At 50.1% G+C, this 56,967-nt stretch carries 55 protein-coding genes, 1 tRNA gene and 1 riboswitch (1 of these 57 only partly in view); of the genes, 27 read left to right on the forward strand and 29 right to left on the reverse strand.

The genetic code is table 11. The features are described 5' to 3' along the window. The 5 genes from P2G88_RS17390 to P2G88_RS17410 form a co-directional block, all read left to right on the forward strand. On the forward strand, positions 1-94 hold a 94-nt coding region (locus P2G88_RS17390), incomplete at its 5' end, for an IS3 family transposase (RefSeq protein ID WP_275793917.1). A 269-nt stretch (positions 95-363) separates the two neighbouring features. Further along, complete coding sequence (locus P2G88_RS17395) at positions 364-993, forward strand: XrtA/PEP-CTERM system exopolysaccharide export protein (RefSeq protein WP_275798319.1); 630 nt, start codon at positions 364-366, stop codon at positions 991-993. Between the two features lie 22 nt (positions 994-1,015). Then, entirely contained in the window at positions 1,016-2,620 is a 1,605-nt protein-coding gene (locus P2G88_RS17400) for an XrtA system polysaccharide chain length determinant (RefSeq protein ID WP_275798322.1), read from the forward strand. Further along, complete coding sequence (locus P2G88_RS17405; RefSeq protein WP_275798324.1) at positions 2,617-3,528, forward strand: XrtA-associated tyrosine autokinase; 912 nt, start codon at positions 2,617-2,619, stop codon at positions 3,526-3,528. The genes P2G88_RS17400 and P2G88_RS17405 overlap by 4 nt, the downstream gene beginning before the upstream one ends. After that, positions 3,525-5,117, forward strand: a complete 1,593-nt coding sequence (locus tag P2G88_RS17410; RefSeq protein ID WP_275798326.1) for a TIGR03016 family PEP-CTERM system-associated outer membrane protein — start codon at positions 3,525-3,527, stop codon at positions 5,115-5,117. The genes P2G88_RS17405 and P2G88_RS17410 overlap by 4 nt, the downstream gene beginning before the upstream one ends. 317 nt (positions 5,118-5,434) lie before the next feature. Here the strand turns inward: P2G88_RS17410 and P2G88_RS17415 are convergent, their stop codons facing one another. Further along, the gene (locus P2G88_RS17415) at positions 5,435-6,466 is read right to left on the reverse strand and encodes an XrtA/PEP-CTERM system-associated ATPase (protein ID WP_275798328.1); all 1,032 of its coding nucleotides are present in this window, start codon (positions 6,464-6,466) and stop codon (positions 5,435-5,437) included. Between the two features lie 121 nt (positions 6,467-6,587). Further along, entirely contained in the window at positions 6,588-8,009 is a 1,422-nt protein-coding gene (hldE, locus tag P2G88_RS17420; protein ID WP_275798330.1) for a bifunctional D-glycero-beta-D-manno-heptose-7-phosphate kinase/D-glycero-beta-D-manno-heptose 1-phosphate adenylyltransferase HldE, read from the reverse strand. 129 nt (positions 8,010-8,138) lie between these two features. On the opposite strand from hldE, the gene lpxL reads away from it, so the two are divergent. Together lpxL and P2G88_RS17430 are read left to right on the forward strand one after the other, a co-directional pair. Further along, the gene (gene lpxL / locus P2G88_RS17425; RefSeq protein WP_275798332.1) at positions 8,139-9,059 is read left to right on the forward strand and encodes an LpxL/LpxP family Kdo(2)-lipid IV(A) lauroyl/palmitoleoyl acyltransferase; all 921 of its coding nucleotides are present in this window, start codon (positions 8,139-8,141) and stop codon (positions 9,057-9,059) included. 18 nt (positions 9,060-9,077) lie between these two features. Continuing rightward, entirely contained in the window at positions 9,078-9,725 is a 648-nt protein-coding gene (locus P2G88_RS17430; RefSeq protein WP_275798334.1) for a toxin co-regulated pilus biosynthesis Q family protein, read from the forward strand. Here the strand turns inward: P2G88_RS17430 and glnE are convergent. Further along, the gene (gene glnE / locus P2G88_RS17435) at positions 9,722-12,577 is read right to left on the reverse strand and encodes a bifunctional [glutamate--ammonia ligase]-adenylyl-L-tyrosine phosphorylase/[glutamate--ammonia-ligase] adenylyltransferase (protein ID WP_275798336.1); all 2,856 of its coding nucleotides are present in this window, start codon (positions 12,575-12,577) and stop codon (positions 9,722-9,724) included. The two genes, P2G88_RS17430 and glnE, sit on opposite strands and share 4 nt — an antisense overlap. A 195-nt stretch (positions 12,578-12,772) precedes the next feature. On the opposite strand from glnE, the gene P2G88_RS17440 reads away from it, so the two are divergent. Both P2G88_RS17440 and P2G88_RS17445 read left to right on the forward strand, forming a co-directional pair. Continuing rightward, positions 12,773-13,675, forward strand: a complete 903-nt coding sequence (locus P2G88_RS17440) for a DUF350 domain-containing protein (RefSeq protein WP_275798338.1) — start codon at positions 12,773-12,775, stop codon at positions 13,673-13,675. After that, positions 13,672-14,472 (forward strand): potassium channel family protein, encoded by an 801-nt coding sequence (locus P2G88_RS17445; RefSeq protein WP_275798340.1) that lies wholly within the window; start codon positions 13,672-13,674, stop codon positions 14,470-14,472. The genes P2G88_RS17440 and P2G88_RS17445 overlap by 4 nt, the downstream gene beginning before the upstream one ends. Here the strand turns inward: P2G88_RS17445 and P2G88_RS17450 are convergent. Then, the gene (locus P2G88_RS17450) at positions 14,469-14,753 is read right to left on the reverse strand and encodes a GIY-YIG nuclease family protein (protein ID WP_275798342.1); all 285 of its coding nucleotides are present in this window, start codon (positions 14,751-14,753) and stop codon (positions 14,469-14,471) included. The two genes, P2G88_RS17445 and P2G88_RS17450, sit on opposite strands and share 4 nt — an antisense overlap. An 80-nt stretch (positions 14,754-14,833) precedes the next feature. Here P2G88_RS17450 and P2G88_RS17455 point away from each other — a divergent pair, with 80 nt between their 5' ends. After that, positions 14,834-15,466 carry a hemolysin III family protein gene (locus P2G88_RS17455; protein ID WP_275798344.1) on the forward strand — a complete coding sequence of 211 codons (633 nt, stop codon included), beginning with the start codon at positions 14,834-14,836 and terminating at the stop codon, positions 15,464-15,466. Between the two features lie 8 nt (positions 15,467-15,474). On the opposite strand, the gene P2G88_RS17460 is transcribed toward P2G88_RS17455, so the two are convergent. Beyond that, entirely contained in the window at positions 15,475-15,732 is a 258-nt protein-coding gene (locus P2G88_RS17460; RefSeq protein ID WP_275798347.1) for a DUF3081 domain-containing protein, read from the reverse strand. A gap of 62 nt (positions 15,733-15,794) precedes the next feature. Here P2G88_RS17460 and P2G88_RS17465 point away from each other — a divergent pair, with 62 nt between their 5' ends. Genes P2G88_RS17465 through P2G88_RS17475 form a run of 3 tightly spaced genes read left to right on the forward strand, consistent with a single transcriptional unit; the run spans position 15,795 to position 20,076 of the window. Beyond that, positions 15,795-17,327: a cryptochrome/photolyase family protein gene (locus P2G88_RS17465; protein ID WP_275798349.1), complete on the forward strand. Its 1,533-nt coding sequence runs from the start codon at positions 15,795-15,797 to the stop codon at positions 17,325-17,327. Next, positions 17,324-18,805, forward strand: a complete 1,482-nt coding sequence (locus P2G88_RS17470; protein ID WP_275798351.1) for an FAD-binding domain-containing protein — start codon at positions 17,324-17,326, stop codon at positions 18,803-18,805. The genes P2G88_RS17465 and P2G88_RS17470 overlap by 4 nt, the downstream gene beginning before the upstream one ends. Next, complete coding sequence (locus P2G88_RS17475; protein ID WP_275798353.1) at positions 18,805-20,076, forward strand: DASH family cryptochrome; 1,272 nt, start codon at positions 18,805-18,807, stop codon at positions 20,074-20,076. The genes P2G88_RS17470 and P2G88_RS17475 overlap by 1 nt, the downstream gene beginning before the upstream one ends. Here P2G88_RS17475 and P2G88_RS17480 read toward each other — a convergent pair. Beyond that, positions 20,073-20,690, reverse strand: coding sequence for an outer membrane beta-barrel protein (locus P2G88_RS17480; protein ID WP_275798355.1), 618 nt, complete (start codon positions 20,688-20,690; stop codon positions 20,073-20,075). The two genes, P2G88_RS17475 and P2G88_RS17480, sit on opposite strands and share 4 nt — an antisense overlap. A gap of 161 nt (positions 20,691-20,851) precedes the next feature. Between P2G88_RS17480 and P2G88_RS17485 the strand changes: the two genes are divergently transcribed. Next, a complete protein-coding gene (locus tag P2G88_RS17485) occupies positions 20,852-21,022 on the forward strand; it encodes a hypothetical protein (RefSeq protein ID WP_275798357.1) in 171 nt (56 codons plus the stop codon). A gap of 8 nt (positions 21,023-21,030) precedes the next feature. On the opposite strand, the gene acnA is transcribed toward P2G88_RS17485, so the two are convergent. Continuing rightward, positions 21,031-23,739: an aconitate hydratase AcnA gene (gene acnA / locus P2G88_RS17490; RefSeq protein ID WP_275798359.1), complete on the reverse strand. Its 2,709-nt coding sequence runs from the start codon at positions 23,737-23,739 to the stop codon at positions 21,031-21,033. Positions 23,740-23,885: 146 nt separating this feature from the next. Here acnA and P2G88_RS17495 point away from each other — a divergent pair, with 146 nt between their 5' ends. Further along, on the forward strand, positions 23,886-25,259 hold the full coding sequence (locus P2G88_RS17495) for a class II fumarate hydratase (RefSeq protein ID WP_275798361.1): 1,374 nt from the start codon (positions 23,886-23,888) through the stop codon (positions 25,257-25,259). Here P2G88_RS17495 and P2G88_RS17500 read toward each other — a convergent pair. From P2G88_RS17500 to phoB, 3 genes are read right to left on the reverse strand one after another with little or no spacing between them, the layout of a single operon-like run. Beyond that, a complete protein-coding gene (locus P2G88_RS17500; RefSeq protein WP_275798443.1) occupies positions 25,250-26,182 on the reverse strand; it encodes a phosphate ABC transporter substrate-binding protein in 933 nt (310 codons plus the stop codon). The two genes, P2G88_RS17495 and P2G88_RS17500, sit on opposite strands and share 10 nt — an antisense overlap. 22 nt (positions 26,183-26,204) lie before the next feature. Next, positions 26,205-27,530: a phosphate regulon sensor histidine kinase PhoR gene (gene phoR / locus P2G88_RS17505; RefSeq protein WP_275798362.1), complete on the reverse strand. Its 1,326-nt coding sequence runs from the start codon at positions 27,528-27,530 to the stop codon at positions 26,205-26,207. Between the two features lie 21 nt (positions 27,531-27,551). After that, positions 27,552-28,241 (reverse strand): phosphate regulon transcriptional regulator PhoB, encoded by a 690-nt coding sequence (phoB, locus tag P2G88_RS17510; protein WP_275798445.1) that lies wholly within the window; start codon positions 28,239-28,241, stop codon positions 27,552-27,554. 229 nt (positions 28,242-28,470) lie between these two features. On the opposite strand from phoB, the gene P2G88_RS17515 reads away from it, so the two are divergent. Beyond that, positions 28,471-30,201, forward strand: coding sequence for an ATP-binding protein (locus tag P2G88_RS17515; RefSeq protein WP_275798363.1), 1,731 nt, complete (start codon positions 28,471-28,473; stop codon positions 30,199-30,201). Between the two features lie 133 nt (positions 30,202-30,334). Continuing rightward, positions 30,335-31,237 carry a recombination-associated protein RdgC gene (gene rdgC, locus P2G88_RS17520; protein WP_275798365.1) on the forward strand — a complete coding sequence of 301 codons (903 nt, stop codon included), beginning with the start codon at positions 30,335-30,337 and terminating at the stop codon, positions 31,235-31,237. A gap of 37 nt (positions 31,238-31,274) precedes the next feature. Here the strand turns inward: rdgC and P2G88_RS17525 are convergent, their stop codons facing one another. Then, on the reverse strand, positions 31,275-32,111 hold the full coding sequence (locus P2G88_RS17525) for an HDOD domain-containing protein (protein ID WP_275798367.1): 837 nt from the start codon (positions 32,109-32,111) through the stop codon (positions 31,275-31,277). A 246-nt stretch (positions 32,112-32,357) separates the two neighbouring features. Here P2G88_RS17525 and P2G88_RS17530 point away from each other — a divergent pair, with 246 nt between their 5' ends. Continuing rightward, entirely contained in the window at positions 32,358-34,046 is a 1,689-nt protein-coding gene (locus P2G88_RS17530) for a Zn-dependent hydrolase (protein ID WP_275798370.1), read from the forward strand. Between the two features lie 56 nt (positions 34,047-34,102). Here P2G88_RS17530 and P2G88_RS17535 read toward each other — a convergent pair whose 3' ends face one another. Continuing rightward, positions 34,103-34,468 carry a histidine triad nucleotide-binding protein gene (locus P2G88_RS17535; RefSeq protein WP_275798371.1) on the reverse strand — a complete coding sequence of 122 codons (366 nt, stop codon included), beginning with the start codon at positions 34,466-34,468 and terminating at the stop codon, positions 34,103-34,105. A 132-nt stretch (positions 34,469-34,600) separates the two neighbouring features. Here P2G88_RS17535 and P2G88_RS17540 point away from each other — a divergent pair, with 132 nt between their 5' ends. Both P2G88_RS17540 and P2G88_RS17545 read left to right on the forward strand, forming a co-directional pair. After that, positions 34,601-34,918 carry a hypothetical protein gene (locus tag P2G88_RS17540; protein WP_275798373.1) on the forward strand — a complete coding sequence of 106 codons (318 nt, stop codon included), beginning with the start codon at positions 34,601-34,603 and terminating at the stop codon, positions 34,916-34,918. A 19-nt stretch (positions 34,919-34,937) separates the two neighbouring features. Next, positions 34,938-35,651, forward strand: coding sequence for a YafY family protein (locus tag P2G88_RS17545; RefSeq protein ID WP_275798375.1), 714 nt, complete (start codon positions 34,938-34,940; stop codon positions 35,649-35,651). Here the strand turns inward: P2G88_RS17545 and P2G88_RS17550 are convergent. The 3 genes from P2G88_RS17550 to folB are packed head-to-tail and all read right to left on the reverse strand — an operon-like array spanning position 35,628 to position 37,284. Then, the gene (locus P2G88_RS17550) at positions 35,628-36,428 is read right to left on the reverse strand and encodes an undecaprenyl-diphosphate phosphatase (protein ID WP_275798377.1); all 801 of its coding nucleotides are present in this window, start codon (positions 36,426-36,428) and stop codon (positions 35,628-35,630) included. The two genes, P2G88_RS17545 and P2G88_RS17550, sit on opposite strands and share 24 nt — an antisense overlap. Next, on the reverse strand, positions 36,425-36,925 hold the full coding sequence (folK, locus tag P2G88_RS17555; RefSeq protein WP_275798379.1) for a 2-amino-4-hydroxy-6-hydroxymethyldihydropteridine diphosphokinase: 501 nt from the start codon (positions 36,923-36,925) through the stop codon (positions 36,425-36,427). The genes P2G88_RS17550 and folK overlap by 4 nt, the downstream gene beginning before the upstream one ends. After that, positions 36,925-37,284 (reverse strand): dihydroneopterin aldolase, encoded by a 360-nt coding sequence (folB, locus tag P2G88_RS17560; protein ID WP_275798381.1) that lies wholly within the window; start codon positions 37,282-37,284, stop codon positions 36,925-36,927. Before folB ends, folK begins: the two co-directional genes overlap by 1 nt. 135 nt (positions 37,285-37,419) lie before the next feature. On the opposite strand from folB, the gene plsY reads away from it, so the two are divergent. Next, on the forward strand, positions 37,420-38,022 hold the full coding sequence (gene plsY, locus P2G88_RS17565) for a glycerol-3-phosphate 1-O-acyltransferase PlsY (RefSeq protein WP_275798383.1): 603 nt from the start codon (positions 37,420-37,422) through the stop codon (positions 38,020-38,022). A gap of 73 nt (positions 38,023-38,095) precedes the next feature. Here the strand turns inward: plsY and tsaD are convergent, their stop codons facing one another. Further along, a complete protein-coding gene (tsaD, locus tag P2G88_RS17570; protein WP_275798385.1) occupies positions 38,096-39,112 on the reverse strand; it encodes a tRNA (adenosine(37)-N6)-threonylcarbamoyltransferase complex transferase subunit TsaD in 1,017 nt (338 codons plus the stop codon). A gap of 208 nt (positions 39,113-39,320) precedes the next feature. Here tsaD and rpsU point away from each other — a divergent pair, with 208 nt between their 5' ends. The 5 genes from rpsU (at position 39,321) to P2G88_RS17595 (ending at position 44,552) form a co-directional block, all read left to right on the forward strand. Then, complete coding sequence (gene rpsU / locus P2G88_RS17575; RefSeq protein WP_275798387.1) at positions 39,321-39,536, forward strand: 30S ribosomal protein S21; 216 nt, start codon at positions 39,321-39,323, stop codon at positions 39,534-39,536. A 38-nt stretch (positions 39,537-39,574) separates the two neighbouring features. Further along, positions 39,575-40,018 carry a GatB/YqeY domain-containing protein gene (locus tag P2G88_RS17580; RefSeq protein ID WP_275798389.1) on the forward strand — a complete coding sequence of 148 codons (444 nt, stop codon included), beginning with the start codon at positions 39,575-39,577 and terminating at the stop codon, positions 40,016-40,018. A gap of 115 nt (positions 40,019-40,133) precedes the next feature. Further along, positions 40,134-41,885, forward strand: coding sequence for a DNA primase (dnaG, locus tag P2G88_RS17585; protein WP_275798390.1), 1,752 nt, complete (start codon positions 40,134-40,136; stop codon positions 41,883-41,885). A gap of 141 nt (positions 41,886-42,026) precedes the next feature. Further along, positions 42,027-43,868 (forward strand): RNA polymerase sigma factor RpoD, encoded by a 1,842-nt coding sequence (gene rpoD / locus P2G88_RS17590; protein ID WP_275798392.1) that lies wholly within the window; start codon positions 42,027-42,029, stop codon positions 43,866-43,868. 252 nt (positions 43,869-44,120) lie between these two features. Then, positions 44,121-44,552 (forward strand): hypothetical protein, encoded by a 432-nt coding sequence (locus P2G88_RS17595; RefSeq protein WP_275798394.1) that lies wholly within the window; start codon positions 44,121-44,123, stop codon positions 44,550-44,552. A 42-nt stretch (positions 44,553-44,594) separates the two neighbouring features. Here P2G88_RS17595 and argS read toward each other — a convergent pair whose 3' ends face one another. The 13 genes from argS to P2G88_RS17660 all read right to left on the reverse strand — a co-directional run bounded on the left by argS (position 44,595) and on the right by P2G88_RS17660 (position 56,734). Further along, positions 44,595-46,343 (reverse strand): arginine--tRNA ligase, encoded by a 1,749-nt coding sequence (gene argS, locus P2G88_RS17600; RefSeq protein WP_275798398.1) that lies wholly within the window; start codon positions 46,341-46,343, stop codon positions 44,595-44,597. 24 nt (positions 46,344-46,367) lie between these two features. Beyond that, complete coding sequence (prfC, locus tag P2G88_RS17605; protein ID WP_275798400.1) at positions 46,368-47,954, reverse strand: peptide chain release factor 3; 1,587 nt, start codon at positions 47,952-47,954, stop codon at positions 46,368-46,370. 148 nt (positions 47,955-48,102) lie between these two features. Then, a complete protein-coding gene (locus P2G88_RS17610; RefSeq protein WP_275798403.1) occupies positions 48,103-49,137 on the reverse strand; it encodes a prolyl oligopeptidase family serine peptidase in 1,035 nt (344 codons plus the stop codon). 46 nt (positions 49,138-49,183) lie between these two features. Then, a complete protein-coding gene (gene rimI / locus P2G88_RS17615) occupies positions 49,184-49,624 on the reverse strand; it encodes a ribosomal protein S18-alanine N-acetyltransferase (RefSeq protein ID WP_275798406.1) in 441 nt (146 codons plus the stop codon). Next, a complete protein-coding gene (locus tag P2G88_RS17620; protein WP_275798408.1) occupies positions 49,618-49,971 on the reverse strand; it encodes a hypothetical protein in 354 nt (117 codons plus the stop codon). The genes rimI and P2G88_RS17620 overlap by 7 nt, the downstream gene beginning before the upstream one ends. Before the next feature lie 263 nt (positions 49,972-50,234). Next, a tRNA-Trp gene (locus P2G88_RS17625) sits at positions 50,235-50,311 on the reverse strand. 95 nt (positions 50,312-50,406) lie between these two features. Then, positions 50,407-51,189, reverse strand: coding sequence for a phosphotransferase (locus tag P2G88_RS17630; RefSeq protein WP_275798410.1), 783 nt, complete (start codon positions 51,187-51,189; stop codon positions 50,407-50,409). Then, a complete protein-coding gene (pnuC, locus tag P2G88_RS17635) occupies positions 51,179-51,793 on the reverse strand; it encodes a nicotinamide riboside transporter PnuC (RefSeq protein WP_275798412.1) in 615 nt (204 codons plus the stop codon). Before pnuC ends, P2G88_RS17630 begins: the two co-directional genes overlap by 11 nt. After that, positions 51,793-52,050, reverse strand: coding sequence for a hypothetical protein (locus P2G88_RS17640; RefSeq protein WP_275798414.1), 258 nt, complete (start codon positions 52,048-52,050; stop codon positions 51,793-51,795). Before P2G88_RS17640 ends, pnuC begins: the two co-directional genes overlap by 1 nt. Before the next feature lie 12 nt (positions 52,051-52,062). Further along, a complete protein-coding gene (locus P2G88_RS17645; RefSeq protein ID WP_275798416.1) occupies positions 52,063-54,132 on the reverse strand; it encodes a TonB-dependent receptor in 2,070 nt (689 codons plus the stop codon). Between the two features lie 79 nt (positions 54,133-54,211). After that, positions 54,212-54,333, reverse strand: a riboswitch (TPP riboswitch). A gap of 64 nt (positions 54,334-54,397) precedes the next feature. After that, positions 54,398-55,126: a transporter substrate-binding domain-containing protein gene (locus P2G88_RS17650; RefSeq protein ID WP_275798418.1), complete on the reverse strand. Its 729-nt coding sequence runs from the start codon at positions 55,124-55,126 to the stop codon at positions 54,398-54,400. Between the two features lie 67 nt (positions 55,127-55,193). Continuing rightward, on the reverse strand, positions 55,194-55,793 hold the full coding sequence (locus P2G88_RS17655; protein WP_275798420.1) for a DUF502 domain-containing protein: 600 nt from the start codon (positions 55,791-55,793) through the stop codon (positions 55,194-55,196). Between the two features lie 74 nt (positions 55,794-55,867). Next, a complete protein-coding gene (locus P2G88_RS17660; protein WP_275798422.1) occupies positions 55,868-56,734 on the reverse strand; it encodes an MBL fold metallo-hydrolase in 867 nt (288 codons plus the stop codon). 95 nt (positions 56,735-56,829) lie between these two features. Between P2G88_RS17660 and P2G88_RS17665 the strand changes: the two genes are divergently transcribed. Further along, positions 56,830-56,967, forward strand: partial view of a sulfite exporter TauE/SafE family protein gene (locus P2G88_RS17665; RefSeq protein ID WP_275798424.1) — the beginning only. It continues 615 nt past the right edge of the window; only the first 138 of its 753 coding nucleotides appear in the window; its start codon is at positions 56,830-56,832; its stop codon lies beyond the right edge, outside the window.

Here is a 56,967-nt window from a genome sequence, read left to right on the forward strand (position 1 = left end):
CGAGTACATTGAAGTTGATTACAACCGGCAAAGAAGGCACAGTGCTCTGGGCTACCTGAGCCCGGAAAACTATGAGAAAAAACTAGCAGCTTAACCGGTGTCCACTTTTACTGGTGCAGATCAATAATTAACCCTTCTATTAAAACCAGGATATTAGAACGTTTGGATTGTCTTCGCGTGGCAGCGTGCACTGGTGACTTCCTTTGATAACAAAATCTTATTGGGCCAAATATCGAAAAAATGACGCATTAAGATAGACTAACTTTTTTTGTCATAGCATTATAGGGTTAATGCTATATCGAAGACCGATGTATTGGCTAGCGCTAAGTAAGATGTGCTGATGACGTAAGGAATGTTACAGACATGAAAAATATAACAATGGTCAGGCTCCCAGCAATAGTTCTGGCGATCTGTTTTACGGCGGCATGCAGTGCGCCAAGGCTTCCTCCAGCAACTACGCAACCCTCATTAACCACCAGCATAGATGACTATTTTTATCTGATTGGACCTGGTGATACGCTCAGTATTTTTGTGTGGCGGAATGAGGAAGTTTCAGGTTCATTCATTGTTCGACCAGACGGAAAAATTACCACATCTCTAGTCGAAGATGTTGAGGTAGCTGGCAAAACTCCCACTCAACTTGCCCGCGATCTTGAGCAGTCGCTGTCAAAGTATATTCGTGACCCTATTGTGACTGTCAGCGTTACGGGATTTTCGGGTCCCTTCAGTGAGCAAGTCAGAGTAATTGGGGAAGCAAGCAATCCTCAAGCGGTTAATTACAAACAAAATATGACTCTGCTTGATTTGATGATAGCAGTGGGTGGTTTGACTGAATTCGCGGCAGGCGATAGTGCCAAACTCATTAGAGTAGTAGACGGTAAACAGCGTGAATATGCTCTTAAACTGGACTCTCTGATAAAAGACGGCGATATCGAGGAGAATGTTGATATTTTACCTGGGGATATCCTGATCATTCCCGAAGCCTGGTTCTAGTTAAAGGTAGTAGTAGTAATTTATGATCGGATTTCAGCAAGTAATTGATCAGGTACTGACTTACCTAAAAGGTATCTGGATCAAGAAGCGCTATGTCATTATTTCGTCCTGGTTGGTCTGCCCAATTGGTTGGTTGTACGTTGTTTCTTTACCGGATACATATCAGTCTTCAGCACGTGTCTATGTCGATACTAACAGCCTTTTACGGCCGCTTCTTAGGGGACTAGCGGTATACAATAATCCAGAACAACAAGTCAGTCTGGTGGCAAGAACCTTGTTGAGCAGGCCCAACTTAGAAAAGATCGCCCGTGAAGCTGACTTGGATATCAAGGCAAAAACGGCTGCTGAGTTTGATGTTGTAATAAATGATCTTAAAGAAGGCATCAAATTGAGCAGTACCCGCGATGCGAATATCTACACTATAAGTTACACGGCTGGTACACCTGCCTTGGCTCAACGAATCGTTCAAATTACCCTAAACGAGTTTATCGAGTCCAATCTTGGCAGCACCCGAAAAAGCAGTGATTCGGCCGAAGAGTTTTTGGAAAGGCAGATAAGCGAATATGAAACGCGTTTGAAAGAATCCGAACAGCGCCTCGCCGATTTCAAACGCAATCAGCAGCAAATATTACCTGGTGGCGCTGGCGACTATTACAATCAGTTGAAACAAGAGAGAGAGTTGCTCGACCAGTCACGTTTGCGGCTGCTCGAGCTTGAGTCTCAATTGGCATCTGCTCAGGCCCAAATCGCCGGTGAAGAGCCGGTTTTCGGTTTGATGACACCGGAATTGTCAGAAGTACCAGGGATCAGCACGCAATACGACGCCCGAATCACGGCAATGCAAACCCGGCTGGATGAGTTGCTTATTCGCTACACAGACCAGCATCCGGATGTTATTAAGGTGAAGAGTTTGTTAGAGCGCCTCAAAGAAGAGCGCCAGGAACAGTTGCAAAGCATGAGCCAAGTTGCGCAAAGTACCGGATCCTATAATCAATTCGGCAACATCAATCAAAATCCTGTTTATCAACAGATGAAGATCAGAGCGAGCAATCTTGAAAGCGAGATAGCTTCCATCAAGGTCAGAGTGGCAAATTATCAAGATAAAGTCAGAGATCTCGAAGATAAGATAAACCTGATTCCAGAGATGGAAGCTGAGTTTACCGGGTTGAATCGAGACTACGGCATAACCAAAGCAAAATACGAAGAATTGCTGCAACGCAGGGAATCCGCTCAACTTTCCCGTAAAGCTGAAGCCACTACGGATGATGTCCAGTTTAGAGTGATTGATCCTCCGGTTTTACCCAGCAAACCATCTGGTCCGCTAAGAGCGGTGATGTATTCCGCTATTCTGATTATCGGATTTGGTTTGGGAGTTGCCGTTGCGTTCGTGGTCAGCCAAATAAATCCTGTAGTAGTAAACTATCGGCAGTTAGTAGAGCATTTTAACATGCCAGTGATCGGTGCAGTTTCACATCGAAATGTTACCCATCTTCAGAAAGTTGAAAGACGCCGAATGGCAATTTTCCTGACATCTTCCACGGTGTTATTACTGGCTTATCTGTTTCTGATGTGGATAGAGTTGGTGTATGGAGGCTTTCCAAGACATCTGTTGGGAGGATTGATATGAGCACCATCGAGAAAGCCCTACAGCGAAAAAAAGCTGAGGCTGCAGAGAAGGCTCGCCTAGAGGCTTCTGAGAAAAAATTAATAGAGACCGAGAACAAATCTTCCGATGTAGTTGAGGAGGCAAATCCGGTTGAAGTTTCATCGGTTCCCGAAAACACAAACAACAATGACCGTGATGACAAGCCCATATTCAATATTGAACTAGATGATGAGGAATTTGTTTCAGCGTCATCAAAGCGAACCAGGATAAACGAAGAGTTTAGAGCCATTAAACGCAAGGTGTTAAACAACGCTTTCGGTCCGTTATCCAATACATTGAATAATCCCAATATCATCATGGTGACGAGCGCTAACCCTGGTGAAGGTAAAACCTACAATGCAATTAACTTAGCGCTGAGCATTGCCTTGGAGCAAGACAAGACGGTACTTTTGGTAGATGCGGACGTACTGCGACCAAATGTTATGCGCACACTGCAACTTGAAACTCCCAATGGTTTGATGGAATACCTGCTCGGAGAGGTAAATGATGTCTCTGAGGTGATGTATCACACTAGTATTGATACATTGAAAATTGTCCCAGCCGGACGTAGTCATCACCTGTCTACTGAACTTTTAGCCAGTGAAAAAATGTTGGAAACTGTACAAGAGTTTGCCCAACGCTACGCTGACAGGGTTGTTATTTTCGACACCCCTCCCCTACTAGGAATAAATGAAACTGCTGTACTAGCAAATCTGGCGGGGCAAGCTTTGGTTGTGGTAGAAGAAAACCGCACCAAACTTGCTGATATTAATACTGCTATAGATTCACTGAATCCAGATATGGCCAAGGGCTTCATTCTCAACAAAGCCAGACGTAGTAAAGAGGGTGAAAAAGGATACGGCTACTACTACTCAGGGAACAACGCGTGAATTTGATCAGGCCAGGATTGCCTTTGTTCTTACTCAGCGCGGCACCTCTTACGAGCGTCTCTGTGACTGCAGGGGATATAGACTTTGTCCCCGTTGTTGACGTCACTGCAAGCTACTATCAAACCGATTTTGACACCGGCGAGGACAGGGAAAATAGAGCACTGGTCAGCAAACCTTCATTGCTTACCAGCTATAAATCTCTGGGACTTGATGCTGCGTTGTCCGTTAACCACACAAGCGTTATGCAAGCTAAGGACAGTGACGAACTGGATAAGAGTTACACCGACTTTCGTTTCGCCTCCAGAGCAGGTTTTTGGGAACAGCGTTTACAACTTAATCTTGTTAGCAATACCAGCCACATTGCTACCAATAGGGTGGATGCGATTGCCATCGATCCCATCCTGAGTAGTAGCGATTTGGTCAAGGCCAGATATCAGAATGCATCGTTGAGCTTCACTCCCAAGCGCGCCTCTTACATCGGTGTTGACTGGAATCTGAATTACGGCAATGTAAAGACTGAGCGCACTGAGGAAAATGCCAACAGAAACCTGGAGAACGAGAGTTACTCGGGACTTGGAAGGCTTTATTCCGGTAACGAGTTTCAGCGTGTGAATTGGGATATTACCTCGCAATACGCCGTTACAGAGCGTCGCCAGAATCAGGATCTGCATTCGCGCCAAACTAATGGTCGATTAGGCATTGGTCTTGTAGATAAACTTTATGTGATTTTTGTTGGCTCCGAAGATGCTAACCAAATTGAGCAGTCTGGCATTTCTAGTAATTCAATCAGTTCAGTCAGTTATGGTACAGGTTTGGAATGGCGCCGCTCTTCCAATCGCTACATTGGTGTCACGTATAACAGGCTTGACCGCGAGGATGAAAAACAAGAGTTCGTAGGGCTGGATGCCAACTGGGCATTCTCCAGTAACACTTCCATTCAAGCCAATTACAGCAAAAAGTTCTTTGGAGACAGTTACAACTTTTCGCTAAGTCATAATACAAGGGCCTGGAGGGCCAGAATTGGTTACACCGATGGTCTCACCAGTTTCACCAGACTACAACTTGCCAATCAAGACATCGGCGTGTTCGTTTGTCCGCTGGGTTCACCGACCATAGATCAATGTTTCCAGCCTGACAGTCCCAACTATCAGTTAGGTGTTGACGAGCAATTTTTTGGGTTTTCCAATGTTGATGTAGATATTTCTGAGGAGATAGTGCTGAATAAAGCTGGCTTTGCTTCTCTCGGTTATGAAAAAAATAAAGTATCACTATCCCTTACTTACCGGCAAAGTACCCAAGATTACATCGAAAGCGACCGAAACAGAGAAAGCGATAGCATTCAATTTTCTGGCACGTACAAAATTGGTCCCAGAACTAATTTCAATTATCAAACAAGTTATTCTGATATTCTGGACGTCAATACAGGGAGAAAATCTTCAGCCTGGAATACAAGCGTAAGTTTGTCGAGAGAGGTCAGCCAGAAAACTGACCTTACGCTCACATTGAGATCTTTGGACAACGAGAGTGAGATTGGTACAAGGGCTTACGAAGACACCCGGCTTTCCCTGAGCATTAAGTACAAAATATAACCGCTAAAGCTCCAAGCCCCAAAAGCACCATCAGCAGCTCTGTGCGATACTTACCATGGTAATAAGCCTGGCGGCGGTGACGGCCTCTGATTTTAAGCGAGCAACCGTCTGACTCAAGATCGAACCTGTTCATTGTCGCATTCCCCTTAATTACACACTTTCTAGTACGTTTGTTATTTTTGTTTTGGATCTATTTAGACCGTCTTGTGCGGCCTTTTTATGCACGATAACTGTGCATTTTCCATACAATAACCTTTGTAAGAAATTTTGCCAATAAGTTCCCCCTGGAATAAGGGGAAGAGATGCGAAACTGTGAATTAGTCGTCTGATTTCAAACGAACATAGGTTTTATATTTCTTTTTCAGCAGTTTATCTATGTAGCGGGTGAGCTTCACTTTCTGACTGATAGCATCATCCAGAGCATCGGTCAGTTCTTTGAGTAAAGACTTGTAGTAACGGATGTCCTTTATGTCGCCATCAGCAGCAGGTTTATCTGCTTCTCGGATAGGCCCGGTCTCAACGGGGGGCGGGCTATGCACAAACATCTCATCAGCTACTTCGTTGACCACCGCTTCAACTGCGCTTTCATCCAATTGCTGCAATTCTTCAAGGAATCCATACAGCAATATTCTGTCTACCAGCGTATTGATCTTACGCGGAACACCCTGGGTAAATTCGAAGATTTTCTGGTAAGCCGCATCAGTGAACAGGGAAGAGCCGTTCCAGCCGGCATGTTGCAGACGAAAATCGATATAGCTGCGCACATCCGAATCGGTCAGTGGTGCCAAATGACAGGACGCCACAATCCGCTGTCTGAACTGCTCCATATTGGGAGCACGCAGAATTGGCTGCAACTCTTCCTGACCTAACAGAAAGCTCTGTAACAATGGCTTGCCCTTGGCTTGGAAGTTGGACAGCATTCGCAACTCTTCAATGCTCTCCAATGGCAGGTTTTGCGCTTCGTCCACCAGCAATAAGGCGCGTTTGCCATGCTTGTGCAGGTCACCTAAAAACGCTTCCATATCCTTAAGGATTTCCGCCTTGCCGCGCCCTTCCACATTAATTTGAAATTTGGACGCCACCATCTTCACCAGTTCATCCGGGGACAGTTTCGGGGTCACGATTTGCGCGGCGACGATATCGCCCTGGATTTCTGACAACAAACTATTGGCGATAGTGGTTTTGCCGGTGCCAATTCCGCCGGTAATAACAATAAAGCCTTCAGCCTGAGATAATCCGTATTCCAAGTAGGACAGTGCCCGCTTGTGCCACTTACTGGCAAAGAAAAAAGTGGGATCAGGTGTAAGCTGAAAAGGTTTAGCTGTTAGTCCGTAAAAGCTTTCGTACATTGGGCACTCACTTGGCTATAAATACATCACCATCCCAATGGTGACCGTTGGCTAATGCTAAGGGCTGCTTATGGAACAAGCAACCCATTCGCCGGGGCAAACTGGGAAGCATTGATAACTATTAATCTGACTGACGCAACCGCTCGATAATTCGGGTGGTGGATATACCATCCTCAAAGTTCAGCACCATGACCTCACCGCCGTTGGCCCAAACCTGCTTGCTACCGGCAATCTCTTCGGGTTTGTAATCACCGCCTTTAACCAGAATATCCGGTAAGATCTCACTGATAACCCGCTCTGGCGTATCCTCACTAAAGGCAAAAACCCAATCAACAGAGGCTAGGGCCGCCAACACCGACATTCTTCGGTCGGTATTGTTAACCGGCCGCCCCGGCCCTTTTAAGCGCCTGACCGAAGCATCGTCATTGACCGCAACAATCAGGCGGTCACCTAATTTACGGGCATTTTCTAAATAAGACACATGGCCGGCATGCAGAATATCGAAGCAACCATTGGTCATGACAACCTTCTCGCCTCTGAGCTTTGCCGCTTCCACAGCAATCTTGATCTGCTGCTCGCTCATCACGCCACGACCAATATTCTGTTCTTGGGAGATAGCCAGCGTCAGCTCAGACAGGCTAACCGAGGACGTACCCAACTTACCCACCACAATACCGGCAGCGGCATTGGCCAGCATGCAGGCCTGCGGCCAATCTTCTCCGGAAGCCACTGCTCCAGCCAGGGTTGCAATGACCGTATCACCTGCACCAGTGACATCAAACACTTCCTTGGCTTTGGCCGGTAAGTGCAATTCTCCTTGCCCGGGTTGTAACAAGGTCATGCCTTGCTCCGAGCGGGTAACCAACAAGGCTTGCAAACCTAAATCTGCCATCATTTTCTCAGCCTTGGTCACCAGGCTTTGCTCATCCTCACAGTCACCGGCGATTTGCGTAAATTCAGCCATATTCGGCGTCAGCAGGCTGGCGCCACGGTATTTATGAAAATCACTGCCTTTGGGATCCACTACTACCGACTTACCTGCGGCTCTGGCAGTGTGAATAAGCGCCTGAACGTCACTTAGACAGCCTTTGTCATAGTCAGACAACAACAATAGGTCGTGCTGATCCATCAATGCAGTTACCTTGGCTTGCAGCGCCTGCTTATCGGCTTTGGCAAAACTCTGCTCGAAGTCCAGGCGAATCAACTGCTGATTTCGACTCAGCACGCGCAGCTTAGTGATAGTGTCCATCCCTGCCATGCGCACAAAATGACAGCCGATACCCACTGCTTCCAGTTTTTGATTGAGACTATCTGCCGCCGCGTCATTGCCAGTCATACCAACCAGGGTCACATTCACCCCCAAGGCTGCAAGGTTAAGGGCAACGTTTGCAGCACCGCCAGGCCTTTCCTCATCGTGCTGTATACGCACTACTGGTACCGGTGCTTCAGGAGAAATTCGTCCCGTGCTGCCAGACCAATATCTGTCCAGCATGATATCGCCCACCACCAACACTCTGGCACGAGAAAAATCCGGCAATTGCATCTGCTTGTCTCTTTAAAAATTTTCGAGGAGTTTACCATATCCCTGACAAGGTTGGTCCAGCCGTTAGCATTGATGGTCTTACTCGTTTTTTCCGGTAGAATGGCCGGCAAAAATTCAACAGGGCTGTTTGTGCACGTAAAGGCTCCCACCTTCCAACTTAGCTTTTTGCATCCCAGGTATTGGTTAACCTGGGTCACCGTTGTGCTGCTTTATCTGATCTCCTGGCTGCCATATCGCGTCCAATGGTGGATTGGCACTATGCTGGGACGATTTTTTTACCATGTTATTAAAAGCAGACGACGAATCGCCGAGCGCAATATCGAACTTTGTTTTCCGGACATGTCCGAGGCTGAAAGAAAGGCCTTGGTCAAAGCCAACCTGGAGTCTGCTGGTATCGCCTTGTTTGAAGCAGGGATGGGCTGGTGGTGGCCTGACTGGCGGGTGAAACGTATTGGCAAGATGGTGGGCTATGATCATATCCAGGCGATTATGGATAAAGGAAAAGGTGTTCTTGGCATTGCCTGTCACAACATGAATTTGGAGATGGCTGGTCGGGTTATTGGTGTGGTCCATCCCTCCGTTGGTTTTTACCGTCGTCATAACAATCCGTTGATGGAATACCTGCAATACCACGGCCGTTCAAAGTCAAACAAGTACATGATCCATAAAAAAGGTGTAGGAGATTTAATCAAAGCCCTCGATCAGGGAGAGCTTTGCTTCTATTTGCCTGACCAGGACTATGGTCCCAAACGTTGTGAATATGTGCCTTTCTTTGCCGTTAAGGATGCTGCCACGACGACCGGTACATTGCTTTTTGCGGAAAAGGCGAATTGTGAAACAGTATTCTTATTGCCACTTAGGACCAAAACAGGTTACGAAGTGCAGGTGCTGCCAGGCCTTGAAAATTTCCCCTCTGGTGACGATAAAGAAGATGTGACGCGGGTTAACCAAATGATAGAAAAAATGGTATTGGCAGCGCCATCGCAGTATCTTTGGATGCACAAGCGGTTTAAAACCAGGCCAGACTGGAACCCGACGTCCCTATATTAATGGTGTATTGAAGAGCAAATGAGTAAACGCCCCCCATCCAAGAATATGTTTTGGGCCAGGCATATCGGCTTGGCTCTGGCGATTATTGTGGCAGCCATCATCGTGATCAATCTTGAACAATTGCAAGATGCCTTGCCGATGCCCAAGAAAAGCACTGAGCCTAAAAAGAACCCAGCCAAGGGCTTAAGTGACTTCTACGCTCAGTACCGCTCCCCCACTAACGAAGTGGGGGGCGACAGCAATGATTTTGTGGTGGACCTCAATACTGACGATGCGTCCCTGAATGAGCGACTGCAGAGCATGGAAAGTCTGCAGAAGCCGGCTTCAGGACGATGGGTGGGTGAGCACAAGTACCGTACTTTCAAAGCCGGCAGCACCTTACGGGAAATGGTCGCCGAATATGCACAAAGAGAAGGTATGCAGCTTATTTGGGAACTGGACCAGGACTTTGTGGTGAAAAGCAACTTCCAGGTAGAAGATACAATCGTTGGCACGGTCAATCAGGTCGCCCGGGCTATCGACAGTAATTTTAACGGTACGGTAGAGGCCTTCTTCTGTCCCAAGCAGCGTACCTTGGTGGTCACCAATAATCCTACTGATTACCTGCGTAAAAACTGCCACGCCACGGATCCTAAGATTAGCGCTTTACAGGTACCCGAATTCTAGACTTCAACTAGCACCGCATTCCAGATAGCGATTACCTTCTCACGCAAGCTGTCGAATCTGTCGCTGCCATCCTCCGGCGGCTTGCCTTCCAGCACCAGGTGATGCCCGGCGTTACGGAAACTCAAATAAGCTTCTTTAAGCAAACTTGCCCATTGTGCGCTAATCACCCCTGCTTTCTCTAGGCTCTCTAAAATACGCACATTATCAGACCACTGACAAAGCGCAGGAAACTGCGCACCGAATGCAAGCACCCAAAATTGCACCAGAAACTCGATATCGGCGATACCACCCGGATCTTGTTTAAGATCGAACCCCTCTTTGGCTGAACTCAGGTGAGTCCGCATTTTCTCGCGCATGGTGCGAACGTCCTCCGCCAAGTTTTTTCGCTCTCTTGGCTGACACAATATGTCCTTGCGGATCTGCTCAAAGCGGGCTTGCATTTTATCATCGCCAAATACAAAGCGACTGCGGCACAGGGCCTGGTGTTCCCAGGTCCAGGCTTCTTCTTTCTGATAGCGTGCAAACGCCTCAATATGGCATACCAGCAGCCCAGAATTGCCTGACGGGCGCAGTCGAAGATCGGTTTCATACAAATCGCCGGAGCTTGTTTTAGTATTAAACAAATGCATAATGCGCTGCGCCAGCTTGAGGTAAAACTGCCTGGATTCAATGGGTTTACCGCCTTCGGTTTCTTCATCGGTGTCGCAGTTGTGTAAGAATACTAAATCCAGATCGGAGCCATAGCCCAGCTCCAAGCCGCCAAGTTTGCCATAGGCTATCACTGCAAAACCCAAAGAATCTTCACTTAATCCTTTCGGCAAACCATAGCGTTGGGTCATTTGTTGCCAGGCATCGAGCACCACCTGACTAATCAGCGCTTCGGCCAGGAACGTAAGGTGGTCGCTGACCCGCATCACCGGCAGCACCCCCGTAATATCCGCCGCTGCAATCTTAAGCTGTTGGCTTAACTTAAACTGCCGAAGCGCCTCCATCTGCGCTTCCAAGTCCTCTTCAGGAATGCGCAGCATGGCCTGTCGTAATTCATCGGCATAGTTATCCAGGGAAGTCAGCTGATAAAGCTGCTGAGGATTGAGCAGCTCATCCAGCAAAATAGGGAAAGACTCGATCTGCTTGCTGATCCAGAGGCTGGCGCTGCACAGCTTGACCAACTGCGATAACGCCCCCGGATTTTCCAGCAACAGCTCCAGATAGGTGGTGCGTCTGCTTACCGCCTTTAGCACCGATGTCAGTCGCTCCAGCACAAGATGAGGCTGAAATTTGTCTTCCAGCGCCGCCAAAAGCACCCAGGGCATCAACTTATCCAGGGTATCTTTTCCCCGCTTGCCCATGCTGCGATGATGCATATCGCTCGCGAACTCAGATAGAACCCGCCAAAACGGCCCGGTATGTTGCTCGTCCCAGCGCTTTCGCAGCAGGGTAACGGCTTCTTCGTCGGATAAAGGTAGCGCCCATAGGTCCTGCAGATCACTGACGTCCTGCTCACTTGCCTGTTCGGCTTCTTCGCCAATCAGTTCCTGAAACTGCTGATGAATCGCGGCCATATGACGTTCCAGCTCAATCCGAAACCCGGCAAAGCTGTCAAAGCCCATGACTGTCGCCAGCCTTGCTTGATTTAGCGGACTATCGGGCAACTGCTGGGTTTGTTCATCGGCGAATTGTTGCAGGCAATGCTCTACTTTACGCAGATACAGATAGCTCTCGCGCAGCACCTTTGCCTCTTCTGCGGGTAAAAACCCCCGCTCAACGATAGCCGACAATACTTGCAACAGACTGGTGTTTTGCAGGCTAGGCTCCCTGCCACCACGAATAAGCTGAAAAGTCTGAACAATAAATTCCACTTCACGAATGCCACCGGCCCCCAGCTTGATATTGTCGGTGAGTTGCCGGCGCCGGATCTCCTGGGCAATCAGGCGTTTCATATTGCGTAGCGCTTCAATGGCGCTGTAGTCAATGTAACGACGGTAAACAAAGGGTTTGAGTATGGCTTGCAGCCTGTCTGTGTAGTCGCTCTGTGGATTCACCACGCTGGCCTTTACCATGGCATAGCGTTCCCACTCCCGCCCTTGTTCCTGATAGTAGTCTTCCAGCGCATCGAAATGCACAACCAAAGGTCCACTCTCGCCAAAAGGACGTAAGCGCATATCTACCCTGAATACTTGGCCATCGGCGGTAATTTGGTTCAATGCGGCAATCAGTTTCTGCCCAAGTTTGGTGAAGAACTGCTGATTTTCGATGGTTTTCTTCCCACCTTGCGTATCCCCTGGGGTGGGGTAACAAAATATCAGATCGATGTCAGACGAAAAATTAAGCTCTCCACCGCCTAATTTGCCCATGCCAAGCACTAACAAAGGCTGTGGTTTTCCATCTTCCATGGGATAGCCGTAACGCTGTGCCAACTGCTCGTACCACCACTGGCAGGTGCGGCTGATGATAGCTCGCGCCATGGTGGATACCTGCACCAGAGAGTCCTCGATAGCAAGCTGATTACCTAAATCCAGCCATGCGAGTCGAAGCATATGGTAGCGACGAAACAGTCGAAGAGATTTTAACAAGCCTGTTTCATCTTCAACGGCTTTTAACACTTCCCCAAGCCCGGCATCATAATCAGGCATGCAGGTAGCCGGACCTTCGCTGAATAGACGCTCAATCATATCTGGCGATTGTAAACAGCTCTTAGCAATAAAATCACTCAGACCAAATTTGCTTTTGAGCGCATTCTGGCGTGCTTCGGGCCAATTGCTAATCACGTCCTCCCCTAACTTGTCTTGCAACTGATGCCAATAGTGATCGGCGCTTGCTTCAATGGCCGCGGATGCTTGTTCGATGGACATTCAATCTCTCAAAGTGGCGTCGGGGATTTCGATAATGCCAGTCTAGCATTGTCATTGTCCTTTACAGAGTCCTTAACGACTTGCGATTTTGTTCATAAGTGCTGAATAATGAAGGTATTAGATTCTGCGGACAGCCCCTGTACTGACTCATTGGCCGATCCGTAGCCACTCCCACTGGGCATATCTGGATAAAACATGGATTTCACGCTTCTCGGCCAGCAATTTTCGCTGCAATCGGGCCTCTATCTTGGTCTGGATATTATGCTGGGCTTTTTTCTGCTGGCATTAATGCGTTGGGTTTACAGCTTGTGGACATCGGAAGATAGCACCGACCAACTGGCAGGAAAGGATAACTTTGCTTTTGGCATCAGTGTCGCCGCCAGTCTTTTGTCTTTGAGCATTGTGCTTTGGAGCGCGGCTGAGCGCAGCTCCAGCGAAGATTACCTGCATCAAACGATACAGATGTTGGTCTGGGGCATTGTTGGGATCATGCTGATCAAAGTCGGTCGCTTTGCCCACGATCGTTTCGTGCTGGATCGCTTGGACAAACGCAAAGAGATCCTAAACCGCAACATCAGTATTGCCTTGGTCGATGCCGCCAGCTCCATCGCTACGGCAGTCATAATACGCAGTGTGCTGCTCTGGAGCGAAGGCTTTGATGTGCAAAGCGGTATCGCCCTTTGCACCGGCTTTCTGGTGGCACAAACCGTCATGTTGGTCACCACCCGTCTGATGGAGCGGCGCTTTGCCGCCGACAATCAGGATGACTCCATGCAGGATGTGCTGGTACGTGGTCAGGTGGCCCTGGCTATCCAGCACGGCGGCACACTATTAGGCACGGCTTTCGCCGTGACCGGCGCCAGTCAGCTGCTGACCTATCATCCCACAGCCTATGTCAGCAATTTACTCAGTTGGCTGTTTCTGGCCATGGTATTTACCTTATTGGTAGTGGTGATGGCCTGGGCCGCCAAAAAGCTGATCCTGCGTGGTATCGACCTGGTGCGTGAAGTGGACCAACAACATAATGTCGGCGTAGCCAGCATTGAAATGGCCCTGACAATAGGCATGGCGTTGTTATTGACCGGACTTGTCCTATGACCGAAAACGACGCGCAAATTCATCTGGACAGGGAGCCTTTACAGCGCCTGGGCCCTTTTGATATCGGCATGATGATCTTGTCGCTGGTGGCGGTAACGGTTGTGGTGATTTTCATCACTGTGCCCCTGAGTCATGAGGTACGTAGTTATCTGTTGTTTATGGACACCCTGATCTGCGGCATCTTTCTTACCCACTTTTTCTATCATGTGGCTACCGCAACCAATCGTCTCGCCTATATCAAAGAGCACTGGATAGATTTTGTCGCCAGTGTGCCTCTGATTGAACCGCTGCGCCTGGCCCGCTTCCTTCAGGTTCTTAGGGTTATCCGGCTGTTAAAAATGACCAGGCATCTGGTATTGCCGTCGCTGCGGGATCGGATTCAGACAACATTGGCCACCATGATGGTGGCGTTGGTCATTCTGATAGGTGTCGCCGGCCTTTCTATCTTTCTGATTGAGCATGATCTGCCCAATTCCAATATCCGTAATGCCGAAGATGCTATCTGGTGGAGCCTGGTGACTATCTCCACTGTGGGCTACGGTGATTACTACCCGGTTTCCACCGCAGGCCGGGTAGTTAGTATGTTACTGATTTTAAGTGGAGTGAGCCTGTTCGGGGTGATTTCGGGCTATATCGCTTCCTATTTCATTACCCCCGAGGAGAAGGACCAGTTAGCGGTGCAAAACCGGCGTATCAATCAACTACAGGGGCAGATGGAAAGCATGCAGCATTCTTTGTCCAAACTGCATGATAAGTTAGACAAACTTATGATAGAGAACGACAGGAGCAAAAGTTAGTCGCTTATTTGCAACTCCACTTGTAGATCTATGGTTCCCTGCACCAGCTTTTCCTTGTCACGACGACAGAGCCCTTTCACCCAAGCCTCGGCGCGACTGGCCGCCGCTCTGTCGCCGACGACAGTTTCAAACACCATTTTCAACGGACCTTTGCCGCGCAGTGCTTTGGCCCCTTTGTTGCCCTGTTGGTGTTCGAGAAAACGGCGTTTGGGATCGGTGCTGATGCCGGTGTACCAATGTCCGAGCCGGTTTTCGATTATATACAAATGCCAAATTGACATTTTGAGACCTCAAATTTCAGTGTACAGGTGTACGCTCAAAGCCTATACTTTGCGCCAGTGTAACAGCAACTAACGGCCATATGTCCAGTACCCACAGACCTTACAGTCCCCTAGAAGAATGGCTAAATGCCTTAAGCCACGGTATTGGCTTTATCGTTGCCATTGTCGGCCTGGTGTTTTTGTTGCTGCGTAGCGATGACAGCTTAAGCATTACCGCAAGTAGTATCTACGGCGGTTCGCTGCTTCTGATGTTTCTAACTTCTACCCTGTACCACGCCATCACCCATAAACAGATTAAGGGCATCTTCAAACTGCTCGATCACAGTGCCATTTATCTTCTGATTGCAGGTACTTACACCCCCTTTATGCTGGTCAGTGTGGGCGGTTGGGTTGGCACGCTGGCTACGGCACTGATCTGGACAATCGCGGCGGCAGGCTTGGTCTTTAAATGGTTGGCCAGGCACCGCTTTCCCAAACTCTCTGTGATTCTATATTTGATTATGGGCTGGCTGGCCGTGGCCTTTATTTATCCACTTTATCAAGCCCTGCCCGGCGCCGGCATGTGGCTTTTGGTTGCAGGCGGACTGTGCTTCAGCATTGGCGTGGCTTTTTATGTGGCTAAGCGCTATCAGTTTACTCATGCTATCTGGCATCTGTTTGTGGTTGGCGGCTGCGCTTGCCACTACTTCTCTATCTACTACTTCGTGCTTTAGTACCTAAATTAGTAAGTGTGATTGATATGCCGAAGGCGGGTTAAGAACTGCTCAAGCTGTTCGGCATTGTCATATTGGTAATGATACTGGTTGTGAAAGCCCCAACTGAGCTGGACCTGATGATCTTGCAGATACACTGTGTAGCCGTCAAAGTCGGTCCATGCGGTCACGCCCTCCAGTACATGTCCTTCCTCGGTCTTCTCGCCTAAAAGACGGATTTTTTCAAATACCGCCAGTACAAATTTACTGTCCAGTTCGTTCTTCATCAGTGATCCTCTTGTGGGCAAACGTGTAATAAAGAGTATCTTGTGCGCGCCGTTTTTTCGATATGTCCAAATTGCTGTTACTGCTGGGCGACCAGCTGGATCTCAATCACCCGCTATTTTCTTCACTGGATACCAGTAAAGACCATGTCTTAATGGCGGAACTGGCGGACGAAGCCCGCTATGTGCCGCATAACAAACATAAAATTGCTTTTATTTTTTCGGCCATGCGCCACGTCGCCAAGGCACTCAAAGACAAAGGCTTCACTGTTAGGTACTTCGACTATCAAAGCACCAAGGGCCGCTGGCAAAGCTTTGATGACATTCTCAGGCATCAACTGGCACAGCAGCCTTATCGGCAACTCCTTCTGATTGAGCCTGGCGAGCACCGTGTTAAAGCCATGTTTGAGCAATGGCAGAGTGACCTGAATCTGGAGATTAAGATCTCCCCGGCCAGTCACTTCTTCTTCTCTAATGAGCTGCTGAAAAACTGGTTTGCCGATAAACGCCAACCACGTATGGAGCATTTTTATCGCTTCGCTCGCCAGCGCACCAGGCTGTTGATGGAGGATAACAAGCCCGTTGGCGGCAAATTTAACTTCGATCATGACAATCGCGAACCTTGGCAAGCTAATACCAGTGTGCCTGAGCCCAGAACCTTTGCCCCTGATGACATTAGCGCTGAAGTATTGACCCTGGTGGAAAAAGAATTTGCCGACAACCCCGGCGACCTCAGTCAGTTTGCCTTGGCGGTTACCGCCGAACAGGCCAAACAAGCGCTCGAGGATTTTATTGAAAAGCGTCTGCCCGATTTTGGCCGCTTTCAGGATGCCTTAAGTGATGATAACGCCCTGCTCTTTCACAGCTTGATATCGGCCTATTTAAATGTGGGATTACTGAATCCCAGAGAGGTCTGTGAGGCAGCCATTGAAGCCTACTATCATGGCCATGCGCCGCTAAACGCGGTGGAGGGCTTTGTACGGCAAATACTGGGCTGGCGTGAGTATGTGCGCGGTTTCTACTGGTATCAGGGGCAAAATTATGCGGACTTGAATGCCCTTGCTGCCAGGCGTGCCCTGCCCGCGTGGTTTTGGAGCGCAAAACTGAATATGCGCTGCCTGGCTAAAGCCGTGGATGCATCACTCGAGCAAGCCTATGCCCATCATATTCAGCGTTTGATGGTGATTGGTAGTTTTGCGCTGCTGGCAGGGCTGGATGTTAAAGCCGTGTGTGAGTGGTATCTGGCGGTATATATCGATGCCTTTGAATGGGTGGAGTTGCCCAATACCTTGGGTATGGCACTGCATGCCGACAATGGTCGCTTGGCGAGCAAGCCCTATGCCGCCAGTGGTCGCTACATCAATAAGATGGGCGATCATTGCAAGCACTGCATCTACGATGTGAATAAAATGACCGGTGCCAAAGCCTGCCCCTATAACGCCCTGTATTGGCAATTTATTCACCGTCATCAGCAGCGCTTCGAATCCCACCCCAGAATGGCGCTGATGGTCAGCCAGTGGCGTAAAAAAAGCGATCAGCAACAACAAGCCATACTGCAATGGTCCGATAAGCTGCTGGATGATCTGGAGGCACTGTGATCAATCTTGTCTGGCTCAAACGCGACCTCAGGCTGCATGATCACCGGCCTTTGGTGGAAGCACTGAAAGGGGGGCACCCCTGCATATTGCTGTATGTGTTTGAGCCGCAGTACTGGCAATTGGAGGATACTTCCGCCCGGCAATGGCAATTTATTGTGGAGTCCTTACAGGCGCTCAACGCTGAGCTCAGTAAACAGAACAGGAAACTGTGGATTGCTCATGGGCGAATGTGGGATGTACTGGACTCACTGCACCAAAGCATAGGTATCCGCGCCCTCTACAGTCATCAGGAAACAGGCAATGCCTGGACCTATGACAGGGATAAAGGCGTAGGCCAATGGTGCAAAACCCATGATATACCCTGGCATGAATTTGCCCAATTCGGGGTGAAACGTGGGCCCATTGACCGCGATGATTGGGATGCCATCTGGCAAGACCAAATGAGCGAGAAAGTTTTACCTTGCCCCAGCTTGGATAAACTGATTCCGCCACCAGCAGAATATGCGGACATCCCCAAGCGCTATCCGGGAAACGACAATGCCTTTACCAAACAAGCGCAAAAAGGTGGCCGTCAGACTGGCTTGCGCGTGCTTCAGAGCTTTTTTGATAGTCGCCATCGTCAGTATTTGTCTTCTGTGTCCAGCGTGCATACGGGCCCCAAAAACAGCTCAAGGCTTAGCCCCTATCTGGCCTACGGCTGCCTGAGCATGAAGGAGGTGGTGCAGTCCTGTCGCCACCAGCTTGCTCACACGAGCGATACCCGCAGTCTAGCCGCTTTTAAATCGAGACTTCACTGGCATTGCCATTTTATTCAGAAAATGGAGAGCGAACCTGAATATGAGACAGGTCCGGTGCACCGGGATCTGGCGGCGTTACGCGAAGACTGCTGGGATTTGCAACGATTTGACGCCTGGCGTGATGGCATAACGGGGATCCCTTTTATCGATGCCTGTATGCGCATGTTAATACATAGCGGCTGGTTACCCTTTCGCATGCGCGCCATGCTCACCGCCTTCTCCAGCTATCACCTTTGGTTACCCTGGCAAAAACCTGCAGCACACCTTGCAAAGCTTTTTGTGGATTACGAGCCTGGGATCCACTATCCACAAATTCAAATGCAATCGGGCACCACAGGGATTAACCCTTTTCGCATTTACAATCCGGTCAAACAAGGGCTGCGCTTCGATGCCGATGGCCGTTTTATCCGCCGTTGGTTACCTGAGCTAGCCTCTGTGGAAGATGCCTATATCCATGAGCCCTGGCTGAGCACCCGGTTACGGCAAGATTGTTATCCGCTGCCCGTGGTAATGCCTGAACAAGCTGCCCGGGAAGCAAGGGACAGGATGCATCGCTTTTATCAGCGCCATGTCAGCCAGGCTGAGACCCAACGCATTGTTCAGCAGCACGCCAGTCGCCGCTACCGCAAAAAGACGCCCAGACCTGCCATGCCGGACAATCAGCAGATGAGGCTTTTCTGATGATTTCTGACACCGCCGTTTTGCTTTTCACCGATGATTTACGTTTGGATGACAACCCAACGCTATATGCCGCAGCCAAGCACCAGCGGCTGCTTTGCCTATTTGTGTTTGATGAAATCCTGATGCGGGACGAACAAGGATTTGGCGCTACCGGGCCCATTCGTGCGCATTTTCTCTGGCAAAGCGTGAAAGACCTGGCCAATAACCTGCAAGCAATCGGACAAAGGCTGCATATCCTGCAAGGAAGGATGCAAACGGTGCTGTCTGACATCCAACGGCAATTGGGTAGCTGCACCTTTTATCTGCAATCTCCGACAGGCTGCTATGAGCGAAGACGCCTGCAGCAGTTGCAATCCCAATTTGATATTCGCGAAATCGGCGGCAAAACACTGCTCAACGAAGCTGATTTACCCATGGCGGTGGCCGACATTCCCAAACCCTTCACGACATTCCGAAAGGCTGTGGAAAGCCAATGGCCTGATATTCATGCTCTGTCTAAACCAGCGCATTTGCCTCCAACACCCTCTGTCGACCTTCCGCCCCTGCTCGCCTGTCCCCTACCCATCTTTGCGGTGCTGGATAAACGGGCCGCCCTGCACTTTGAGGGCGGTGAAAGCAAAGCTTCACTGCGGTTGACGGACTATATCTGGAAAAGTAAGGCGCTTGAGCACTACAAACAAAGCCGCAACGGTCTTGTGGGAGCGGATTATTCCAGCAAATTTTCGCCCTGGCTGGCCAATGGCAGCCTGTCGCCAAGGCGCATTTATCAACAGGTAAAAGCCTATGAAGTCACCTTTGGCGCCAACGAATCCACTTACTGGCTGATCTTTGAGTTGCTGTGGCGTGATTACTTTCAGTTTTGCGCCCTTCGCGATGGTGGCAACTTTTTTACTTCAGCCACCCCTCATCAGCCAAACCTTGATAACCCGCATGAGGCCGAGGCCTTTGAACGATGGCGATTAGGACGGACCGGAGAGGACTTTGTGGACGCCAATATGCAGGAGCTTTTGCACACAGGTTTTATGAGTAACAGAGGCCGGCAGAATGTGGCCTCCTACTTGATCCACGATCTCGGTGTGGATTGGCGGCGCGGTGCCGCCTGGTTTGAGCACCAGTTAATCGACTACGATCCTGCCAGTAATTATGGCAACTGGGCTTATTTAGCTGGAGATGGCATGGATCCCCGGGGGGGCCGGCATTTCAACCTGCAAAAGCAAGCCGAACGTTATGATCCTGCCGGCCGCTATGTCCGCCATTGGCTGCATGATTAAAAATCGTATCTCAGCCCAAGCTGCAAGGTATTGGCCTGAAAATCCTCTTCGCCACGAATGTGCTGGATTTCTGTGCGCAGGTAAAAAGACGGGGCCAGACGAAAGTCAAAACCTAACCCCAACATACCCGCCATATGGGTGTCATCTACCGTGCAGCTTAGAAAGGAAGATGCATCTGCCTGCGGCGCAATCACTTGCTCAACGCCGCGATCGCAGCTGTCTGTGGAAGCCAGAAAGGTGCGGCTTTCAACTTTTGCACTCATCAGGCCAACCCGGTAAAAAAGGGTGCCCATGGAGGAAGAAGCTTTCCCCAGCATAGCGACAAAAAGCGCATCGGCTTTGAAGGTATCCGACTCTCCCAATGGGGCCGAGGCGTTTGGCGGTACTGCCCCGTCTTCATCCAGCAATTGTTGAAAACCTAATTCCACAACCCATTGCTTGTTTAACTCATAACCCATGGCGAAACTGTAACCCATGCCTTTTTCTGACGCCTGCCCCTGGTCAGCGTCGGCATAGCCCAGAGTAAGAAGCCCGTATGTAGTAGATTTGGCGATAGCGCCCCATGACAGGCACATTAAAAAACACGCGAAGATTTTGACAGGTAGACGATGCATAGTGTGCTCTCAATGATAACCGGCTGCTGCCGGCACTCTTGTTGTTACTTCAGTCTAGCCCCGCAAACTAATGAAATACCAGTAAAAGTTACAAGTTATCAAGTTGACTTAAAGAGACAGGCACCTACAATCGGCTAAGACCAAGCAACCCCGGCCAAGTCATGCCCGACAAGAGTAAGAAAGACAAGAAAAGCAAAAAGGACAGCCAGTTGCTGATACGCATTGATAAGGATATGCGTGATCAGTTTATCGAGCTGTGCGAAGCGCGTGACACCAAGGCCGCCAAAGAAATCCGCAAATTTATTGCCAGTTACATCAACGAGCATCAATAGCTGAGTCCTTACTGCCCAGCCAGTCGTCGCAGCACGTAATGCAGAATGCCGCCGTGGCGGTAATATTGATACTCGTTGGCGGTGTCTATTCTGACCCGGGTCTCGAAGCTAATCAGTTTGCCATCGCTGGTATTGGCTTTGACTTTCAGCCTGCGGCTGTCGGGGCCCACAGACTCAATATCAAAGGATTCATCGCCCTTCAGTCCCAGGCTGTCAGCACTTTCACCTTCCATATACTGTAACGGCAGAATTCCCATACCCACAAGATTAGAGCGGTGAATACGCTCATAGCTTTGGGCAATAACGCACCTGACACCCAATAAAGCAGGTCCTTTGGCCGCCCAATCTCTGGATGAACCGGTGCCATATTCTTCACCAGCCAGTACCAGCAAAGGTGTGTTGTCCTGCTGATACTTCATGGCGGCATCGAAAATAGACATTTCTTCATCGCTTGGAAAGTGCTTGGTCCAGCTGCCCTCACTGTGCGGTACCAGCAGGTTTTTAAGCCGTACATTGGCGAAGGTGCCACGCATCATGACTTCGTGATTGCCTCGTCTTGAACCATAAGAATTGAAATCCTTAGGAACAATCCCTTGCTCCTGTAAATAGCGTCCTGCCGGGCTGTCAGCTTTGATACTGCCAGCCGGAGAAATATGGTCTGTGGTGATACTGTCACCCACTTTTACCAGGCATCTTGCTTGTGACAACGCCTCAGGCGCCTGTGGCTCTCGCTTCATGCCCTCAAAAAACGGGGGCTTTCTGACATAACTGGAATCCGGCCATGGATATCGGGTGGATGACTGCACAGACAAATTGCGCCATTGGCTGTCGCCCTTAAATACCTCGGCATATTTCTGCTGAAATTTATCGGCGCTGACATTGGCATGAATGGCCTGTTGGATCTCTTCAGCGCTTGGCCAGATATCGAGCAAAAAGATGTCGTTACCCTTTTTGTCTTTGCCCAGCGGCTCCTTGTAAAGATCGATATCCATGGTGCCCGCCAAGGCATATGCAACCACCAATGGCGGAGAGGCAAGATAGTTTGCTCGCACTTCGGGATGAATACGGCCTTCAAAGTTGCGATTACCCGACAGCACCGACGCCACCAGCAACTTACCTTTTTGTATGGCATCAGCAACCGGCTCCGGCAAAGGGCCGGCGTTGCCGATGCAGGTGGTACAGCCATAGCCCACCAAATAGAAACCCAGTGCTTCCAGCTGCTCCATCAACCCCGCTCGTTCAAGGTAATCAGTAACCACTTGCGAGCCAGGTGCCAGACTGGTCTTGACCCAAGGCTTGCTCTTCAATCCAAGGGCATTGGCATTACGGGCCAACAGGCCTGCCGCCATCAATACTGCTGGGTTGGAGGTATTGGTACAACTGGTAATGGCGGCAATCACCACATCGCCATGTTTGAGGTCAAACTGCTGCCCCTGGTATTCCACTGACATTTTTGTCGGTGTTGCACTGACATCATGTCCCACTGCCGTATCACCACCCTCATCTTCGAAGCGGGCGATGGTTTTATCCAAATCTTCCTGATATCCGGCCAACATCTTGGCATAGGCGGCTTTACCGTCACTGAGGGCTATTCTGTCCTGGGGGCGCTTTGGCCCGGCCAATGAGGGTTCCAACTTGTCCAACTCGATGGTGATGCTATCTGAGTAACGGGCGGTGGCACCTTGCTCATCATGCCAAAGCCCCATCTCCTGCATGTAACGTCTGACAAGCTCAATATGTTCTTCCCGCCGGCCAGTCAGGCGAAGATAGGAAAGGGTTTCCTCATCCACCGGGAAAATGCCGCAGGTCGCGCCATATTCCGGAGCCATATTGGCGATAGTCGCCCGATCAGCCAGGCTCAACTGTGCTAACCCCGGCCCGAAGAACTCCACAAACTTGCCCACAACCCCCAGCTTTCTCAGCTTTTCAGTCACCGTTAGCACCAAATCGGTCGCAGTCACCCCCTCAGGCATTTGTCCTTGCATGCGAACTCCCACTACCTGAGGAATCAGCATACTGATAGGTTGTCCCAGCATCGCTGCTTCTGCTTCAATGCCACCCACACCCCATCCCAGCACGCCGAGGCCGTTAATCATAGTGGTGTGGGAGTCGGTGCCAACCAAGGTATCGGGATATAAAATCTCATCCTTTGCAAAAACCAGCCGGGCCAGGTATTCAAGATTCACCTGGTGCACTATGCCGGTTCCAGGGGGAACCACCTTGAAGTTGTCAAAGGCTTGGGAGCCCCAGCGCAGAAATTGGTAACGCTCCTGATTGCGTTGCATTTCGATTTCGGTGTTCTTGGCAAGCGCCTCACGGCAGCCATAGATGTCTACCATTACCGAGTGATCAATCACCAGTTCCACCGGAGAAAGGGGGTTTATCGCTTCAGGGGCCTTACCCATGGCTTCCATAGCATCGCGCATGGCGGCCAAATCAACAATGGCCGGCACGCCGGTGAAATCCTGCAACAAGACTCTGGAGGGGACAAAGGCTATTTCACGATCTGGTTGTGCCTTGGGTTGCCAGTTCACCAGCGCCTGAATGTCTTCTTCACTGACAAAATCCTGATCGGCATGGCGCAACAAGTTCTCAAGCAAGATCTTCAAACAGTAGGGCAAGCTCTCAACGCTCTCGCTGTGGGGCAGGTTCGAAAAGGGGAAGTAGGTGAATGATTTTCCCTGATGTTCAAATTTTGCTTGGTATTTCTTTGACATCTTAGCCTCCTGGTCAGGTGATCTTGATTTATCCATTACCCTGCATCATGGTTTGACAACAGCAAGCAAGTAATCGGTAACCATAGGGTTAAGTCTTTAGCATAGACCAGAAAGAATCTGACTCAGCCGATTAAGGAGCATTTGAAATGACTCAATATCGTATCGAAAAAGACAGCATGGGCGAAATTAAGGTCCCAACTCAAGCCCTGTATCAGGCACAGACCCAACGTGCTTTGGATAATTTCCAGTTTGCAGGACGTCCTCTGCCCATCAGTTTTCACCATGCCATATTAGAAATCAAAAGCGCCGCTGCTAGGGCTAACCTGCGATTGGGAAAGCTGGATAATGCCAAAACAGAGGCGATTTTGAGTGCCGTAGATCTTTTGCTCACTGGAAAGCATGACGATCAGTTTTGCGTGGATATCTATCAGACAGGCTCCGGTACCAGCAGTAATATGAACGTCAATGAGGTGATTGCCACGGTCGCCAACCGTCAAGCTGCGGTTAAAGTACATGCCAATGACGATGTAAATTGCAGTCAGAGTAGCAACGATGTGATCCCCTCGGCACTGCAGCTTTCAGCGGCAAAGCTGCTGAATAAAAAATTACTGCCGGCCTTATATGCCATGGAAAAGATCCTTCGCAGCAAGGCTAAAAGCCTGAAAGAGGTGATTAAAACCGGACGCACCCACCTGATGGATGCCATGCCCATTACCTTGCAGCAAGAGATAGAGTGCTGGATATGGCAGTTGAATGAAAACCGGGTACGCCTTGAGCACAGTATCGAAGAGCTGTGTGAATTGCCTATCGGTGGCACGGCCGTGGGCACGGGAGTTAACTGTCCACCTGAATTTGACCACCAGGTTTGTGAGCATCTGGCCCAAGTTACAGGTTTGCCCGTGGTGCCATGTCTGAACAAATTTTCTCGCATAGCCAGTCAGGACGTGTCCGTGAATTTGTCTGGGCAACTTAATACCCTGGCGGTGACGGTTATGAAAATCGCCAACGACCTGCGCTGGATGAACTCGGGACCATTGGCCGGTCTGTCTGAAGTCCGCCTGCAACCTTTGCAACCCGGCTCATCCATTATGCCCGGCAAGGTCAATCCGGTGATCCCTGAGGCTCTTGCCATGATCGGTGCCAAAGTAATGGGCAACCATCAAACCATTAGCCTGGCCGGACAATCCGGCAATTTTCAGCTTAATGTTATGCTGCCGGTGATGGCAGAATGCCTGTTGGAAAGCCTGAATCTGCTTGCCAATGGCTTGCCGGCATTGGCTGAATGCATTGCCAATTTTGAAGTCAATCACCAACAACTTGAGGTTGCGCTATCCCGCAATCCGATACTGGTCACGGCTTTAAACGAAAAAGTCGGTTACGAGCAAGCGGCCAAGATCGCCAAAGCCGCTTATGAGCAGGGTAAACCCGTTATTGAAGTAGCGAAACAGATGACGGATCTCGATGAAGAAAAATTAAAGGCACTGCTTGATCCAAGCAAACTGACTAATGCTCAGGGCTGAATCTCTTCGATAATGCGCACTTGCTGACGTAGCAGCCTGTCGGGGATAGGAATAAATCCGTCGCGCCTGACCAAGTCCTGGCCGGCAGAAGACAAGATAAAACGCAGAAATTCTTGTTCTACCAGGGGCAAAGACTGTCCTGGGGCTTTGTTGACCACCAGATACAGGAACCGCGATAAGGGGTAGTCTCCTGAGGCGATGTTTTCCATGGTGGGGGCGACGTAATGCTCACCGGCTTTAGCGATAGGTAACGCCCTTACACCTGCCGTTTTATAGCCGAAGCCAGCATAACCCAACGCACCGTCAGAATAGGCCACAGATTGCACCACAGAGGCTGAGCCGGGTTGCTCATTGACGGTCGCCAGAAAATCCCCTTCACACAGGGCATCCAACTTAAACAGCCCGTAAGTACCGGAAACGGAGTTTCGGCCAAATAAGCGGATACGTTTGTCCTGCCACGTTCCACTAAGGCCTAATTGATGCCAGAAGACGATCGGCTGTTTGCCGCCACAATAGCGGGTGACTGAAAATATCGCATCAATTTGTTCTAGATTCATGCCTTCAATGGGATTGTGTAAATCCACAAATAAGGCGATGGCATCGATGGCCACCTTAAGCACAGTAGGCCGATAACCATGAACCTTACTGAAATAAGCGATCTCACTCTCTTTAAGCTCGCGGCTCATGGGCCCCAAATTTGCGGTACCTTCAGTCAGGGCTGAAGGCGCCGTAGACGACCCCGATGCCTGGATCTGAAAGGTTACGTGAGGATAAAGGGCCTTGAATTCTTCCGCCCAAAAGGTCATCAGATTACCCAAAGTATCTGAGCCTACCGAGGTAATATTGCCGGCAACCCCAGCACGCTTTTGATATTCATCTGCGGGGTTGGCGTGGGCCGGTAAGCCCGCCCAAAAGCACAACATGCCTAACGCGAACGCCAATTTGCTATTCAGATTTGCCAGCATGACTATTCACTACTGTGAGTTCTGATGAGAAATGGAAGGAAAAACGGCTGCCCTTGCCCACCTCACTCTCTATTTCCAGTTTGGAATTATGATGGGTCAGCACATGCTTGACGATAGCCAATCCCAACCCGGAGCCACCGGTTTTTCTGGAGCGCGCTTTGTCCACCCTGTAGAAGCGTTCGGTCAGGCGTGACAAATGCTTTTCGGCAATGCCATCGCCATTATCTTCAACCGCAAACTCGGCCATTTTATTGACCAGTTTCCAGGTGACCCGGATCTTGCCTTTTTTCGGAGTGTAGTGAATGGCGTTGAAAATCAGGTTGGAAAAAGCACTGCGTAGTTCGGTTTCGATACCGAATACCTTGAGGTCTTTGTCCACATCAAATTCAATTTCATGCTGCTTGGCTTGATTGAGCGTAGCGGCTTCACTTTTGATTGCGGAGAGTACCATTGGCACATCCACTATCTTTTCGTAAACCCTTTCGGCACTGGCTTCGATACGGGAGAGGATCAGTAACTGCTCAATAAGGCTTTGCATCCGCCTTGTCTGTGCGGTCATTTCGGTGAAGGCTTTCTGCATAAAGGCCGGCGGGTAATGATCTCCCTCATTGCCAAACATTTCCAGGTAGCCGTTTAATACTGTCAACGGGGTACGCAGTTCGTGTGAGACGTTGGCTACAAAATCTTTGCGCATTTCTTCCAACTGACTGACGCGGGTCACATCCCGCGCCACCAGTAATAAATGTTTATCGCCATAAGGCATGATGCGATATTCCAATACCTTGTCGATATTAGTGGGAGAAATGACCTCAATTGGGTAGCTGTACTCACCGTCATGGAAAAACTGGATGAACTGTGGATGACGGATAAGGTTATCTATCCGGCGCCCGGCATCATCGGGCCAGCACAAGCCAAGCTCAATTCTGGCCAATCGGTTACACCACACAATGCAGGCATTGGCATCCACTACTACAGCCGCATCAGGCAAGGCTTCAGCCCCTTCGCGAAAGCGTTTGACCAATGCCCCTAACTCTTTTCGCTTATTCCGATTACGGCGCTGTAAGTAGTAGATCCCTTCGTAGATATGCTCCCAAATCCCGCGAGTTTTGGGCGGCGTCATCTTCTTGCTGTGCCATAGCCAGCGGTTCAGCCGGTAAAAACTCCAGTACTGCATTACCAATAGCAGGAATGCGCCCAAGGCTAATGCTTCGGGCAACTTGTCCACATACAAGCCGAATAAAGACACTGCCAGAAAATACAGTGCCAAACGTGATAGTGTCTTTAACCAGGAAAAGGGATAATACATCTGGGATGTGTCAGCCCTGCATCAGACTTTGGTGGAAAAACGATAGCCAGCGCCACGTACTGTCTGGATCAAGGCGTCATGTCCCCGGCGCGATATGGCTTTACGCAGACGGCGAATATGCACATCCACAGTGCGATCCTCAACATACACATTGGTTCCCCAAACATTGTCCAATAGCTGTTCGCGACTATAGACCCGCTCTGTGTGGGTCATAAAGAAGTGCAGCAACTTAAATTCAGTGGGCCCCATCTCCAACGGCTCATCATTGGCGGATACCCTGTGTGAAACGGGGTCTAGCACCAGGCCGTTAAACTCGATAGGTTCATCACCGGAGGTCGGCGTAACGCGGCGGATAACCGCCTTCATGCGTGCCACCAGCTCTTTGGGCGAAAAAGGTTTGGTGACGTAATCGTCGGCACCGGCATCCAGTCCCCGTACTTTATCATCTTCCTCGCCTCTGGCGGTCAGCATAATAATGGGAATGTCGCGGGTATGCTCATGTTGTTTCAGCTTTTTAGCCAATTGCACACCACTACCACCGGGCAACATCCAATCCATCAGAATCAGATCAGGATAAGGCTCCTTCACCATTTCTAACGCGACATCATAATCTTCGGCTTCCTGGGTTTCGAACCCAGATTGTTCCAAGACAAATTTGACCATCTCACGAATGGGCGCTTCATCCTCTACCAGCAACACTTTCTTCGACATGGGTTTAACCTTCTTCATGACAACGCCCGCAATTATTGGTTGGATCTGTGACACTTTTATTAAGATGGGATTGGCGCAAAGCGTAGCAGATAGTTAACTGCCTGTAGAAAATAAAAATTTTTGCTTTTTCCTATTGTGACAACAAGGGTTTATGGCTCTTGTTTAAAGGCAAGATTACGCATATTCTTGAACGCAGTATAAAAATAAATCTGTCAAAGGGTTTGTATAGATGTCAAAAGTCAAAACAGGGCTGTCCAAAAAGCTTTTGACCCGCGTGCTGTCTGTCTATTTCACATTGACCCTGATTGTTACCGTTGGTCAGATCCTGACCGAGTATCTCAATGCCAAAAATCACATTGAGAGCGAACTGCAAACCCTTAAAAACACTTTCAGCACCAGTTTAACCCGCGCTATTTGGGAGTTGAACACGCCTCAGGCCAAGTCCATCGCCGAAGGCTTGATGGAACTGCCTATTGTCGAAGGGGTGCAAATCCGCGACGAAAACGGCAATGAGATAGCTGATTACGGGCGCACCAATAAAGAGCCCATGGAAAAAGTGACAGCCGGTATCATGCGCGATCATGGTGGCGGTACTTTCGGTTACAGCTTCCCTCTCATCTTCGAATTCTCCGGCCGCACCTCGCAAGTAGGTGATGTCACCCTCTATTCAAGTTTCGAGGTGATATTTGGTCGTATTGAAGTGGGCATTTTCTTTTTGATCGGTAATGCCTTTATTAAAACCGCCTTTTTGATCTTCCTGTTCTTAAATGCCTTTAGGCGCATGCTGACCGATCCTTTGGCAGAGTTGACGACCCAAATCAGTAAATTTGATATCAACCGGCCAGAGCAGTCCAAATTGAATATCCGGTTGCAGGACGAAAATGAATTACAGGTCCTGCAGGATGCCTACAACCACCTGATAGACGATCTTATCCATTTCCAGACCCAGCTGAATCAGACACAGGGAGAGCTCAAGGAAGCCAATCAGAAGCTGGACGAACAGAATGTATCCCTTGAGCAGGAAGTGGCCAGAAAAACCGCTTCTTTGAGCCAAATCATGTTGGACCTCGAGCAGCAAAAAGATGAATTGCTGACAAACCAGCGCGAACTTAAACAAGAAAACGCCAGCCGCCGTAAAATTGAAGAAGAACTGCGTAAACGTAATGCCGAACTGGCCGAGTCCATGGAAACCCTGGAAATGGCCAAGGACCAGCTGATGGAGTCCGAACGCATGGCCTCCCTGGGTGGACTCGTTGCGGGCATTGCCCATGATGTGAACACGCCTCTTGGCGTTGGCGTCACTGCTGCCAGTTTTTTGCAGGAACGCATCAAGGTGCTACAGCAGGATTTTGATGAAAAAACCCTGACCACCAAAGCCATGGCCACCTTCCTTACCGAGGCCCAGCAAACCGCCACTTTGCTGATGACCAATCTTAATCGTGCCTCGGAATTAATTGCCAGTTTTAAGCAAGTTGCGGTGGACCAGACCAGCGAAGCGGAACGCGAGTTTGATTTAAAGGAGTATATCGAAGAAATCATTCAGTCTCTGGCGCCCTACTTCAAAAAGACCGCCCATAAAATCGAACTGGATTGTCCTGAGCATTTAACTGTGCGCCGCGCCCCGGGGGTGATCGCCCAGATCTTCACCAATATGATGATGAATAGCCTGATCCACGGCTTTGAAAACAAGAAATCCGGGACTATCAAAATCCATGTCACCAAACAGGATGATCAGGTCAATATCAACTACCAAGACAATGGTAAGGGCATTTCCGAGAATCAATTAGATCGTTTGTTCGAAGCCTTCTATACCACCAAGCGCGGTAAGGGCGGCAGCGGCCTGGGCACACATATCATGTACAACCTGGTCACCCAGGCACTGGACGGACAAATTCAGGCCAGCTCCGAAGAGGGTAAAGGTCTGCGTTATCAAATTCAGTTCCCCGCCTTCAAAGAGTAATTGTCAGCACTAAGATAGTCCGTAGGGAGCCTGCCACAGCCTCTGGCTCCCTGAGCCTTTCCCTGTTACCCTTCGTCCCCTTTGCTTAACTCCCCGCCCTCTCTTTCGGCGGCCCCATAACAGGACCTTGATCATGTGGTTCAAGAATCTCAAAATTTACCATATCACCCAACCTCTCGAACTTACCGCAGAAGAATTGCAAGACAAACTCAGCGAAGCCAGTTTTCGTCCTTGTGGTAGCCAGGATCTGGCTACTATGGGGTGGTCAGCGCCCTTGGGCCAAGGTGAAAGTTTGGTACACAGTGCCGATGGCAAGTTTCTGCTGTGCCTGAAAAAGCAGGAACGTATACTGCCAAGTGTGGTGGTCAACGGCGAGGTGGAGGCCAGAGCGCAGAAAATTGAATTGGAAACCGGTGCGCCGGTAGGTAAAAAGGCAAAAGCGGACATTAAGCAGGAAGTGATCCATCATCTGCTGCCTAAGGCCTTTACCAGAGACAGCTACACCTTTGCTTTTATGGCTCCCCGTGAAAATTTGGTGGTGGTGGATTCATCAAACGACAGCAAAGCTGAAACCTTGCTGGCCACCCTCAGAAAAGCCATCGGCTCCCTGCCCGTGGTCCCTATTGCCAGACGCAGTGTGTCCGCCGATCTGACCCAATGGTTGCAATCACCAGAGAAATGCCCTCAGGGATTTGAACTGCTCGAAGAAGCGGAACTGAAATCTCCCAATGAAGATGGCGCCACTATCCGCTGCAAGAACCAGCCCCTGGATGCTGATGAAGTGCAATTGCACCTGCAAAACGGCAAGCTTGTGCAAAAGCTGGCCATTGAGTGGGACGAAACCCTAAGCGCCTTGTTGCAGGAAGATCTGGCGGTTAAGCGGGTAAAGTTCAGTGATGTGCTGCGTGAGCAAAACCAGGATATTCCCAAAGACCAGCAATTAGCCAGACTGGATGCCGATTTTTGCCTGATGGCCGCTGAAACCGTGCGTCTTATCAAAGCGTTGGATGAAGCCTTAGCTCTGACCCAGGAATAAGCAGAAAAAAGGCGGCTGTTTGGCCGCCTTTTGCTGTTTAGGCAAAAATCTGTTTGGCGCTGTCTTTGAGTTCGGCAAACTCTTCGGATTTAAGCAGGTTAATATCTTCAAACACGCCCCGCTGAACACTTAAGTTCATAATCGCATCTTTGAGGCTGCCAGCGCCGTCACAAGCTGCGACAGCCGCTCTGATAAAGTCCACGTACGAAAGCTCAGGCGTCAGGTACTGCAGGTTGCGCCAGCTTTCTGCGACCTTCACCATCTCATCATTAAACTCCCACTCACGCAAAATGATACTGCCAATGCGTCCACTTAACTTTTGCACCGCCACCTGCAGGAAAGTCGGGTTAGCAAATACATCATCGTGACGTTCTGCTTCGGTGAAGATCGGCAAGACACCAATATTGTGTACCAGCGCAGCCAGAGTCATGCTGTCCAGATTCAGCCGCCGATTTTTGGTTTTTTGATGATAACTTTGTAGCAAGGCCATGGATGTGGCCACCACTTCTACCGTCTGGTCCCAAACCTGATTCAGGTGCGTTCTGACAATCTCATTTTTAGAAACGAACAATTGTTCCATGGCCAGGGCAGTGGCAACGTTTTTTACCTGGCGAAGACCGATGCGTGTGACCGCTTGTACCAAACTGTCGACTTTTACCGTACGCCCCATGTAAGCACTATTGGCAATCTTTATCATCCGTGCCGACAACGCCGGATCCATACTGATCACATCCGCCATATGATTCAGGTTGGTATCAGGATCATCCGATGCACGCCTGACCTTCAGAGCAATAGCAGGCAATGTAGGCAGCACCAGGGTGTCATTATTGATTCTCTCTACCAAGATGGTCAGCAAGGCGTTTTCAGTGGACATAGGCAACCTTTTGAATTTGTGCGCTTTAGCAAGGATAGCAACTTTCTCTTTGCGATTGGATGGCGGGCTCAAAGAGTGAACTTAGTATCATCTAATCAAAACAAAAAACAAAGCCCATCCTCTTGTTAGTACATCATTTGTCCATGGTATGCCTGTGATTTTTGTTGGGGTATGATGTGGCCACCAACGCAGCCTCTTCTCTGTGGCAGCGTCTTCAAAAGATAATAATACTCAAGGGAACATCGCATGAAATTAAGCAAAATAGCCCTGTCCATCACCTTGGCAGTGGGTCTGTTAAGCGGCTGCTCTAAGCCCGCTCAGGAACAAAATACTGCACAACCAGCAGCAAAAGAACAAACCATGACAAAACAACACCAATTGCTGGAAGGCATGGAAGCCAGACTGGATATCTATCAGCCCGTCAGTTTGACTGCGGATCTGTCAGCCTACAGCGACAACCAAAAGGCAATGTTGGCACTGCTGATTGATGCTTCAAAAATTATGGATGATCTTTTCTGGAAGCAGGCTTTTGATGGCGATAAAGACGCCTTTCTGGCCTCATTGGAAAACGACAAGGTACGTCGCTTTGCCGATATCAATTATGGTCCCTGGGATCGCCTCGATGGTGACAAGCCCTTCTTAAGTGGCGTAGAGGAGAAAAGCCTGGGCGCACGGTTCTATCCCCATGACATGACCAAGGAAGAATTTGAAGCGGCCGAGTTGGCAGACAAGCAAGGCCTGTATTCCATGGTCGTGCGCGGTGAAGATGGCAAACTCAAAACCGTAGCTTATTCCGAATTTTTTAAGTCTGAATTGACCCAAGCCGCGGAACTGCTGCGACAAGCTGCCAAGCTTGCTGACGATGCCAGCTTTGCCAATTACCTGAATCTACGCGCCGATGCGCTGCTGAGCGACAACTACCAGCCTTCCGATATGGCCTGGATGGACATGAAGACCAATCCCATCGAGCTGGTGTTGGGTCCTATCGAAACTTATGAAGACCAGCTTTATGGCTATCGCGCAGCGTTCGAAGCCTATGTACTGTTAAAAGATATGGCCTGGAGTGACAGACTGGCTCGCTTTGCTGCCTTCCTACCCGAGCTGCAAAAAGGCCTGCCGGTGGATGCAGCCTACAAGCAAGAAATGCCCGGGTCTGATGCCGACCTAAACGCCTACGATGTGATTTATTATGCTGGCCACTCTAATGCAGGCAGCAAAACCATTGCCATCAACCTGCCCAATGACGAACAGGTGCAATTGGAAAAAGGTACCCGCCGTCTGCAGCTGAAAAACGCCATGCGCGCCAAGTTCGACCATATTCTGGTGCCTATAGCCGAGCAGCTGCTGGCGCCAGAACAGCGTGAACACATTACTTTCGACGCCTTCTTTGCCAATACCATGTTCCACGAAGTAGCCCATGGTCTGGGCATTAAGAACACCCTGGATGGCAGTACCACGGTGCGCCAGGCGCTTAAAGAGCATGCTTCTGCCCTGGAAGAAGGCAAGGCCGATATTCTTGGTCTGTACATGGTCAGCCAGCTGTTAGCCAAAGGTGAAATCACCGAGGGCACATTGGAAGACTATTACATCACCTTTATGGCCGGTATTTTCCGCTCCGTGCGTTTTGGTGCTTCCAGCGCCCACGGTAAAGCCAATATGATCCGCTTTAACTTCTTTAAGGAATTTGGTGCCTTCGATAAGGACGAAAACGGCTTCTACAAGGTCAATATGGACAAGATGCAAGCCGCTGTGGATGCCCTGTCTAACAAGATCCTGACCCTGCAAGGCGACGGCGACTACGCTGGTGTCGCCAAGCTGGTCGATGAGATGGGCGTGATCAAGGACGAGTTGGCTGCCGATCTGGCTAAACTTGCCGACGCCGCCATCCCGGTGGACATTACCTTCGAGCAAGGCAAGCAGGTGCTGGGACTTTAAATATAAGGTGTGGGGAGTTGCTTTACTCCTCACACCTTTCTTTTATCACTGCATGGTTATATCGTCTTCAGCTTTTCCTGATAGGGCGGCCACCCCAGAGGCTTACCACCCAGTACATGCAAATGCAGGTGATACACCGTCTGCCCGCCATTTTGATTACAATTCATCACTGTACGGTAACCTTCTTCGGCAAAGCCCAACTCAGTAGCAAGTTTGGCGGCGACCATAAACAAGTGCCCTACCAACGCCTTATCTTCTTCCTGAATATCATTCACGGTAGCAATGCTTTTTTTCGGGATCACCAGAAAATGATGGGGCGCCTGCGGATTGATATCCTTAAAGGCCAGGCTTAATTCATCTTCATGGATAATATCGGCAGGAATTTCCCGATTGATGATCTTCGTAAACAGGGTGTCGGCCATTTTTCTCTCCTTTTGTTTTTGTGACAACGCGCGAATCTGTGGCAAAGTCTACTGACATAATGCTGTCAGTAGGGCCGGATTAGTCTTTGTTTTGCCCGGGCAATAAATCTAACACTAATCTGGAGAAACAAAATGAACAACACCACCATCGAAATGGTCAGCTATAAACTCAAAACCGATGCCAGCATTGCGCAATTGCGCGAAACCCACGAAGGAATTAATGCGTTTTGCCGCTCACAACCGGGTTTTATTTACCGTTCCTTATCCAAAGACGCGGAAGATACCTGGCACGATATTGTGTATTGGCAGGACATGAATTCAGCCAAAGCAGCGGCTGATGCCTTTATGCAGAACGAAACCGCCCAGCATATGCTCAGGTTGCTCGATGAGAGCACCTTAAAGATGCGCCATATGCAGGCAGATACGGAAGTCATGTCGGCCCAATGCTGACGAGGAGAAGCCTGGGATAATGCGAAAAGCCGAGCGCTTGTTTCAGTTACTGACCTTGCTGCACAGTCATCGCGGTGCGCTGACCGGTGAGTATCTGGCCGAGCGCTTAGGTGTCTCCGTTCGCACCATTTACCGCGACATGCAGGCATTATCCCTCTCCAATGTACCCATTCAGGCCGAGGCAGGTGTCGGTTACCGGCTGCTTCCCGGTTATCATTTGCCGCCACTGATGTTTAGTGAAGAGGAGCTGGAAGCGTTGCTACTGGGTGTGCGCATGGTCCGCGGCTGGAGTGATGACAGCCTGGCCCAGGCGGCCCACCAGGCCCTTGAGAAGATCCAATCCGCCCTGCCGCACGCACTCTTTCTTCGCCATGAAAAAAATAGTGGCACCATGCAAGTACCTGATCATCATCGCCAGGTAGCCAGTCAATTTAGTGAACCCTTACGCGACGCCATTAAAAAACAGCAAGTCATTGTGATTGAGTATTGTCGCGAGGATGGTGAACACAGCAGACGTACATTATGGCCACTGGGATTATTGTATTGGGGCAGTGCCTGGACTTTGGTCGCCTGGTGCTTGCTGCGTCAGGACTACCGGTTATTTCGTCTTGATCGCATCCAGGCATTACAAGAAGGTGAGGGACGCTTTTCTCTGTCAGAAAAATTGAGCCTGCAGCATTATATCCATCTGCAACAGGCTCACATCAGATCACAACAACACAAAGCCCAATAACACTGTACCCAGCACCAGGCGGTAGATCACAAAGGGCAGCATGCCAATACGACTGATCCAGCCCAAAAACAGCTTGATACACAAATAGGCACTGACAAAGGAAAACAGCAAGCCGTAGATCATCGCCTGCCAGTCCACCGGCTCGGTGCTTTCCGCTAAATCCAGGCTGAGTAACAACCCAGCTCCCATAATGGTGGGAATGGACAGCAAAAAGGAAAAACGCGCGGCACTTTCCCTGTCCAACCCCGCCATCAATCCGGCGGTCATGGTAATACCGGAGCGGGATGTGCCGGGAATAAGCGCCAGTACCTGCGCAAATCCGATAAACAGCGCACTTTTCCAATTCAATTGAAAGATATTTTTATGTTGCTTGGCTTTGACATCGGCATACCACAACAGCAAGCCAAAAAGAATGGTGGTCACACCGATCACCAAGGCCGAGCGGGCATAATGTTCAACAAAAGACTTTCCCAAAAAGCCAGCGATCACCGCCGGGATGGTGGCGATAACCACAAACCAGGCCAGCCGGCTGTCATCAGTTTTCTGACCGCCGGACACAGAAGACAACCAAGCCTGGATCATGCGCAGAATTTCTTCGCGAAAATAAATCATCACCGCCATCAGGCTGCCCAGATGCACTGCCACATCAAAGGCCAGCCCCTGATTATTCCAACCCAGTATGGCTGACGGCAGAATCAAATGGCCGGAACTGGAGATAGGCAAAAACTCGGTAATTCCCTGGATCAGGGCTAGGACGATGATTTCCAATAAAGTCATGGTGCTGAGGGTTTCCATTCAAAGGATAAAGGCCAAAGCTTCTGGCTTTCCTTGTTATAGGCTTGCCAAAGAGAGTGATAACTTTGATTTACAACAGGATGCTTAAGCTGCGGGGCGATTTCCGCCAGTGGCCACAGCACAAAGGCGTTTTCCAGGATCTCGCCTCGAGGCAATGCTACCGGCTGTTCGCAGCATATCTCATCGTAAAGCAGCAAATCCAGATCCAGGGTGCGGGGTGCAAACTTTTTTGCAGAGGGCTGTCGGCCATTGGCCTGCTCGATGCCTTTTAATAGCGCAACGACTTCTTCCACAGAGCAGTGGGTATGGGCGGCGATGACCATATTGTAAAAGGGGCGGCCATTAAAACCGACCGCTTCACTTTCGTATAACCGAGAGAGGGTAAGCGGTCCAAAATGGATGTGTAGCGCGTCCAATCCAGCCCTTGTATGCTGCTCGCGCTCAATATTGCTGCCAAGACTAATAAAAATTTGCGCCATCAGCGCCCTTTCCTTGAGCGGGTCATCTCTACCGCCACATCTTTGGCATTGGGCAAAATGTCTGGCTTGCTGAGTTTGACCGAGACTTGGTCGATGGAAAATTCATTCAACAACATGCTGATTAGGGCGCTGGTCAGCGCTTCAAGCAGTTCAAAACTGCTGCTGGCCGCCACCTCTTCGATTCTGGTGGCCACCGCAGCATAATCGATGGTGTCAGCCACTGCATCGGAACTGCCGGCTTTAGACAAATCCAAATACAGCGTGACATCCACCAGCAAGGGACGGGGTGCCTGGCGCTCCCAATCGTAGACGCCAATCAGGCTTTTTATCTCAAGCCCCTCAATCAGTATTTTATCCATCAGAAGTCAGGCCAGTTGTAATTATGTGATGTTGGCAGAATTTTCAGGTAATCTTGCCCCACGCCCATCGTGCAGGGAGCACGGTAGATTGGCGGGCAAGTGTAACGCTTTTACTCTAGGGATCAACCGAAGCGCATGACAGCACTCACCTTATTAATGATTATGCTGGCTTATCTGGCCGGCTCCATTTCCAGTGCAGTATTGGTGTGCAAACTGTTTCGCCTGCCCGATCCCAGAACCCAAGGCTCCGGCAATCCCGGTGCCACCAATGTCTTTCGCCTCGGTGGCCGTTATCCAGCGCTGCTGACCCTGGTCTTCGACATATTGAAAGGCACTATCCCGGTCTGGGGCAGCTATTTTCTGGGAATTGCCCCTATTTGGCTGGGTTTTATTGCTATGGCGGCCTGTATCGGCCATATCTTCCCACTATTTTTTGGCTTTAAAGGCGGCAAAGGCGTTGCCACCGCCTTTGGCGCCATGCTGCCCATTGGTCTGGATCTTTCTGGTATGTTGATTGTGACCTGGGTTGGAATCGTTTTTATCAGTGGTTATTCGTCTCTTGGCGCCATCGTTGCGGTCAGTTTGGCGCCGGTCTTCACCTGGTTTATCAAACCCCAGTACAGTCTGCCCGTAACCATGCTGGCCATCCTGATTATCGCAAGGCACCGCGGCAATATACTGCGCCTGTTAAAAGGCCAGGAAGGCCGTATTTGGGATAAGGGGAAGACGCTGGAGTGAGCTTCGAGCTTGCAGAGTGTTCTAGTAGTAAAGTCTATTTCAAGTGTCGGTCCCGGGTCCCCACCCCCTGTTTTTATTCCACCGGCTCTAAACTCTCCAAAGTCCAGCGCGGCTTGGCTTTAGCGCTGAGATCAACCACCTGTCCGGCTTTAAGACGCTGCAATCCCGCATAGGCAATCATGGCGCCGTTATCGGTACAAAATTCCAGCCTGGGATAATATACCCTGCCTTTTAACTTGGCAGTCATCTGCTCAAGTTCGGCGCGCAAAGCCTTATTGGCGCTCACGCCACCGGCGATCACCAGGCGTTTGAGGCCCGTTTGCTCCAACGCGCGGCGACACTTAATAGACAAAGTCTCCACAACCGCGGTCTGAAAAGCCAAAGCAATATCAGCCTGGGTTTGTGACGCTTGTCCTTCTGCACGGATGGTATTGGCGGCGAAGGTTTTAAGACCACTGAAACTAAAATCCAGGCCGGGACGATCGGTCATGGGTCTTGGAAAAGTGAAGCGACCTGGCTCGCCCTGCTCTGCCAGTTTGGCAAGCAACGGTCCACCGGGATAATCCAGCCCGAGCAGTTTTGCTGTCTTATCAAAGGCTTCGCCTGCCGCGTCATCCACAGACTCGCCCAGTAATTTATATTTGCCAATACCTTCGACGCTCACCAACATGGTGTGACCGCCGGAAACCAGCAGGGCAACAAACGGAAACTCAGGCGCGGGCTCATCCAACATGGGGGCGAGCAGATGGCCTTCCATATGGTGGACACCTACCGCCGGTACATTCCAGGCATAAGCCAGGCTTCTGCCTACCGATGCGCCTACCAACAAGGCCCCCACTAATCCGGGACCTTGAGTAAACGCAATCCCGTCTATTTGCGCGGAGGTTGTATTGGCATCCTGCATGGCCCGCTGAATAAGAGGAACGATTTTGCGTACGTGGTCGCGAGAGGCCAATTCAGGTACCACACCACCATAGTCGGCGTGCAACTTGACCTGACTGTACAGCTCATGAGACAACAAGCCCTGCTCATCATCATAGATAGCTATACCGGTCTCATCGCAGGAGGTCTCAATACCCAATACCCTCATCTTTCGCTCTCGCCCATTGCAAAAGGCGCAAGTGTAACGGCAGAAGCAAAAATTCTCCATGCCGACGCCGCCCAATTAACTATCTGATGGAAATTAAGCCGGTATCGGACTTTACAATGTGCGCGGATATGATTAAAATTCCGCACCATTTTTAACCATGCCGCTATCCGAGCTGGTAAGCTAGTTCAATATTTGAGGTGAGATTTTAATGCCAATTGTTAAAGTGAAAGAAAACGAACCCTTTGATGTCGCCCTACGTCGTTTCAAGCGTTCTTGTGAGAAAGCCGGCGTATTGGCCGAGGTTCGTCGTCGTGAGTTCTTCGAAAAGCCTACTTGGGAACGCAAGCGTAAGAAAGCTGCTGCCAAGAAGCGCCACCTGAAGAAGCTGGCTCGCGATAACGCTCGCCGTATCAAGCTTTACTAAGATCTCACGAGAGGCGCTTACGAGCGCCTTTTATCATTATGAGCTTAAAAGAAACACTGACCAACGCCCAGAAAGATGCCATGCGCGCCAAAGACAAATTGCGTCTTGGCACTATTCGTATGGCCCTGGCCGATATCAAGCAAAAAGAGATCGACAATCAGATCACCCTGACCGATGAAGATATCCTTGCCGTGCTGACCAAAATGGTCAAGCAGCGCAAAGATGCGCAAAGCCAGTTTGAGGCTGCCGGACGTCAGGACCTGGCTGATAACGAAAAAGCTGAGATAGAGGTATTGCAGGATTTTCTGCCTCAGCCTCTGAGCAACGAACAGTTGTCAGAACTAATTGGGCAGGCGCTCAATGAAACCGGCGCCAGCGGCATGCAGGATATGGGTAAGGTCATGGCATGGCTAAAACCTCATGTGCAGGGCCGTACCGATATGGGACAGCTCAGCGGCCTGATTAAGGCGCGCCTGGGATAGTTCCCTGTCCAATATTGATTGAGGCGGAAGAGCCCCTTGGGACTTCCGCCTTTTTTGTCGAATCAACAAACTGTGGCATGATTTGCTGTCTTTAGCAGGCGCTTCCAAGTAAGGCATGATCCCAAGAGATTTTATCGACGACCTATTGGCACGCACCGACATTGTCGAGTTGGTGGACAGTCGTGTCAGATTGAAAAAGGCTGGTCGTAATTACCAGGCCTGCTGCCCTTTCCATAGCGAAAAATCCCCGTCTTTTACCGTCAGCCAGGACAAGCAGTTCTATCACTGTTTTGGCTGTGGCGCCCATGGCAATGCCATCTCCTTTTTGATGGAGTATGACCGCCTGGAGTTTCCCGAGGCTGTCGAGGAACTGGCCCGCCATCAGGGACTGGAAGTGCCCAAAGAGCAAGGCACGAAAGAAGATCCGGGGAAGAAGCAGCAGCGTCAGGATGACTATCAACTGCTGGAGCAGGTGGCCCGCTTTTTTGTGCATCAGTTAAAACATCATGCCCATGGGCCCAAAGCCGTTGACTACCTGAAAAGCCGTGGTCTTAATAAGGAAGTGGTACAACAATTTAATATTGGTTATGCACCGGATGATTGGGACGCCGTGCTGGCACAGTTTGGCCGCACACCACAGACGCGGCAACAGTTACTGGACCTTAAGGTCGCCACGCAGAACGACAAGGGCCGCACCTACGACTTTTTCCGCGATCGCATTATGTTTCCTATCCGCGATCGCCGTGGCCGGGTGATCGGGTTTGGTGGACGGGTGCTGGGCGATGGCTCTCCGAAGTACCTGAACTCGCCGGAAACCCGCATATTCCATAAAGGCCAGGAACTCTATGGTCTGTATCAGGTGCGCCAGGTACGCCGACGACTTGAGCGCCTCATGATCGTAGAGGGCTATATGGATGTGGTGGCCCTGGCGCAATTTGGTATCGACTATGCGGTGGCCTCTTTGGGCACCGCCACTACTGCTGAACAGCTACAGACGTTATTCCGCACTGCCCCGCAGATTGTTTGCTGTTATGACGGTGACCGCGCCGGACGAGAAGCCGCCTGGCGGGCACTGGAAAATGCCCTGCCGCAACTTAAAGACGGTGTAGAGCTGAAGTTCCTGTTTCTGCCCGATGGCGAAGATCCCGATACCATGGTGCGTAAACTGGGCAAAGAAGGCTTTGAGCAAAAACTGGCCGAGGCCAAGCCCCTTTCCAGCTTTTTCTTTGACAGCCTGTTAAGCCAACACAACATCGGCAGCACTGAAGGTAAAGCCGCACTCAAAGCCCAGGCTTTACCCCTGATCCGTCAAATAGAAGGCGAGCATCAACGCAACCTGCTGGAGCAGGAACTGAGCAAATACACCGGCGAGTTTGAACAGCAACGCCGCAAGCAGGATTTGGAGCAAGTCAATAGCCGCGGCAAGATGCAGCGCGCCGACTACAACAATCCGAATCGTCACCGTTGGACGCCCGTGCGATTGCTTATTCGCTTGCTGCTGGAAAGCCCGTCACTGGCAACGCAGTGTAAAGAAGTGGAGCCAGCCTTGCTGCCAGCGTCGGATTTAGCGGGCCTGGACCTACTGAAGGAAATCCATGGCTTTTGCAGCAGTAAACCTGGGGTACAAACTGTTCATCTGATTGAATATTTTCGCGATCACCCGCAAAAATCGGCTATTTCCAAGTTATTACCCATGGACTTACCGATTGATGATGACAACTTGCGAACACTGTATCAGGACAGCTTTGCCAAATTGCTGGACACTTTTGTACAAAGCCGTTTCGAGCAACTACTCTCTAAGTCCCGTTTGGGCACCATCTCAGTGGAAGAAAAACAAGAATTGAATCAATTAATTAAAGCCGGTTAAACGATCGGCTCGTAGATAAGTGATATTAGCGACATTCGGCCCAGGGGCTAGCGAGCGGAGCAATGATTCTGCTATACTGCGTAATTCTCTGCGCGTCGGTAAGCACAGATTTAAACCCAGATTTTGAAGTGTGGAAGGTATATGGCGTCAAGTAAGCAGTCTCAGATTAAACTCCTCATTGCAAAAGGTAAAGAGCAAGGTTACCTCACCTTCTCCGAGGTCAATGACCACCTCCCACAGGATATCGTCGATTCAGATCAAATCGAAGACATCATCCGAATGATTAATGACATGGGTATCCAGGTGTTTGAATCAGCACCGGATTCCGATGAATTGTTGATGCAGGAGACCTCCACGGACGAAGATGCAGCCGAAGCTGCTGCGCAAGCCCTGGCGACGGTCGAAAGCGAAATTGGCCGCACCACAGACCCCGTACGCATGTACATGCGTGAGATGGGTACCGTTGAACTCTTGACCCGTGAAGGCGAAATCGACATTGCCAAGCGTATCGAAGAAGGTATCAACCAGGTACAGTGCTCTGTCGCCGAGTATCCTGAAGCCATCACCTATTTACTCGACCAGTGGGACCAATTCGAAGCCGAAGAAATTCGCTTAAGCGATATCGTGCTTGGTTTTATTGATCCTAACGAAACTGACGTTGCGCCAACTGCCACTCATATCGGCTCCGAACTCTCCCAGGAAGAACTGGATGATGAAGACGATGACGAAGATGAAGACGACGACGACTCATCCGATGATGATGGCGATAGCGGTGTCGACCCCGAGCTGGCCAGACAGAAGTTTGCCCTGCTTCGCGAGCAGTACTACAAGACTCGCGATGCGATAAACGCCAAGGGTCGTACCCACGCTGACGCCAAAACCGAAATTGCCGCGCTGAGCGAAGTATTTAAAGAATTCCGCCTGGTACCTAAGCAGTTTGACCGCATGGTGAAAAACATGCGTGGCATGATGGACAGAGTCCGTGTGCAAGAGCGCATTGTGATGAAGCATTGCGTCATGAATGCCAAGATGCCCAAGAAGGACTTTATCAAGGCTTTCGCCGGTAACGAGACCAATACATCCTGGCTGGAAAAACTGCTGGCTTCCAGCAAGCCTTGGGCTGTATCCCTGGCAGATTACAAAGAAGAGCTTGAACGCTGCGTAGCCAAGATGAACCAGGTGGAAGAAGAAACCGGTTTATCTATTGCTGACATTAAAGACATCAACCGTCGTATGAGCATCGGTGAAGCCAAGGCCCGCCGTGCCAAGAAAGAGATGGTGGAAGCCAACCTGCGTCTGGTTATCTCTATTGCCAAGAAATACACCAACCGTGGTCTGCAATTCCTGGATCTGATTCAGGAAGGTAACATCGGCCTGATGAAGGCCGTAGATAAGTTCGAATATCGCCGCGGTTATAAGTTCTCCACTTACGCTACCTGGTGGATCCGTCAGGCCATTACCCGCTCGATTGCAGACCAGGCCCGTACCATCCGTATTCCGGTGCATATGATTGAGACCATTAACAAGCTCAACCGTATCAGCCGTCAGATGCTGCAGGAAATGGGACGTGAGCCTACGCCTGAAGAATTGGCCGAGCGTATGCTGATGCCTGAAGACAAGATCCGCAAGGTATTGAAGATAGCCAAAGAGCCTATCTCCATGGAAACCCCCATCGGTGATGATGAAGATTCGCATCTGGGCGACTTTATCGAGGACAACACCATTATCCAGCCTTTGGATTCTGCGACCTCGAGCAGCCTCAAGAATGCCACTCAGGAAGTATTGGCCGGCCTGACCGCTCGTGAAGCCAAGGTACTGCGTATGCGCTTCGGTATCGACATGAACACCGACCATACGCTGGAAGAGGTTGGTAAACAGTTTGACGTTACCCGTGAGCGTATTCGTCAGATCGAAGCCAAGGCCCTGCGTAAACTGCGCCACCCCAGTCGCTCAGAGCAGCTGCGTAGCTTCCTCGACGAGTAAGCAATTCAAGTCTCAAGAAGGCGCCCATCCGGCGCCTTTTTGTTTTTTGCCTGATTTTGCCAAAAAACATAAGCCTGGCTACGCTAAAAAGTACGTTGTAAATGACAACAACGTCTGAGGTTCGCTGGTAGTAGTTTTTTAGAGACAGCGTTAAAAAGTAAAAAACTGACTAAAAAGCCAGCAAAGGCTACCGATACAGAGGTAGTACCGAAGTAGATCATGTATCAACGGTTACCTGTAGGATGTCAGGCCATGTCATACAAAAATATTGAGTATCTTATGTCCGGGGCTTTTGAGTGGGTGAACGAGTGGGATCCCTTAAAAGGCGGACAATTTATCCATACCTCTCTCGACGGCGGTGAAATCAACCTGCGTGTCGGCGATATCTGCCATGATGGCATGTACTATCGCGCGCTGAAACTGATGCATATCGTTATTCCCGATGCCAAACGCGAGCTAGGACTCTATTCCTTCTTTATTCACCGCTTGGAAGACAAAGCCTATGGCTTTGGGGCTATCTGGCATGATCGGGTAGAAAACCACTTTCTTATCGAGCGGCATAGCCGCTATAAGCTCAAACGCCGTGGTAATTCATTTTACAAAATTCTGGGTGAGCCCCATCCCAAGCACCTCGCGGCAGGCATCTCCTGGCTACATCCGGTGATGGTGGGACATTTTCAATAACCACAAACACAAAGGGCGCCAAAGTGGCGCCCTTTTGGTTCATTACATCTTTTCCATGGTAGCAATACCAAGCACATCCAAACCGGACTGCATGGTTCTGGCAGTGAGGCTGGCCAGTTTCAGTCGGCTGTCACGGGCCTCTGCAGATACGCCATCCTTCAATATCGGACAGGCTTCATAGAAGCTCATAAACAAACTTGCTAATTCAAACAGATAGGTGCAAAGCACATGAGGTGTTGCTTCATTCACCACCTGTTCAAGGGCCTCCACATACTGCGCCAGCTTAACCGCCAAAGCGCGTTCTTGTGGGGCTTCAATCTCGATGGATTGCTGCAAGGCGGTCGGATTGACATCCGCTTTTCTGAAAATGCTCTGTACCCGGGTAAAGGCATATTGCAGATAAGGCGCGGTATTGCCCTCAAAGCTCAGCATGGCGTCCCAACTAAAGATATAGTCGGTAGTGCGATTCTTACTGAGATCAGCATATTTGACTGCACCGATGCCTACCTTGCGGGCCACTTCAATACGCTCTTCGGGCGATAGTTCAGAGTCACGCCCGGCAATCAGTGCGGTAGCGCGTTCAATTGCCTCATCCAAAAGCTCAGCCAGCTTTACCGTGCCGCCGGTACGGGTCTTAAAGGGCTTACCGTCGCTACCCAGCATCATGCCAAAGGGGCAATGCTCATAACTGGTTTCATTGCGCAAATAGCCGGCCTTGCGTCCCACCAGTTCTGCCTGTCTGAAATGCAGTGCCTGACGCGCATCGGTGAAGATCAAAATACGATCGGCACCCAGTTTAAAAGAACGGTAACGCATGGCCGCCAAATCGGTGGTGGAGTATAGGAAACCGCCACCTGATTTCTGTACGATAAAGACGGCCGGCTTGCCTTCTTTATCCGCCATTTCTTCCAGGAACACCACTTGGGCGCCCTGATCTTCAACAGCAATGCCCTTGTCCTTGAGTTCGGCAACTATGCCGGCCAAGTCGGCGTTGTAGGCACTCTCACCCATGATGTCATCACGGGTCAGGGTGACGTCCAGCTTTGCGTAGACTTCCTCACTGTGAGCGATGGAAACATCGATAAACTTATGCCACAGAGCCATGCACTCGCTGTTGCCACTTTGCAAACGCACCACATATTCACGGGCGCGATCGGCAAAGCCATGCTCGTTATCAAAACGCACCTTGGCTTCGCGGTAGAAATCTTCCAAGTCAGACAGGGCAGTTTCCGCTACTTCACGGGCTGCCAGTTTGTCACTTAAATGGGCCAGCAACATACCAAACTGTGTGCCCCAGTCGCCCATATGATTCTGACGGATCACTTTGTGACCCATAAACTCCAGGGCGCGCACCACCGCATCACCGATGATAGTAGAGCGCAGATGGCCAACGTGCATTTCTTTAGCCAGGTTGGGCGAAGAGTAGTCCACCACCACGGTTTGCATGGGCTGAAGATCAATGCCCAAACGGGCATCGGTGGATGCCATTTCCAGGTGCGCAGCCAACCACTTGGCAGAAAGATGAATATTAATAAAACCGGGGCCGGCCACTTCCAGTTTGTCAGCGATGCCGTCAAGTTCTACCGCTTTAACCAATTGCTCGGCCACGTCTCTGGGCTTGGCTTTGAGTAACTTGGCCAGCGCCATGGCGCCATTAAACTGATAATCGCCGAATTCCGGACGAGTACTGCGGGTCAGCGGTGCCGGAGAATCTTCTGGTGCGCCAATCTGAATAAGGGCAGCCTTAAATTTATCCAACAGTAAACTGTGCAAATTGCTTGTGCTTGTCATCGAAATGGATCCTTCTCTATGCCCTTAGTGTTCGCGTGTCTTATGGAACTTCACATCGGGGTGGCGTTCTTGTGCCAGCGACAGGTTAACCATGGTCGGTGCGATGTAGGTCAGGTTATCGCCACCATCCAGGGCCAGGTTGGCCTCGGCCTTGCGGCGAAACTCATCCAGCTTCTTGGCATCCTGGCAGTATACCCAACGTGCAGTTGATACATTCACGGCCTCGTAAATGGCATCGACGTTATACTCTGACTTAAGCCTTGCCACTACCACATCAAACTGCAGTGCTCCCACCGCGCCAACAATAAGGTCGTTGTTCATAAGCGGTCTGAAGACCTGCACCGCGCCCTCTTCGGCGAGCTGGATCAGCCCTTTTTGCAATTGCTTCATCTTCAGCGGATCGCGAAGGCGGATACGCTTAAAGAGTTCCGGCGCAAAGTTGGGAATACCGGTGAACTTCAACTTCTCACCTTCGGTAAAGGTATCGCCAATCTGTATCGAACCGTGGTTGTGCAGGCCAATAATATCGCCAGCGTACGCTTCTTCCACTGCCTCCCGGTCACCTGCCATAAAGGTCAAGGCGTCGGAGATGCGTACATCCTTACCAATACGGGTTTGAAACAGCTTCATACCCTTTTCATATTTGCCGGACACGATACGGCAAAAGGCAATGCGGTCCCGGTGTTTGGGATCCATGTTGGCCTGAATTTTAAACACGAAGCCAGTGAATTTCTCTTCTTCAGCAGAAACGGTACGATCGTCCGTTTCGCGGCCCTGCGGACGGGGAGCCCATTGCACTAATCCATCAAGCATATGGTCCACACCGAAGTTGCCCAAGGCGGTACCGAAGAATACCGGTGTCAGTTCACCTTTGAGGAATTCATCCAGGTCGAACTCATGGGAAGCACCTTGCACCAGTTCCAGCATATCGCGCAGTTCTTGCGCATAACTGCCCACGGCCTGATCAAGTTCCGGATTATCCAGCCCTTTAATAATCCTTACATCCTGGATGGTGTGGCCCATACCGGTTCTATACAGGATCGTCTCATCACGCAGCAGATGATAAACCCCTTTAAACTCTTTACCGCAACCAATGGGCCAGGTAATGGGCGCGCATTTGATCTTAAGAACGTCTTCCACTTCATCGAGCAGCTCAATGGGATCGCGGATATCCCGGTCAAGCTTGTTCATAAAGGTCAGAATGGGCGTGTCACGCAAACGAGTGACCTCCATCAGTTTGATGGTGCGATCCTCAACACCCTTGGCTGAGTCAATAACCATCAAGCAGGCATCCACTGCTGTCAGAGTACGGTAGGTATCCTCCGAGAAATCTTCGTGTCCAGGGGTGTCCAACAGATTAACCAGGCTATCGCGGTAGGGGAATTGCATTACCGAGGTGGTCACCGAGATACCACGCTCTTTTTCCATTTCCATCCAGTCAGACTTGGCGTGTTGTCCGGATTTTTTACCCTTTACCGTACCGGCTTTTTGCAAAGCCTGTCCGAATAGCAGCACCTTTTCGGTGATGGTGGTTTTACCGGCGTCCGGGTGCGAAATGATCGCAAAAGTGCGACGTTTATTCAGTTCTTCAAGATATGCTTTACTGGCCACGATATTCTCAGTGTCTGCGCCCACCATCGCCCCATTTGCGGCTGATGGCAGAAATAAAAAGTTCGGTATTTCAAGGGCGCGGATTGTAGCGAAAATATCCACTAAAGTCGCCCCTCAAAACATGAGGTTCTGGTGGCAAATTAAGAAATCAAAGGGTGCGGGTGAACCAGTCAGCCAGCTCTTTTACCAGCGCTTGCCGATTACGGGTCAAACCATGGTCATCGCCTGGATAGACCACCAACTTATGTTCACGCTGCAAAGACTCAAGTTTCTCTGCCATACGTAGCGAGTGCTCAACCGATACGCGTGTATCTTCACTGCCATGAACCAGTAAAATGGGTATTGCAGGAAACTGCTCCATCCAGGCAATGGCAGAACGTGCGTTAAGTTGTCCCTCTTTGTCATGTTCGTAATTGGGTATCCTGGCTTTCAACACCTTTTCCATCTCAGGGCGCTGCGCTAAGGCCAGCAACAAGTCTGTTGGAGCAGCGATGGTGGCCATGGACTTGAAAATGGGCTGTTGCTTAACTGCCAGATAGGACTGCATACCGCCACGACTTGAGCCAAGAATACCGACTCGTTGTAAATCAGCCTGTGGCATTTTTTCTGCTACGGATATCAGGGCAAGCACATCCAGTACATCAGCCCCGCCAAATTCATCGTTAACGTCATTTGATAACTTATCAGTAGCCTTCTGCTTCGATTTCGGCCAATGCGTGCCACCGCGATAATCGCTGGCCAACATCAAGAAGCCCTCTTCAGCTAAAGGAAACAAATTGCGCATCAAGTATCCGAAATTTAAGCTGCCATAGAGTCCGTTTCCGCCGCGGTTATACAGCAGTACCGGCAGTATTTCGTTTGGCTTCGCCTTGGGCGCTACTGAATATCCTCGCACCAACACGTCGTCCACCAAGTAATTAAATACCTGACAGTCCAATTGCTTTTGGTAGTTTTCGAAGCTCTCTTTGGGAAACAGTTGCTTGAATTTATGCAGCCGTTTTTGGTTGCTTGCCTCCCCTTTACCTATCATCTGCAACCATTTGTCGTAGCTCTCGAAAGGCCCCGAAAAACAGTCCCATTGCTTGAGGATTTTTGCAGAAGGGAGCGATGAGTCAGTTTCCATAGCTGCACTGCAGGGCAGCACCAAAAACGAAAAGCAGAGGGCAATTAGAGGTCCTTTCATATGAATTCCTTGTTTTAGCGTTAAGCTACTTTCATCTATCTTATTGTCACGGCGACAACTTCATAATCATTGCATCTTCGCGGCCATCTGGACTGGGATAGTAGCCTTTTCTGGTCTCGATTAGGTTAAATCCATATTGTTTATACAGGTGTATGGCCGGTTTATTGGAGGCTCTGACTTCCAGCCAAATGTCCTGGATACCCTTTTTCTTGCACTGTTGCAGGAAATGCTCAAGCAGGGGCCGTGACAATCCTTTATTACGAAAGTGTGGTCCAAGACCAATATCCATCAACGTGCCTTCATCCAGAACCTGCAAGCCCACATAAAAGCCCGCTAACTGCCTATTTTCCAGCATTTGCCAGGCAAAATACTGTCCATCCAGGCAACTGGCGAAGGTACTTCTCGACCAGGGGTAGGCATGGCAGGCGCATTGCAATTCGAAGGCGCCGGCAAAATTGTTGCTGTTAAGCTGCGAAAAGCTTAACAAAGCTGTTGCCAAAGGCTTTGCCATAATTGTCGTTTTAATGCAGGAGAGGCTTGTAATGCTTCAGGGGACGGAGCGCTTAAAATCCCATCGCAAAAGGCAACAACGTCCGCCTGCTGCCATTTGAATCCATCCGGCTCACCGACTGCCAGATAGATATCTTGCCACATTGGCTCTTGTTGGTTTATCCAAATCGCTTGTGCAGGTTTTTCCACTGGCGTTGCTTTTACGGCAACGGGTTCTTCCGCCAATTCCCGTGGCGTAGTCTCCTTTGTGGGTGTGCGCAACTGCCATTGGCTGATGCCAATTTCAGTGAGGATGGCTTGTTGGTAAGGTGAGAGGGACTTCATGGGGAGGGAGAATAGCATAGGTTTGGGGAATTTCTGAGGGGGAATTTCTGGATTTGATCGCTTAGTTGTTATAGGCGGAGGGACGGGATTACTCCGGGCTGTCCCTGCCCTGCGCCCTTCGGGCCATCGCCGGACGGCGGCGATGTTCAAATTCGCTCCTGGCGAATTTGTCGAACCGTGGGGGTTCTCACCCTCCGCCCCTATCGAGCGTTCTTTAGGCAATTAAAAAGCCTGCGACTGGGCAGGCTTTCTTTGGAATTTTGTGGCAGGGGCGGAGGGATTCGAACCCCCAACCGTCGGTTTTGGAGACCGCTGTTCTACCAATTGGAACTACGCCCCTGCAATGGAGGCAGAATTATACTCATGGGGGGGTAAAGGTAAAGCAAATTTACGGTTACTCTGCACGACTGAGCAATTGTTGAACAGCCTCGTTACTTAAGCCCGCCATTGTTGCTGTGCCACCTGATACCACAGTCGGCTTGTCAGCTCAGCAAGCGGCATCATTAATTCAAAATCTGCCATTACTGTCTCAGCAGCCAAATCACGTTGCACTGCATAGTCGCGACATAGATGTTCACTCTCCACCCGGCTTAAACCATTCACCAGCGCACAAGAGGCCAGGTCAAAGACCGGATCAGATTGTGCTGCATATTCCCAATCCAGCGTCATTTTTTCCGAGGAAAGACAAACATGGCCCATGGATAAATCATGGTGGCAAAAGGTGAGCTTGGGGCGCTGCTGCCAAATCTCACTGAGTTTTTGCACTTCTGACAGGGTTTGACTGTCGGCACGGCCGAGCTGTCGTAAATAGCCCTTCCAATCGGCAATCAATTCCAGTGGAGCACATTGGATGGGTAAGTTGTGAATATGGGCAAGACGGGTTGCCAGAACATGAATACGAGCTCGGCTGCTGAGTTGGCTTTGCGACAAATCTTCAACATTGATCCACTGCTCCAATGAAAACTGATTGTCTTTACCTAAATAGAGCGGCCGAGGTGCAAAACCATTATCTGCCAGCCTGGTCTGCAACTGGAAAAGGGCTGCGCGATCTAACTTTGACGGCCCTTTTTCAGCAAAACATTTGAGAAAGTAACTTTGTCCCTGGCTGTTGAGACGAAAGTTCTGGTTAATAGCGCCGGCCCTGACCGGAATAAGCTCAAAATCAGTATCCAGCCAGGGCAGAGCTGCAAGCTCGCGGTGAACGCTTTCAGGCAGCATCCAGGGCTCCCTGCTGCTGCATGGCGGTTCGCCATTTCAAGAAGCCATACAGGGCAAAGCCGAGATAACCAACAAACAGCAGGCCGGTCAGGTAAAGGCCACTTTGCCAATACAAATAAGCGGCAGCGGCATCGATCACTATCCAATACAGCCAGTTTTCCAACACTTTTTGTGTCACCAGGTAAGTGGTAAATAAACTAAACACGGTTACCAGCGCATCAAGATGGAGATATTGGCTGTTAAACATGCCTTCCATCCCCGCCGCCAACGACCAAGACACAAAACATAAACCGACAATGGCTGGCAAGTGAAAGCCTATGCCACGCACCTGGACTTTATCTTCATGCTGCTCTGCCATGGCATTCCAATGCCACCAGCCATATAGCGCCATCATCAGATAGTACAGGTTTAGCAGGGATTGCAAGGGGAGTGCATGCTCCCAGAATAGCCAGGTGTAAATAGCCGTGCTGACCAGTGCGCATGCCCAGCAGGCAATGTGTTGCCTGGCCGCCAGCCACACATAGGCCAGCGCCAGGATCACCGCAACCACTTCCCAGGGGCTTTGGCTGGCCCATTGCTGGGCCAGGGTCTCGAGCAATGTCATCAGCGTCCTGAGCCCATGGCATCACCATTAAGAAATTTGCACACAAAAATGGCCTGGCCAATTTCCTGATGGCTGCGTTGCATCTCTTCTGCCAATAACTTCATGGTAGGCAAGTACTCACCAACAACCCTGGTACTGGTAGCATTAGTTTCTACCTCCAGCTCCGGATACTGATTCAAACGTGCAATAAAGTCCTCAATGGGCGCAATGTATTTATCGGCCAAAGGATAAAGCGAGATCTCTGCTACCAATTTCATGCGGCCTCCTGCTTAAAATCTGTATTGTGCGCTGACGCCCAGTTGCCGACCATCACCCAATTGATAATAAGGCTTGGGCGTTTCATAAAACTCCCGGGGGTCATTATTAAAGCCACCAAAACCGCGCACCTGATATTCTTTGTCCAACAAGTTGCGCCCCCATAAAGACAATGACCAGTCGGCTAACTGATAAGATACGCGCGAATGCAATAAAACATAAGCATCGGAGCGCTCATTATGGCCATCTGAGAAGAAGTGCTCGTCCTTGGCATCCGCCTCAAGATGCCAATGCCAGTCCGCACCCAGGGCCCAATCGAAACCCAGATTGGCTGTATAACGGGGCGATTGCGCTTGATCCCGTTTCTGAATCACTTCACCTTTGGCATTTTCATAGCCCTCGAAGGTAGCTCTTAACCAACCAAGGTTGGCAAACAAGGCAAAATCGGGAGTAAGCTGCCACTGGCTTTCCAGTTCAAGTCCATAATTGGTGCCATTATCAGCATTGTCGATGACATCAACAAAATCGGCAGTACCATCCTCTCGGATAAGCACATCGAAATCACTGATTTGGGTGTCTTTGCGCTCCATGTAAAACACCGCCAGACGCAAGGTTCCCAAGCCATCGAACAAACTGCCCTTCACCCCGGTTTCATAGTTCCAGCTGTATTCCGGGTCGAACAAACGCTTGTCCTCAGAGATACGTTCATCAGGATTAAAGCCGCTGGCCTTATAGCCCCGGGATACGCCAAGGTACACCATGGCTTGCTCCGCAACATTGTGATCCAGCACCAGTTTGCCGCCGACAATGGTATCTTCTAATGACTCGGCAAAGCCGCTGTTATCCTGATAGCGGATATCGATACTATCTACCCGAACGCCGGCGGTGAGGCGGGTATCTTCTGATAATTGGGTAAAGGTATTGATATAAAGTGCCTGGCTTTGTGGCTCATAATGGCTACTAAAGTCGCTGTCGGCATAGGTGTATTGGCGCTGTAACTCCTCATCGGTTTGCTTGGCATAGATACCTATCACCCAATCGGTCTTACCATTAAACCAACGGCTGTACTCGTTGGACTGTGCGCGGATTTCCAGGCTTTGGCTTTGCCTGTCACGGAAATAGGCATCGAATGAACTGTACTCCCACGGATGGAAACCCACATAGGTCCAGTCTTCGTCATAACCATAAGCCAAATCCGAATCGCTGGCAGCGGCAATCAGCTTTAAAGAACCCCAGCCCAGTCGCCAATCTGCTTTAAAACTCAAAGCATGGGTTTTCTGGCGATCGAAGCCTGGTTCATCCGAGCGCGTGCGCCTGTCATTATCCAGCGAAAAGGCATCATAGCCATTGTCGATATCAAAATACTGGTAGCTGAGATCCAGCGTGAGATGGTCACTGGCCAGATACTTCAGTTTTAACCTGGAAGTCAGTTCGTCCAGATTGTTGGTGTCGTCGCGATGCAGATAAATATTGTCGATGAATCCATCGCTTTTAAATTGCTGCGCCGCCACCCGGAAAAACAGCTTATCAGTCAGGGCAGAGCCAGTGGCGACGCCCGCACTCCAGGTATTTTGTTCGGCCAGGCTCAGGTTAATCTGATTCGTCTGATTGGCATTGGCTTCCACTGTTTTAATCTTGATAGCACCCGCTAGGGCATTGGCACCAAACTCAGTGGCCTGAGGTCCCTTTAAAACTTCCACCTGCTCAACATCAAACAAGGTGGCGGCACCGGCTATGCCAGAGAGGTCCACATCATCAACAAAGAACCCCACGGATGGGTTGATAGGCTCGGCAAACTGACTACGCTCGCCAATGCCTCGGATCTGAAAGAAGCGGCCTCGGGAGGCACCGGCATTGACGTTGACATTGGGCGCCGCCCCTAGGATCTGGTCCAGGGTTTGGGCCTGACGTTCCGTAATTTGCTGTTGTGAAATAACCGACACGCTGGCGGGCAGGTTTTGTAAGCTCTGCCCACTGAAATCGGCGCTGACCAGAATATGTTCGATACTGGCAGCGTCATCAGCCAGCGCTGGCAAACAAGCCAGGCCGATACAAAGGGAAAGGGTTTTCTTGGTAATTTTCATTGGATCTTCTCGTCACTGCATGAAGATCCGGCTGTTCGGCAGGTCAATGGGGACGTTGCGGGTGCTTGGGAATTGTTCCTGGAGCGGCCCTTACCATTCCTACGCCGGCATTATCCGGATCAGGTATAAGGGTTCCCCGCCATCTGTTACAACTTCTGCACAGTGAAGGATCTCAGCCTTGCGGCACCCCTTGGTTTCTCGAGCGCCGTTAGGCGATCGGCGCGGATTGTAACAAGCTTGCAACAGAGTGCAAGTTGCTTTGGGTCTAGAATATACTCTTTTGCGCCAATCGCTGATATGCATCTTGCAAGCGCTCCACCAATTCAGGCGATGAGCCTTTGCTCAAAGCCATGTAATGGGCAATGGTGAATGCCGCATTGCTTTTCTTAAATAGACCAATATCCACGCCAAGATTATTGGCATGCAGCGCTAAATTCTGATCAGAGAGTAAGATAAGGTCTACACGCTTTTTCAAAAGCATTTGCAAAAGCTCATCCCCTCCCAGCACGGCATAATAGTTTTTTGGCGGATAGCCCTCTACCTGCAGATATTCATGGAAGTAGGTGTCTCGTAAAACGGCAATGCTGTAGGGGCCGGAGGGGGAAATCTTATCTACCTCAATGTGCTCATCTTTTAATTGGTAAAAAAACATCTCTTCCTCCTCGTTGACCACTGGACCAATCCAATGAAACAAGGATTCTCGTTTCGGCGTCCTGCCGATACTGACAATCATGGTGTTAGGTTGTGTTAACAGGGTCTGATAAACCCTTGGCCAGGGCAGAATGTCCAGTTCATATTGCAGCTTGGCCTCTGCGAGCAGCTTTCGAAGCTTTTCATAGTATGGGCCTTGGTACTGTCCCCGCTGCTTGAATAAAAGAGGAGGAATATCATTATTAACAACGTGGATATGCTCTATCTCCCTCTCCTGAGCGACACTCACCAGGCAAAACAACAGCAGGCAAAGGATGAGGGGAGGAACCAAGCTTTTAATCACTCTGTGACCAGCATAATGTCGACGTCAAAACCCTGAGTCTAGCAAGGAATCAAGCCATAGGTCTTTGTCATCCGTTTCTCTTACGGGATTCGCGGGTGGATGATTGACGTATATGACCGGTCAATACCTGCTGCATCGCTTGTTGCACCGGCATATCGAGGGGCTCGCAGCGATCTCGCGGCAAGTATAGTAAGTGCCCACCCACCTGATAGCTTAGTGGCAGGTAGACGGCGATAATGTCTTCGCCCATACCCATGTTAACTTGCTCATTGGTGACAAAGCCGATCATGCGGATATCTTCATGTAAGGTCACCAACACCACCTTTTGCAGCTCCCCTTGTCCTTCACCTCCCAAGAGGCGCAGGATATCTTTGCTACTGCCATAAAGGGTTTTTACCAGCGGGATGCGCTCCAGCAGGCTTTCCATAAAACAGAACAGATGCTTGATTAGGTAAGCCTGTACCAACAGACCCAGAAGAAAAATCAGCACCAGACCAAAAACCAACCCCATACCGGTGACATACCAACCTTGCGGCAATATAAACTGAAGGGGCTGGCTTAACAGAGATTCAGACCAGTTAAAAAACCAATACAGCGCACCAAAGGTGATGGCCAGAGGAAGGGCAAACAATAAGCCGCGGGTAAAAGCTTGGCTAACGGACGACATGGGCGACTCTCAAAGATTTGGGAGCCGCACCATATCACTGTGTGATGACAGGAAAAAGATCAGATACCAATAAATCAGCTGTCCAGCCTGTTAATAGGCAATTTCAGATAGACCACTCCATTTGTCTCCGGCGCAGGCCAGTGTCCGGCACGAATATTAACCTGCAAGCTGGGTATAATCAGCTTAGGCATGTCCAGCGTCTTATCGCGGCTTTCACGTTTTTGTACAAAGTCCTGCTCCAGGGTGTCCGCCTTGATATGGATATTGGCTTTTTTATGCTCCCGTACCGTTGCCACATAAGCCATCTCCCTGCCGCCCGGCTGATAGTCATGGCACACATGAATACGTACATCATCCCCCAGGGCATAGAGCTTCTGCACAGACTGAAAGAGCGTACGTGCACTACCGCCGGGAAAGTCACATCGCGCCGTGCCGGCATCAGGCATAAACAGGCTATCGCCTACAAAGGCATTGCCGTCAATCACATAGCTCAGGCTATCGTTGGTATGGCCTGGGGTTGCTAAAACCCTGCCCTCAATCTGGCCCAGACTGAAGCTATCCCCTTCTTCAAACAGATGATCGAAATCCCGGCCATCGGTATTAAGGCTGTCGCCCAGATTAAAAATATCCTGAAAGGTGCTTTGTACCTGCGTGATGCCACAGCCAATCGCAATCTGTCCGCCGAGCCTGGCTTTGACATGCTGAGCACCGGTCAGATGATCAGCATGGGCATGGGTTTCCAGAATCCACTTGAGATGCAGTTTGGTGGCCAGCACATATTCAATAACTTGGTCAGCAAAGCTGGTACCGCTTCGCCCAGAGGCACCGTCAAAATCCAGCACTGGATCAATAACCGCGGCCTCCAGGGTCAGCGGGTCGTGGATCACATAGGTTAAGGTGGAGGTCTGTGTATGAAAAAAAGCACGCACCTGTAAATTCATTTGACACCCCTGGCTAATAACACGCCTTGTAATTTAGCAATTAACGAAATAAGATACAACCATCAGTTATAACTTATTCTTCTTTGTATAGAACCATGATTTGGCTACTACTCGCCGCCATCGGTATCGGACTGAGCCTGGGTATATTTGGCTCTGGTGGCTCGGTGTTGACTCTGCCGGTACTGGTCTATCTGGCCGCACAGGAACCCAAGCAGGCCATTAGCGGCGCCTTG

Source organism: Aliiglaciecola sp. CAU 1673, from assembly GCF_029223185.1.
Taxonomy (GTDB): Bacteria; Pseudomonadota; Gammaproteobacteria; order Enterobacterales; family Alteromonadaceae; genus Bowmanella.

Excerpts from the sequence above, each read along its gene's own strand:
- P2G88_RS17395 (WP_275798319.1), top strand. The coding sequence starts at position 364 with ATGAAAAATATAACAATGGTCAGGCTCCCAGCAATAGTTCTGGCGATC.
- P2G88_RS17400 (WP_275798322.1), top strand. The coding sequence starts at position 1,016 with ATGATCGGATTTCAGCAAGTAATTGATCAGGTACTGACTTACCTAAAA.
- P2G88_RS17405 (WP_275798324.1), top strand. The coding sequence starts at position 2,617 with ATGAGCACCATCGAGAAAGCCCTACAGCGAAAAAAAGCTGAGGCTGCA.
- P2G88_RS17415 (WP_275798328.1), bottom strand. The coding sequence starts at position 6,466 with ATGTACGAAAGCTTTTACGGACTAACAGCTAAACCTTTTCAGCTTACA.
- hldE (WP_275798330.1), bottom strand. The coding sequence starts at position 8,009 with ATGCAATTGCCGGATTTTTCTCGTGCCAGAGTGTTGGTGGTGGGCGAT.
- P2G88_RS17430 (WP_275798334.1), top strand. The coding sequence starts at position 9,078 with ATGAGTAAACGCCCCCCATCCAAGAATATGTTTTGGGCCAGGCATATC.
- glnE (WP_275798336.1), bottom strand. The coding sequence starts at position 12,577 with ATGTCCATCGAACAAGCATCCGCGGCCATTGAAGCAAGCGCCGATCAC.
- P2G88_RS17440 (WP_275798338.1), top strand. The coding sequence starts at position 12,773 with ATGGATTTCACGCTTCTCGGCCAGCAATTTTCGCTGCAATCGGGCCTC.
- P2G88_RS17445 (WP_275798340.1), top strand. The coding sequence starts at position 13,672 with ATGACCGAAAACGACGCGCAAATTCATCTGGACAGGGAGCCTTTACAG.
- P2G88_RS17450 (WP_275798342.1), bottom strand. The coding sequence starts at position 14,753 with ATGTCAATTTGGCATTTGTATATAATCGAAAACCGGCTCGGACATTGG.
- P2G88_RS17455 (WP_275798344.1), top strand. The coding sequence starts at position 14,834 with ATGTCCAGTACCCACAGACCTTACAGTCCCCTAGAAGAATGGCTAAAT.
- P2G88_RS17460 (WP_275798347.1), bottom strand. The coding sequence starts at position 15,732 with ATGAAGAACGAACTGGACAGTAAATTTGTACTGGCGGTATTTGAAAAA.
- P2G88_RS17465 (WP_275798349.1), top strand. The coding sequence starts at position 15,795 with ATGTCCAAATTGCTGTTACTGCTGGGCGACCAGCTGGATCTCAATCAC.
- P2G88_RS17475 (WP_275798353.1), top strand. The coding sequence starts at position 18,805 with ATGATTTCTGACACCGCCGTTTTGCTTTTCACCGATGATTTACGTTTG.
- P2G88_RS17480 (WP_275798355.1), bottom strand. The coding sequence starts at position 20,690 with ATGCATCGTCTACCTGTCAAAATCTTCGCGTGTTTTTTAATGTGCCTG.
- P2G88_RS17485 (WP_275798357.1), top strand. The coding sequence starts at position 20,852 with ATGCCCGACAAGAGTAAGAAAGACAAGAAAAGCAAAAAGGACAGCCAG.
- acnA (WP_275798359.1), bottom strand. The coding sequence starts at position 23,739 with ATGTCAAAGAAATACCAAGCAAAATTTGAACATCAGGGAAAATCATTC.
- P2G88_RS17495 (WP_275798361.1), top strand. The coding sequence starts at position 23,886 with ATGACTCAATATCGTATCGAAAAAGACAGCATGGGCGAAATTAAGGTC.
- P2G88_RS17500 (WP_275798443.1), bottom strand. The coding sequence starts at position 26,182 with ATGTTGTGCTTTTGGGCGGGCTTACCGGCCCACGCCAACCCCGCAGAT.
- phoR (WP_275798362.1), bottom strand. The coding sequence starts at position 27,530 with ATGTATTATCCCTTTTCCTGGTTAAAGACACTATCACGTTTGGCACTG.
- phoB (WP_275798445.1), bottom strand. The coding sequence starts at position 28,241 with ATGTCGAAGAAAGTGTTGCTGGTAGAGGATGAAGCGCCCATTCGTGAG.
- P2G88_RS17515 (WP_275798363.1), top strand. The coding sequence starts at position 28,471 with ATGTCAAAAGTCAAAACAGGGCTGTCCAAAAAGCTTTTGACCCGCGTG.
- rdgC (WP_275798365.1), top strand. The coding sequence starts at position 30,335 with ATGTGGTTCAAGAATCTCAAAATTTACCATATCACCCAACCTCTCGAA.
- P2G88_RS17525 (WP_275798367.1), bottom strand. The coding sequence starts at position 32,111 with ATGTCCACTGAAAACGCCTTGCTGACCATCTTGGTAGAGAGAATCAAT.
- P2G88_RS17530 (WP_275798370.1), top strand. The coding sequence starts at position 32,358 with ATGAAATTAAGCAAAATAGCCCTGTCCATCACCTTGGCAGTGGGTCTG.
- P2G88_RS17535 (WP_275798371.1), bottom strand. The coding sequence starts at position 34,468 with ATGGCCGACACCCTGTTTACGAAGATCATCAATCGGGAAATTCCTGCC.
- P2G88_RS17540 (WP_275798373.1), top strand. The coding sequence starts at position 34,601 with ATGAACAACACCACCATCGAAATGGTCAGCTATAAACTCAAAACCGAT.
- P2G88_RS17545 (WP_275798375.1), top strand. The coding sequence starts at position 34,938 with ATGCGAAAAGCCGAGCGCTTGTTTCAGTTACTGACCTTGCTGCACAGT.
- P2G88_RS17550 (WP_275798377.1), bottom strand. The coding sequence starts at position 36,428 with ATGACTTTATTGGAAATCATCGTCCTAGCCCTGATCCAGGGAATTACC.
- folK (WP_275798379.1), bottom strand. The coding sequence starts at position 36,925 with ATGGCGCAAATTTTTATTAGTCTTGGCAGCAATATTGAGCGCGAGCAG.
- folB (WP_275798381.1), bottom strand. The coding sequence starts at position 37,284 with ATGGATAAAATACTGATTGAGGGGCTTGAGATAAAAAGCCTGATTGGC.
- plsY (WP_275798383.1), top strand. The coding sequence starts at position 37,420 with ATGACAGCACTCACCTTATTAATGATTATGCTGGCTTATCTGGCCGGC.
- tsaD (WP_275798385.1), bottom strand. The coding sequence starts at position 39,112 with ATGAGGGTATTGGGTATTGAGACCTCCTGCGATGAGACCGGTATAGCT.
- rpsU (WP_275798387.1), top strand. The coding sequence starts at position 39,321 with ATGCCAATTGTTAAAGTGAAAGAAAACGAACCCTTTGATGTCGCCCTA.
- P2G88_RS17580 (WP_275798389.1), top strand. The coding sequence starts at position 39,575 with ATGAGCTTAAAAGAAACACTGACCAACGCCCAGAAAGATGCCATGCGC.
- dnaG (WP_275798390.1), top strand. The coding sequence starts at position 40,134 with ATGATCCCAAGAGATTTTATCGACGACCTATTGGCACGCACCGACATT.
- rpoD (WP_275798392.1), top strand. The coding sequence starts at position 42,027 with ATGGCGTCAAGTAAGCAGTCTCAGATTAAACTCCTCATTGCAAAAGGT.
- P2G88_RS17595 (WP_275798394.1), top strand. The coding sequence starts at position 44,121 with ATGTCATACAAAAATATTGAGTATCTTATGTCCGGGGCTTTTGAGTGG.
- argS (WP_275798398.1), bottom strand. The coding sequence starts at position 46,343 with ATGACAAGCACAAGCAATTTGCACAGTTTACTGTTGGATAAATTTAAG.
- P2G88_RS17610 (WP_275798403.1), bottom strand. The coding sequence starts at position 49,137 with ATGAAAGGACCTCTAATTGCCCTCTGCTTTTCGTTTTTGGTGCTGCCC.
- P2G88_RS17620 (WP_275798408.1), bottom strand. The coding sequence starts at position 49,971 with ATGAAGTCCCTCTCACCTTACCAACAAGCCATCCTCACTGAAATTGGC.
- P2G88_RS17630 (WP_275798410.1), bottom strand. The coding sequence starts at position 51,189 with ATGCTGCCTGAAAGCGTTCACCGCGAGCTTGCAGCTCTGCCCTGGCTG.
- pnuC (WP_275798412.1), bottom strand. The coding sequence starts at position 51,793 with ATGACATTGCTCGAGACCCTGGCCCAGCAATGGGCCAGCCAAAGCCCC.
- P2G88_RS17640 (WP_275798414.1), bottom strand. The coding sequence starts at position 52,050 with ATGAAATTGGTAGCAGAGATCTCGCTTTATCCTTTGGCCGATAAATAC.
- P2G88_RS17645 (WP_275798416.1), bottom strand. The coding sequence starts at position 54,132 with ATGAAAATTACCAAGAAAACCCTTTCCCTTTGTATCGGCCTGGCTTGT.
- P2G88_RS17655 (WP_275798420.1), bottom strand. The coding sequence starts at position 55,793 with ATGTCGTCCGTTAGCCAAGCTTTTACCCGCGGCTTATTGTTTGCCCTT.
- P2G88_RS17660 (WP_275798422.1), bottom strand. The coding sequence starts at position 56,734 with ATGAATTTACAGGTGCGTGCTTTTTTTCATACACAGACCTCCACCTTA.